General features: G+C 66.0%; 48 protein-coding genes (1 of these 48 only partly in view). 23 read left to right on the top strand and 25 right to left on the bottom strand.

The features are described 5' to 3' along the window. The 3 genes from FAS41_RS25630 to FAS41_RS25640 all read right to left on the bottom strand — a co-directional run. Positions 1 to 1,254: methyl-accepting chemotaxis protein (locus FAS41_RS25630; protein WP_138526166.1), on the bottom strand; the 1,254-nt coding region annotated here is incomplete at its 3' end. A gap of 81 nt (positions 1,255 to 1,335) precedes the next feature. Then, the gene (locus FAS41_RS25635; protein ID WP_138526167.1) at positions 1,336 to 2,352 is read right to left on the bottom strand and encodes an AraC family transcriptional regulator; all 1,017 of its coding nucleotides are present in this window, start codon (positions 2,350 to 2,352) and stop codon (positions 1,336 to 1,338) included. Positions 2,353 to 2,403: 51 nt separating this feature from the next. Beyond that, positions 2,404 to 4,083 (bottom strand): AMP-binding protein, encoded by a 1,680-nt coding sequence (locus FAS41_RS25640; RefSeq protein ID WP_138526168.1) that lies wholly within the window; start codon positions 4,081 to 4,083, stop codon positions 2,404 to 2,406. 512 nt (positions 4,084 to 4,595) lie between these two features. On the opposite strand from FAS41_RS25640, the gene pbpG reads away from it, so the two are divergent. From pbpG to FAS41_RS25660, 4 genes are all read left to right on the top strand, one after another. Then, the gene (gene pbpG, locus FAS41_RS25645) at positions 4,596 to 5,528 is read left to right on the top strand and encodes a D-alanyl-D-alanine endopeptidase (protein ID WP_138526169.1); all 933 of its coding nucleotides are present in this window, start codon (positions 4,596 to 4,598) and stop codon (positions 5,526 to 5,528) included. 239 nt (positions 5,529 to 5,767) lie between these two features. Continuing rightward, positions 5,768 to 6,244, top strand: coding sequence for a PaaI family thioesterase (locus FAS41_RS25650; protein ID WP_138526216.1), 477 nt, complete (start codon positions 5,768 to 5,770; stop codon positions 6,242 to 6,244). Between the two features lie 19 nt (positions 6,245 to 6,263). Then, positions 6,264 to 7,397, top strand: coding sequence for a thiolase family protein (locus tag FAS41_RS25655; protein WP_138526170.1), 1,134 nt, complete (start codon positions 6,264 to 6,266; stop codon positions 7,395 to 7,397). 284 nt (positions 7,398 to 7,681) lie between these two features. Further along, positions 7,682 to 8,248 (top strand): TetR/AcrR family transcriptional regulator, encoded by a 567-nt coding sequence (locus FAS41_RS25660; RefSeq protein ID WP_138526171.1) that lies wholly within the window; start codon positions 7,682 to 7,684, stop codon positions 8,246 to 8,248. A gap of 280 nt (positions 8,249 to 8,528) precedes the next feature. On the opposite strand, the gene FAS41_RS25665 is transcribed toward FAS41_RS25660, so the two are convergent. Next, positions 8,529 to 9,335, bottom strand: coding sequence for an SDR family NAD(P)-dependent oxidoreductase (locus tag FAS41_RS25665; RefSeq protein ID WP_138526172.1), 807 nt, complete (start codon positions 9,333 to 9,335; stop codon positions 8,529 to 8,531). A 337-nt stretch (positions 9,336 to 9,672) separates the two neighbouring features. Between FAS41_RS25665 and FAS41_RS31335 the strand changes: the two genes are divergently transcribed. Continuing rightward, positions 9,673 to 9,810: a PSPA7_2676 family Cys-rich small protein gene (locus tag FAS41_RS31335; RefSeq protein WP_280056283.1), complete on the top strand. Its 138-nt coding sequence runs from the start codon at positions 9,673 to 9,675 to the stop codon at positions 9,808 to 9,810. Between the two features lie 66 nt (positions 9,811 to 9,876). Here FAS41_RS31335 and peaD read toward each other — a convergent pair whose 3' ends face one another. The 5 genes from peaD to ccsA all read right to left on the bottom strand — a co-directional run bounded on the left by peaD (position 9,877) and on the right by ccsA (position 16,822). Further along, positions 9,877 to 11,010 carry a quinohemoprotein amine dehydrogenase subunit beta gene (gene peaD / locus FAS41_RS25670; RefSeq protein WP_138526173.1) on the bottom strand — a complete coding sequence of 378 codons (1,134 nt, stop codon included), beginning with the start codon at positions 11,008 to 11,010 and terminating at the stop codon, positions 9,877 to 9,879. 29 nt (positions 11,011 to 11,039) lie between these two features. Then, positions 11,040 to 11,363, bottom strand: a complete 324-nt coding sequence (gene qhpC / locus FAS41_RS25675; RefSeq protein WP_015477047.1) for a quinohemoprotein amine dehydrogenase subunit gamma — start codon at positions 11,361 to 11,363, stop codon at positions 11,040 to 11,042. Position 11,364: 1 nt separating this feature from the next. Continuing rightward, a complete protein-coding gene (gene peaB, locus FAS41_RS25680) occupies positions 11,365 to 12,795 on the bottom strand; it encodes a quinohemoprotein amine dehydrogenase maturation protein (protein WP_138526174.1) in 1,431 nt (476 codons plus the stop codon). 74 nt (positions 12,796 to 12,869) lie between these two features. After that, positions 12,870 to 14,441, bottom strand: coding sequence for a quinohemoprotein amine dehydrogenase subunit alpha (gene peaA, locus FAS41_RS25685; protein ID WP_171049552.1), 1,572 nt, complete (start codon positions 14,439 to 14,441; stop codon positions 12,870 to 12,872). A gap of 197 nt (positions 14,442 to 14,638) precedes the next feature. After that, complete coding sequence (gene ccsA, locus FAS41_RS25690) at positions 14,639 to 16,822, bottom strand: cytochrome c biogenesis protein CcsA (protein ID WP_138526217.1); 2,184 nt, start codon at positions 16,820 to 16,822, stop codon at positions 14,639 to 14,641. 489 nt (positions 16,823 to 17,311) lie between these two features. On the opposite strand from ccsA, the gene FAS41_RS25695 reads away from it, so the two are divergent. Together FAS41_RS25695 and FAS41_RS25700 are read left to right on the top strand one after the other, a co-directional pair. Next, entirely contained in the window at positions 17,312 to 18,985 is a 1,674-nt protein-coding gene (locus FAS41_RS25695; RefSeq protein ID WP_138526176.1) for an MFS transporter, read from the top strand. 367 nt (positions 18,986 to 19,352) lie between these two features. Then, positions 19,353 to 20,846 (top strand): aldehyde dehydrogenase family protein, encoded by a 1,494-nt coding sequence (locus tag FAS41_RS25700; RefSeq protein WP_138216217.1) that lies wholly within the window; start codon positions 19,353 to 19,355, stop codon positions 20,844 to 20,846. 234 nt (positions 20,847 to 21,080) lie between these two features. Here FAS41_RS25700 and FAS41_RS25705 read toward each other — a convergent pair whose 3' ends face one another. Then, positions 21,081 to 21,740 carry a glutathione S-transferase family protein gene (locus tag FAS41_RS25705; protein WP_138526177.1) on the bottom strand — a complete coding sequence of 220 codons (660 nt, stop codon included), beginning with the start codon at positions 21,738 to 21,740 and terminating at the stop codon, positions 21,081 to 21,083. A gap of 65 nt (positions 21,741 to 21,805) precedes the next feature. Beyond that, entirely contained in the window at positions 21,806 to 22,975 is a 1,170-nt protein-coding gene (locus FAS41_RS25710) for an MFS transporter (protein ID WP_138526178.1), read from the bottom strand. A gap of 115 nt (positions 22,976 to 23,090) precedes the next feature. On the opposite strand from FAS41_RS25710, the gene FAS41_RS25715 reads away from it, so the two are divergent. The 3 genes from FAS41_RS25715 to FAS41_RS25725 all read left to right on the top strand — a co-directional run bounded on the left by FAS41_RS25715 (position 23,091) and on the right by FAS41_RS25725 (position 26,291). Beyond that, entirely contained in the window at positions 23,091 to 23,588 is a 498-nt protein-coding gene (locus FAS41_RS25715; protein WP_138526179.1) for a MarR family winged helix-turn-helix transcriptional regulator, read from the top strand. 224 nt (positions 23,589 to 23,812) lie between these two features. After that, a complete protein-coding gene (gene gabP / locus FAS41_RS25720; protein WP_138526180.1) occupies positions 23,813 to 25,225 on the top strand; it encodes a GABA permease in 1,413 nt (470 codons plus the stop codon). 61 nt (positions 25,226 to 25,286) lie between these two features. Then, positions 25,287 to 26,291, top strand: coding sequence for a GlxA family transcriptional regulator (locus FAS41_RS25725; RefSeq protein WP_138526218.1), 1,005 nt, complete (start codon positions 25,287 to 25,289; stop codon positions 26,289 to 26,291). A 376-nt stretch (positions 26,292 to 26,667) separates the two neighbouring features. On the opposite strand, the gene FAS41_RS25730 is transcribed toward FAS41_RS25725, so the two are convergent. Further along, positions 26,668 to 28,362, bottom strand: a complete 1,695-nt coding sequence (locus tag FAS41_RS25730; RefSeq protein ID WP_138526181.1) for an amidase — start codon at positions 28,360 to 28,362, stop codon at positions 26,668 to 26,670. A gap of 441 nt (positions 28,363 to 28,803) precedes the next feature. Then, positions 28,804 to 29,193, bottom strand: a complete 390-nt coding sequence (locus tag FAS41_RS25735) for a hypothetical protein (protein WP_246084939.1) — start codon at positions 29,191 to 29,193, stop codon at positions 28,804 to 28,806. Between the two features lie 202 nt (positions 29,194 to 29,395). On the opposite strand from FAS41_RS25735, the gene FAS41_RS25740 reads away from it, so the two are divergent. Beyond that, positions 29,396 to 29,815, top strand: coding sequence for a transcriptional regulator (locus tag FAS41_RS25740; protein ID WP_138526182.1), 420 nt, complete (start codon positions 29,396 to 29,398; stop codon positions 29,813 to 29,815). An 18-nt stretch (positions 29,816 to 29,833) separates the two neighbouring features. Here the strand turns inward: FAS41_RS25740 and FAS41_RS25745 are convergent, their stop codons facing one another. Further along, on the bottom strand, positions 29,834 to 30,334 hold the full coding sequence (locus tag FAS41_RS25745) for a GNAT family N-acetyltransferase (protein ID WP_138526183.1): 501 nt from the start codon (positions 30,332 to 30,334) through the stop codon (positions 29,834 to 29,836). Positions 30,335 to 30,423: 89 nt separating this feature from the next. Further along, positions 30,424 to 30,813, bottom strand: a complete 390-nt coding sequence (locus tag FAS41_RS25750) for a RidA family protein (RefSeq protein WP_138526184.1) — start codon at positions 30,811 to 30,813, stop codon at positions 30,424 to 30,426. A gap of 149 nt (positions 30,814 to 30,962) precedes the next feature. Here FAS41_RS25750 and FAS41_RS25755 point away from each other — a divergent pair, with 149 nt between their 5' ends. Continuing rightward, the gene (locus FAS41_RS25755) at positions 30,963 to 31,877 is read left to right on the top strand and encodes a LysR family transcriptional regulator (protein WP_138526185.1); all 915 of its coding nucleotides are present in this window, start codon (positions 30,963 to 30,965) and stop codon (positions 31,875 to 31,877) included. Positions 31,878 to 31,888: 11 nt separating this feature from the next. Here the strand turns inward: FAS41_RS25755 and FAS41_RS25760 are convergent, their stop codons facing one another. Then, positions 31,889 to 32,554: an O-methyltransferase gene (locus tag FAS41_RS25760; RefSeq protein ID WP_138526186.1), complete on the bottom strand. Its 666-nt coding sequence runs from the start codon at positions 32,552 to 32,554 to the stop codon at positions 31,889 to 31,891. A gap of 96 nt (positions 32,555 to 32,650) precedes the next feature. On the opposite strand from FAS41_RS25760, the gene FAS41_RS25765 reads away from it, so the two are divergent. After that, a complete protein-coding gene (locus FAS41_RS25765; RefSeq protein ID WP_138526187.1) occupies positions 32,651 to 33,280 on the top strand; it encodes a TetR/AcrR family transcriptional regulator in 630 nt (209 codons plus the stop codon). A 4-nt stretch (positions 33,281 to 33,284) separates the two neighbouring features. On the opposite strand, the gene FAS41_RS25770 is transcribed toward FAS41_RS25765, so the two are convergent. Continuing rightward, positions 33,285 to 33,977, bottom strand: a complete 693-nt coding sequence (locus FAS41_RS25770) for a B3/B4 domain-containing protein (RefSeq protein ID WP_138526188.1) — start codon at positions 33,975 to 33,977, stop codon at positions 33,285 to 33,287. A 439-nt stretch (positions 33,978 to 34,416) separates the two neighbouring features. On the opposite strand from FAS41_RS25770, the gene FAS41_RS25775 reads away from it, so the two are divergent. Beyond that, positions 34,417 to 35,325, top strand: a complete 909-nt coding sequence (locus FAS41_RS25775) for an MBL fold metallo-hydrolase (RefSeq protein ID WP_138526189.1) — start codon at positions 34,417 to 34,419, stop codon at positions 35,323 to 35,325. Between the two features lie 62 nt (positions 35,326 to 35,387). On the opposite strand, the gene FAS41_RS25780 is transcribed toward FAS41_RS25775, so the two are convergent. Further along, a complete protein-coding gene (locus FAS41_RS25780) occupies positions 35,388 to 36,272 on the bottom strand; it encodes a LysR substrate-binding domain-containing protein (RefSeq protein ID WP_138526190.1) in 885 nt (294 codons plus the stop codon). 379 nt (positions 36,273 to 36,651) lie between these two features. Between FAS41_RS25780 and FAS41_RS25785 the strand changes: the two genes are divergently transcribed. Continuing rightward, positions 36,652 to 38,199, top strand: coding sequence for a nucleobase:cation symporter-2 family protein (locus FAS41_RS25785; RefSeq protein ID WP_138526191.1), 1,548 nt, complete (start codon positions 36,652 to 36,654; stop codon positions 38,197 to 38,199). A 69-nt stretch (positions 38,200 to 38,268) separates the two neighbouring features. On the opposite strand, the gene FAS41_RS25790 is transcribed toward FAS41_RS25785, so the two are convergent. Both FAS41_RS25790 and ptrR read right to left on the bottom strand, forming a co-directional pair. After that, positions 38,269 to 39,195, bottom strand: a complete 927-nt coding sequence (locus tag FAS41_RS25790) for a hypothetical protein (RefSeq protein WP_138526192.1) — start codon at positions 39,193 to 39,195, stop codon at positions 38,269 to 38,271. Between the two features lie 192 nt (positions 39,196 to 39,387). After that, positions 39,388 to 40,266 (bottom strand): putrescine utilization regulator PtrR, encoded by an 879-nt coding sequence (ptrR, locus tag FAS41_RS25795; RefSeq protein ID WP_138526193.1) that lies wholly within the window; start codon positions 40,264 to 40,266, stop codon positions 39,388 to 39,390. Positions 40,267 to 40,409: 143 nt separating this feature from the next. On the opposite strand from ptrR, the gene FAS41_RS25800 reads away from it, so the two are divergent. Next, a complete protein-coding gene (locus FAS41_RS25800) occupies positions 40,410 to 41,795 on the top strand; it encodes an NAD-dependent succinate-semialdehyde dehydrogenase (RefSeq protein ID WP_138526194.1) in 1,386 nt (461 codons plus the stop codon). 214 nt (positions 41,796 to 42,009) lie between these two features. Here FAS41_RS25800 and FAS41_RS25805 read toward each other — a convergent pair whose 3' ends face one another. The 5 genes from FAS41_RS25805 to FAS41_RS25825 form a co-directional block, all read right to left on the bottom strand. Continuing rightward, a complete protein-coding gene (locus FAS41_RS25805) occupies positions 42,010 to 42,537 on the bottom strand; it encodes a DUF3828 domain-containing protein (protein WP_171049553.1) in 528 nt (175 codons plus the stop codon). Positions 42,538 to 42,600: 63 nt separating this feature from the next. Next, entirely contained in the window at positions 42,601 to 43,917 is a 1,317-nt protein-coding gene (gene qhpG / locus FAS41_RS25810; protein ID WP_138526196.1) for a flavin-dependent monooxygenase QhpG, read from the bottom strand. Between the two features lie 187 nt (positions 43,918 to 44,104). Continuing rightward, positions 44,105 to 44,776, bottom strand: a complete 672-nt coding sequence (gene qhpE, locus FAS41_RS25815) for a subtilisin-like serine protease QhpE (RefSeq protein WP_138526197.1) — start codon at positions 44,774 to 44,776, stop codon at positions 44,105 to 44,107. Continuing rightward, positions 44,766 to 46,493, bottom strand: a complete 1,728-nt coding sequence (locus FAS41_RS25820) for an ABC transporter ATP-binding protein (protein WP_138526198.1) — start codon at positions 46,491 to 46,493, stop codon at positions 44,766 to 44,768. The genes qhpE and FAS41_RS25820 overlap by 11 nt, the downstream gene beginning before the upstream one ends. Then, positions 46,493 to 48,391 (bottom strand): sigma-54-dependent Fis family transcriptional regulator, encoded by a 1,899-nt coding sequence (locus FAS41_RS25825; RefSeq protein WP_138526199.1) that lies wholly within the window; start codon positions 48,389 to 48,391, stop codon positions 46,493 to 46,495. Before FAS41_RS25825 ends, FAS41_RS25820 begins: the two co-directional genes overlap by 1 nt. A 260-nt stretch (positions 48,392 to 48,651) precedes the next feature. Between FAS41_RS25825 and FAS41_RS25830 the strand changes: the two genes are divergently transcribed. The 7 genes from FAS41_RS25830 to FAS41_RS25860 all read left to right on the top strand — a co-directional run. Then, positions 48,652 to 49,056 (top strand): MerR family transcriptional regulator, encoded by a 405-nt coding sequence (locus FAS41_RS25830; RefSeq protein ID WP_138526200.1) that lies wholly within the window; start codon positions 48,652 to 48,654, stop codon positions 49,054 to 49,056. A gap of 55 nt (positions 49,057 to 49,111) precedes the next feature. Then, positions 49,112 to 50,275 (top strand): isovaleryl-CoA dehydrogenase, encoded by a 1,164-nt coding sequence (locus FAS41_RS25835; protein WP_024765596.1) that lies wholly within the window; start codon positions 49,112 to 49,114, stop codon positions 50,273 to 50,275. 112 nt (positions 50,276 to 50,387) lie between these two features. Further along, positions 50,388 to 51,995, top strand: a complete 1,608-nt coding sequence (locus FAS41_RS25840; protein WP_138526201.1) for a carboxyl transferase domain-containing protein — start codon at positions 50,388 to 50,390, stop codon at positions 51,993 to 51,995. Positions 51,996 to 52,005: 10 nt separating this feature from the next. Beyond that, positions 52,006 to 52,818: a gamma-carboxygeranoyl-CoA hydratase gene (locus FAS41_RS25845; protein WP_138526202.1), complete on the top strand. Its 813-nt coding sequence runs from the start codon at positions 52,006 to 52,008 to the stop codon at positions 52,816 to 52,818. Next, positions 52,818 to 54,779, top strand: coding sequence for an acetyl/propionyl/methylcrotonyl-CoA carboxylase subunit alpha (locus FAS41_RS25850; protein ID WP_138526203.1), 1,962 nt, complete (start codon positions 52,818 to 52,820; stop codon positions 54,777 to 54,779). The genes FAS41_RS25845 and FAS41_RS25850 overlap by 1 nt, the downstream gene beginning before the upstream one ends. Positions 54,780 to 54,920: 141 nt before the next feature. Then, positions 54,921 to 55,823, top strand: coding sequence for a hydroxymethylglutaryl-CoA lyase (locus FAS41_RS25855; RefSeq protein WP_138526204.1), 903 nt, complete (start codon positions 54,921 to 54,923; stop codon positions 55,821 to 55,823). A gap of 159 nt (positions 55,824 to 55,982) precedes the next feature. Next, on the top strand, positions 55,983 to 57,117 hold the 5' portion of the coding sequence (locus FAS41_RS25860) for a sigma-54 interaction domain-containing protein (RefSeq protein WP_138526205.1). It continues 290 nt past the right edge of the window; only the first 1,135 of its 1,425 coding nucleotides appear in the window; it begins with the start codon at positions 55,983 to 55,985; its stop codon lies beyond the right edge, outside the window.

The raw sequence follows: 57,117 nt of genomic DNA on the forward strand, positions 1-57,117 counted from the left end.
CTCGTCCTTGCCGCTGTAGTCCAGGCGCTTGGTCAGGTCGCCCTCGCCGCTGGCGATGTTGCGCAGCATGGCAGCAACGTTGAGGATCGGGCGGGTTACGCCACGGGCGGTGAGCCACACCAGCAGCAGGCCGACAATGGCGGCAATCAGGCCGAAAATCGTCTGCCACAGCGCACCGCTGGAGTTGCGTTCATCCAGCTGCTTCTGCAGTTCCAGCGCCGGAGCCAGCAGCACATCCTGCGGTACGTCGAGGACCACGGCCCAGGGCTTGGTGGCATCCGGGATTGGCAGCAGCGGTTCCAGCACGCGCAGTTGGCCGCCCTGCTCCAGCACCTGCGGACGGCCGCCGGCCTGCAACGACAGCAGCTCCGCAGCCTGGTCGGGGATGGCCTTGGCCAGCGGCTGGCCAAGCAGTCCTTCGTCGCTGCTGTAGCCGGCGAGCAGGCCGGCCGGGCTGACGATGCTGATGCTGCCGGCACCGTCGTAGAGCTGACGGTCACCATCGGTGGCCAGTTGTTGCAGACGGCTCAGGCTGATGTCGATGCCGATCACCGCAATGACCTTACCCTGGTCGATCAGCGGGAAGGTCACGGTGGTCATCAGCACCTTGGTGCCCGAGGCGCTGTCGAAATAGGGGTTGAGCACGCAGGCCTTGCGGGTCTGCAGCGGGCACAGCTGCCAGGTGTTGAACGGGCTGCCGTCGAGCATGGCCGAGGTGTCGGCGATCATGTCCTCGGTGACGGCCAGGCCGGTCATTTCGCCAGAGGCCTTCTGTGCCCAGTAGGCACCGAAGCGGCCCTTCTCGTTGCTGCCGGCGTCGGCCTGGTCATGGAAGGCGGCGTCCTGCCCGTCCAGCGCATCGGGCTCGAAGACCACGTAGAGGCTGAGCAGGTTCGGATTGCTCTTGAGGCCGTCGCGCACCAGCAGGTTGAGGTCCTTGCGTACGGCGGCAGTGTCCGCACCATGCTGGGTGGACTGATCGCGCAGCTGGGCGACCTGGCGGGAGAACTGGTTGCCGAAGTGGTAAACGTCGGTGAAGAAGCGCTGGATGATCTCCGCCTGCTGCTCGCTGCGCGCCTGCATCCGCGACTTGGCGGCGTCCTTGAGCATGTCGGCGTTGGCCGCCTTGATCAGCTCGGCGTCGTGGTTCATCCGGAACAGCGAGAGTCCGACCAGCAGGCAGACGATGCAGAGCAGGCAGAGGCCGGTCAGCAGCGTGATCTTCCACTGGATCGAGAGGCGGGACAGGGGCATGGAGGGACGTCCTTGGGAGAGAGCGGTTCTGTGTTGTTGTATCGGCTACAAAGGCGGCCACTTGAGCCACGCCCTTAAATGTCAGGGCTCCTGGCGGATCAGCGCGCGGTATTGCCCCGGCGTGGAGCCGGTCCATTTGCGGAAGGCCTTGTAGAAGGCGCTGGTGTCGGCAAAACCCAGCTCCTCGGCGAGATCGGCGAAGTTGCCGTCGCCGCTGTCCAACCGCGCGATGGCGAGGTCGCGGCGCAGCTGGTCCTTGAGCGCCTGGTAGGACTGCCCCTCGGCAGCCAGCTTGCGGCGCAGGGTCGAGGGTGCCATGTAGAAGTGCCCGGCGAGGGCATCGAGGTCCGGCCAGCGCTCGAACTTGAGGCTACGCAGGTAGGCCTTGGTGCGTGCGGTGAGGCTCTGCGGATCGCGGTAGCGCACCAGGATGTTCGCGGGTGCGCCACCGAGGAATCGCCGCAGCTCGCGCTCGTCGCGGCGTACCGGCAGATCGAGCGCTTCGGCATTGAACAACAGGCGTGACTGGCGACGGGCAAAGTTGAGGTTCTCGGTGAACATCACCCGGTAGTCGGCGATGAAGTCCGGCTGCAGGCAGCGCAGTTCGATGGCGAGCACAGGAATGCGTCGCCCCACCAACCAGCAGGCCAGCCCATGCAGCATCAGCCACAGGGTGAAGTAGCAGAAGGCACGCGGCGCCGGGCTCTCGGGTTCATCGACGACGATGGCGGCCAACCCGTCCTGGCGAGTCAGGCGCGGGGTGAAGCCATCGAACACCAGCCCCATGAAGCGCAGCGCGGCATTCATTGCCGCTTCCAGGGTCGGTTCGCGGATGGCCGCGGCGGCCATGAAGTTGAAGCTGCCGGACTTCATTCGCCGGGCGTTCATGCCGAAGAACTCGTCGTCCATCTCCTTGGCCAGGCGCAGCCATAGCCGCGCGTAGGCCTGGCTGGAAACCCGCGCGTAAGGCTTGCCGAACAGATCGGGGGCGATGCCGGCGGCCGCCAATAACGGCCCGTCATCGCGACCGGCGCGACGAAACTCGGCCAGCGCTTCGCTGACCAGGCGGATCGAGATGGTGCCCTTCTCTACGCCCATGGCGCCCCGTGTTCAGGAGCGCACACCTGGGCGCAGGAAGCTGCCGGACGCTCAGCCACGCTTGCTGCGCACCTCTTCCATGCTGATCTCGCGCATGCGGAACTTCTGGATCTTGCCGGTCACCGTCATCGGGAACTCGTCGCAGAAGCGGAAGTGGCGCGGCACCTTGAAGTGGGCGATGGCGTTCTTGCAGAAGGTGCGCAGCTCGTCTTCGGCGACGCTATGGCCGGGGTGGAACTTGACCCAGGCCACCAGCTCCTCGCCGTACTTCTCGTCGGGGATGCCGATCACCTGGGCGTCGGCCACAGCGTGGTGGGTGTAGAGGAACTCCTCGATCTCGCGCGGATAGATGTTCTCGCCGCCACGGATGATCATGTCCTTGCTGCGCCCGACGATTCGTACGTTGCCGGCTTCGTCCATCTCGGCAAGGTCGCCGGTGAGCATCCAGCGCGCCGGGCTGATGGCCTCGGAAGTCGCCTGCGGGTTGTTCCAGTAGCCGAGCATCACGCTGTAGCCACGGGTGCACAGCTCGCCGATGGTGCCGCGCGGAACGATGCGGCCGTCGCCGTCGATGATCTTGCTTTCCAGGTGCGGTTGGGTGCGACCGACGGTGGTGACGCGGGTTTCCAGGTCGTCTTCCGGGCCGGTCTGCAGGGACACCGGGCTGGTCTCGGTCATGCCATAGGCGATCTGCACCTCGGCCATGTGCATCTCGTCGATGACCCGACGCATCACTTCGATCGGGCAGGTCGCGCCGGCCATGATGCCGGTGCGCAGGCTCGACAGGTCGAAGTCGCGGCGAGTCGGATGGTCCAGTTCAGCAATGAACATGGTGGGTACGCCGTACAGCGCGGTGGCCTTTTCTTCCGCCACTGCCGCCAGGGTCGCCTCGGGCTCGAAGCTGGGCGCGGGGTAGATCATGGTAGAGCCGTGGGTCAGGCAGCCAAGGTTGCCCATCACCATGCCGAAGCAGTGATACAGCGGCACCGGGATCACCAGGCGGTCGTTTTCGGTGAGGCCGAGGCTATCGCCGACCATCAGGCCGTTATTGAGGATGTTGTAGTGGCTGAGCGTGGCGCCCTTGGGGAAGCCGGTGGTGCCGGAGGTGTACTGGATATTGATCGGCTCGTCGAACTGCAGCAGCGCCTGGCGCTCGGTGAGTTCGGCCGCGGCGATGCCACGGCCCAGCGGCTCCAGCTGGCTCCAGCGCAGGAAGCCGGTGGGCGCGGTATCGGACAGGCTGATCACCCCGCGCAGCTCCGGCAGGCGGTCGCTGGACAGCTCGCCCGGCCGTCCCTGCCCCAGCTCGGGCAACAGGTCGGCGAGCATGCCGTGGTAGTCGGAAGTCTTGAAGGCATCCGCGCACACCAGCCAGCGGCAACCGGACTGCTTGAGCGCGTATTCGAGTTCGTTCACCCGGTAGGCCGGGTTGATGTTGACCAGCACGGCGCCAACCTTGGCGCTGGCGAACTGGGTGATACACCACTGCGCGCAGTTGGGCGCCCAGATGCCCAGGCGGTCACCGGGACGCAGACCGAGAGCGAGGAAGGCGCGGGCGATGCCATTGACCACCTCGGCCAGCTCGGCCCAGGTGTAGCGCAGCTGCTGGTGACGCACGACCAGGGCCTCGCGCGCGGCGAAAAGCTCGACGGTGGCATCGAAGGCAGCGCCGACGGTCATGGCCAGCAGGGGTTTGTCCTGGGGGCCGCGGGTGTAACTCAGGTGGTTCATGGCTTTCCCTTGTTGTGCTTGTTCTGGGATCAACGCTGAACGATCGGTCCAGGCAGCGGCGCAAAGCGCCGAGGACCAGGCTGACTCAACTGCAACCTTCGGACTGACTGACCGGTCGCGGGCTGCAGGGCATGTTTACGTTAACGTAAAGGTAAACGCAACCCCGACCTTCGATCACGCGGTCAGCCGGGCGCCTCCGCTTCATTCAGGATAGCTACTCACAAACCGTGCCATCCGTCCTGAAAGCCATATGCGACAAGGCTTTGAGAAGATTTCCAGGCTTGCCCCGCGAACGCTTTCCGGTTGCATTTCGCAACAGCTCGGGCAAGCTGCCGCGCCACCGCCGCCAGCAGTCCTAGCGGCCTGGCTGGAAAGCCGTCGATACGTCTCAGGTTGTCGCAATCTGAGACTCCCCGCACCACGTGCGCTAGCACGGGCCTTGCAGTAGAATTCGACGAAAATGCCTACATGGATGTAGACAAAATCCCACTCAACGCTTGCGAATCACATCCATGACTACTCGTCGTTCGATACTGAGCCTGCTGTTTGCCTGCGCCGCTGTTGTCTGTACATCGAACTCCTTCGCCGCCACTCCTGCCAAGGCGGCCTCCCCGAAAGATCTGGTGCTGGCCTCGGGCAGCGCGCTGGTGGTCGACCTGGAGAACGGCAAGACCCTCTACTCCAGCAACCCCAACCTGGTGGTGCCCATCGCCTCGGTGACCAAGCTGATGACCGCGATGGTCACCCTGGACGCCAAGCTGCCGATGAACGAGCTGATCCCCGTGGACATCTCCGAGACTGCCGAGATGAAGGGCGTGTTCTCCCGCGTGCACCTGGGCAGCATGATCAGCCGCCAGAACATGCTGCTGCTGGCCCTGATGTCTTCGGAAAACCGTGCTGCCGCGAGCCTCGCGCATAACTATCCGGGCGGCTCGAAGGCCTTCGTCGCGGCCATGAACGCCAAGGCGAAATCCCTCGGCATGACCAGCACCCATTACGTCGAGCCCACCGGCCTGTCGATCCACAACGTCTCCGACGCCAACGACCTGATCCGCCTGGCCAAGGCCGCCTACACCTACCCGCAGATCCGCCAGCTGAGCACCACCGCCACCAGCGACGCGCGCTTCAGCAAGCCCAGCTACTCGCTGAGCTTCTTCAACACCAACCCGCTGGTGCGCAGCGGCAAGTGGGACATCCGCCTGACCAAGACCGGTTTCACCAACGACGCCGGCCACTGTCTGGTGATGGTCACCATGATGAACGGTCGCCCCGTCGCCCTGGCCTTGCTAGACGCCTTCGGCAAGCGCACTCACGTGGCCGACGCCGCCCGTATCCGCCGCTGGGTGGAAACCGGCGTCGCCTCGCCGGTGCCCGCCGTCGCCCTGCAGTACAAGGCCCAGCGCAGCCAGGCGCGAGCCGCCGGCATGACGGCCACCGCCGAGTAAGCCCCATCGCGCTGGCGGAGCCCGCTCCGCCAGCTGCCCTCTCCTGCTCCCCTCTCCTTCCTCCTCTCGCTCTGTCGCTTCAGCCCTGCTGGATGGCGCTTCCGTCACTTATATGCCGACCGTCATTCAATGCTAGTATGACGCCCATAATATTTCTGCAAGCGCTGGAGCCCGCGATGACCGAACTGACACTGACCCGTGAACAGAAGATTGCTGCCTGGGAAGCGGTCGCCGCGCAGATGCGCCAGCGTCTGGCCGAGCCCGGCGTGGTGTCACTGCAGGAGGTGCGTGGCAAGACCCCCCAGGAATTCTTCGACGGTATCGGCGCGGGTGAGCTGCCTGCCCCGCCGATCAACGCGCTGATCGGCTTCGTTCCGCTGGAATGGGGTCAGGGCCGCTTCATCTTCCAGGGCACCCCGGACATGCGCCATTACAACCCGCTGGGCACCGTGCACGGCGGCTACGCGGCCACTTTGCTGGACTCGGCCATGGGCTGCGCGGTGCACACCATGCTCGAACCGGGACTGGGCTACACCACCACCGACCTGCGCATCAGCTACATCCGTGCGCTGACCCGCGACACCGGGCCGATTCGCGCTGAGGGCACCATCGTGCATGTCGGCCGCTCCACCGCCCTGGCCGAGGGCCGCCTCTACGACGTGGACGGCCGCCTGTACGCCACCGGCTCCACGACCTGCCTGATCCTCGGGCGCTGAACTTCCCAGGAGAACGACCATGACTTCCGTCGTCATCGCGGGTTACGCCCGCTCCCCGTTCCATTTCGCCAAGAAGGGGGCGCTGATCGACGTGCGCCCGGATGACCTCGCTGCACAGACGGTGAAGGCACTGGTACAACGCAGCGGGCTGGATGCCAACCTGATCGAGGACCTGATCATGGGTTGCGCCTACCCCGAGGCCGAACAGGGCATGAACCTGGCGCGCATCACCGGCTTCCTCGCCGGGCTGCCGGAGACGGTGGCGGGCGCCACGGTGAACCGCTTCTGCGGCTCGTCCATGACCTCCATCCACTTCGCTGCCGGGCAAATCCAGCTCGGCGCCGGAGAGGCCTTCATCTGTGCCGGCGTGGAGTCCATGACCCGCGTCCCCATGGGCGGCTTCAACCTCGCGCCCAACCCGCGCCTGCTGGCCGAATTCCCACAGGCCTACATGGCCATGGGGCAGACGGCCGAGATCGTCGCCGAGCGCTTCGGCATCTCCCGCGAGGACCAGGAAGCCATGGCCGTGGGCTCCCACGCCAAGGCTGCCCGCGCCCGTGAGCAAGGCCTGTTGGCAGCGGAGATCGTGCCCATCGACACACCCAACGGCGTGGTCAGCGAAGATGGCTGCATCCGCCCCGGCACCAGCCTGGAAGCACTGGCGCAGCTCAAGCCGGCCTTTGGCGGCAGTGTCACCGCCGGCACCGCCTCGCCGCTCACCGATGGCGCAGCGGCCGTGCTGGTGTGCAGCGAAGACTTCGCCCGCGACAACGGACTGGACATCCTGGCGCGGGTGAAAGCCGTCGCCGTGGTCGGCTGTCCGCCGGAAATCATGGGCATGGGCCCGCTCTACGCCACCCGCAAACTGCTGGATCGCAGTGGACTGCGGATGGCCGACATCGACCTGATGGAGATCAACGAGGCTTTCTCCAGCCAGGCGCTGGCCTGCCTGCGCGGCCTGGAGCTGGATATCGACCGAGTCAACCTGCACGGCGGCGCCCTGGCCATCGGCCATCCGCTGGGCGCTACCGGCGCACGCATCACCGGCAAGGCGGCGGCGCTGCTGAAGGAAACCGGCGGGCGCTACGCCATCGCCACCCAGTGCATTGGTGGCGGGCAAGGTGTGGCGACTTTGCTGGAAGCCGTGCGCTGAACACGCGCTTATCGTCTCGAAATGCTCCTCTGCCTGAGCATGCCCTCTCCCTGAAGGGAGAGGGAGTTGACCGTGCCGGCTGACGCCTTCACTTCAACCGGCACCGAACGGTCCCCTCTCCCTTCAGGGAGAGGGTTAGGGAGAGGGAAACCACTGGCGCAGCCTATCAACGGATCGCCGCTGGGCCCTGGCCATCTTGCAGCCTGCCCTGAATCATCCCCCCTGCGCCCACCCTGCGTTAGAATGTCAACCAGCATTCCATGTACCGCAGGAGACAACCGGTCATGCGTTACTCCGAAGACCACAAGGCCCAGACCCGCGAACGCATCATCAACGAAGCGGCGCAGCGCTTCCGCAGCGAGGGCGTCGACGCCACCGGCCTGCAGACGCTGATGAAGGCACTGGGCCTGACCCACGGCGGCTTCTATGCGCACTTCAAGTCCAAGGACGAGCTGGTGGAAATCGCCCTGCAGCAGGCTGCCGCGCAGCTGCGTCCGGTCGTCGATCAGCAGTTCGAGAAGGAAGACCCGCTGCCCGGCTTCATCGACCAGTACCTTTCCACCGGCCACCGAAATGCGCCGGGCAAGGGCTGCCCGCTGCCCACCATCTCGGCGGAACTGGGCGCACGCGGCCACGCCAGCGCCACCACCGATGCCATCGTCCAGGCGCGCATCGATGCCATCGAGAAGGCGCTGCCGACCGAGCATGCGGAAGATGAAAGCGTCGCCCTCCTCGCCACCCTGATCGGTGCGCTGGTGCTGTCGCGCAGCGTGGCCGACCCAGAGATGTCCGACCGCATCCTGGACAGCACGCGCCGGCATTTGAAGCGGGAGATCGGTGCGGCGGAGTGAATTCCCCACGATAGATGCATGCGGCATCTTTGTAGGGCGCATAACGCGCCAGCGTTATCCGCCAATCAAGGGCCGGCGGATAACCTGTTCCAGGTTATTCGCCCTACGCCACTGACGTACGGCCAGCCCTGCGCCCGGACCCTGTAGGAGCGAGCTTGCTCGCGAACCTGCAAGGCACGGTGCCAAGCAGTTCGCGAGCAAGCTCGCTCCTACAAAGAGCCGCGCATAAAAAAGCCCCGGCACAAGGCCGGGGCAAGCTTTTCGCCACTCAATTGCTCGGTTATTCCACCGCGACGCCATAACGCTGCGCCGGAGCGCTGCGCGACAGGTTCGGCGCCATCTTCAGGCGTGCGGCGGTAAAGGCTTCGAACTCACTCGCATCCGGCAGCGCCGGCAAGGTCACCACTTCGCCCTGGGCCAGGCCGGCCAGCGCGGCGTCGACCATGTGGTTCACGTCCATCAGCATCTCCGCGGGCAGTGCGGAGATGTCGGTGCCGGCGCGGTCCCAGATTTCGGTACGGGTGGCACCCGGCAGCACGGCCTGGATGCGCAGCCCTTGCGGCGCCAGTTCCTGCTGCATGGATTGGGTCAGGTTGAGCACGAAGGCCTTGGTGGCGCTGTAGCTGCCGTTGAACAGCTCCGGCGCCAGCGCCAGCACCGAGGCCACGTTGATGATGGTGCCGCGACCGCGCCCGGCGAAGGCCTTGGCGGCAGCGCCGGCCAGACGCGCGGTGGCGATGACATTCAGCTCGATCATGCTTTCCAGGCGGTCCAGGTCGGTCTCCAGCAGAGTGCCGTTGATCGCCACGCCGGCGTTGTTCAGCAGCAGGCTGATGCTGGTGTCCTCGGCCAGGCGCGCTTCGACGCGAGCACGATCCTCGCGGCGGGTCAGGTCGGCCTTGAGCACATCCACCGAGACGCCGTACTCCTCACCCAAGCGCGCGGCCAGCGCCTCCAGGCGTTGCTGGTCGCGGGCCACCAGCAGCAGGTCGTAGCCCTGGGCAGCCAGGCGTTGCGCATAGGTGGCGCCGATGCCCGAAGAAGCGCCAGTGATCAGAGCGCGGCCCAGTTCGGATTTGGCATTCATGGTTGTTTCTCCAGTGGGGCGACTCGCCCGCATGCAAGGGATGTGAGGGCCCGCAGGCCGTCTGGAATGTCCGGCGCGCTTTGAATGTCGACCGTCATCTGAAGTTGAATATTATGCTCATAATATTATCTGTCAACACCCTCCTCGCAAGGGTGACGAGTGGTCGGGAAATCGGCAGAACCCACGCACGCCGCGGCCGACAGCCTTCCGGCAGTTTAGATTGCCCATTCTAGAGCGCTCGCGAGAGTCTTTCCGGCGTCTCCACACAAGAACAAACCGGGAGCCACCCCTGCACCTTTCTGCCTGTCTCAACACCGGCGATGCCGGAGGAGGACACATGCGATTGCGCTGCTTTTTCCTGGGCTGTGTTTGGGATGAAGGGAATCTGACCGAGGTCGGCCATGTGCCGATGGTTTGCCAACGCTGTATGCGCTGCGGTGCGCAGCGTTATCTGAGCCCCGAGCCGGACGTCTGAGGTCGGCCGCAAAAAAAGCCCGGAGCACGCAGGTGCTCCGGGCATCGGGGTGTTGCTGGCTGACGATCAGTTGGCCACGAAGGCCTGGCTGGTGGTGATCGCCATGTCGCCGCCGGGCAGCTTGAGGTCGCCGATGCGCTCCAGGCTGTCGGCATCGAAGATCGCCACGTCGTTCAGGGTGCCGGTCAGGTACAGCTTGTTGCCGGCCTTGTTGGTCGACAGGCAGTAGTAGGAGTGGTCCAGGTTCGCCGCCTTGACCAGCTTCTGCTCCTTGATGTCGTACTTGGCCAGACGGTTCAGCACGCCGTAGACGATGTTGCGGTCCTTGGCGGAGCGGATGCCGCTGAAGTACACCTCGGTGACCGGGCCAAAGTCGACGGTCTCGGTCTTGCCGGTGGCCAGGTCGATGTTGAAGAAGCCGTAGAGGAAATCGGCCGTGGCCATGTCCTGCTTGGCGTCCTTGAACTTCGCCGTGGTGTAGAGCAGCGAGAAGTCACGCGGGTAGGTTTGCTGGTTCCACACGTAGAGCACATCTGGCGGCGCGTAGTTGGGGCGCTTCCAGTTGCGGCTGGGGATGATCACGTCGAACTTGCCGGTCTTCACGTCCACCTTGTAGATGTCCGGGCCCGCCACGTACAGGGTGCCGTCGTCGCCGCTCTGCATGATGGTCAGCTGGCGCGGCGCCGGGAAGGTGCGCACGGGCTTGGCCCCCATGCCATCGGCGACGGAATACACCTGCAGGCGCGGCTGCTGCACCTCGTAGTGCTCGGCGAGGATCAGCGTCGGGTTGGCGATGGCGTAGATCTCCTTGCCGTCGTGGCTGACGGTCATGGAGAACATCGCCCGCGCGTTCTCGCCCGGCTTCTGCGCGATGGTGGCGTGGAACACCGGCTTGCAGTCATCGAGCTGGATGCCGTAGATGTCCGCATAGTGGTTGCTGAGGATGTAGGCGACCTTGCGGTCCGGCGACAGCTGGGTCATGCCCGGGCCATAGGCACCGGGGATGGTGCAGGTCTTGAACAGCTTGTCGGTCTGCATGTCGATGACGTGCAGGTTGTTCGGGTAGTTGGTGCTGATCAGGTACTCGTGGCCACTTTCCAGCGCCTTGCCGGTGTCGGCGCCGGTATCGGCGGCGGTGGCTTGCAGCGCGCAGGCCAGCGAGAGGCCGCCGAGCGCGGCGGCGAATGCTTTTCTGGACATGCAGGTTTTCCTCTTGTTCTTCTGACTGCTCATTTGTCGTCCGGGAATACGGTGCCGAGGTTGCGCCAGTTCTCGGCCGAAGCCTGCGCATCCTTGTTCCAGTCGGGGTAGGTGCTCATCATGTCCGGCACCTGGGCCGGCCACCAGCAAGGGTCGGAGCAGCCGTAGAGGTCCGCTTCCATCGGCTGGCAGAGCGAAGACACGCCGCCGAACACGTCGACTTCCCAACCCGGGTCGGTGGTGGCCGCGCAGCCGGCCACGGAGTTCATCGCCACCACGTCCTCGATGCGATCCTCGGCGGCGGCCTGTTCGAGCTTCTGTGCTTTGGTGTTGATCGCTTTCAGATGTTTCATGTCAGTGCGCCTTCCGCGGAGTGATGTGGCGGTCGATGAAGCTGGGGTTGGAAGCCATGATCCGGCTGTAGACCTCGATGCCGAAATCGACCCAGTCCCTCATCAGTTCGCAGTAGTGGTAGGTGGGGTGCGCCGGGTCGCCATAGCGCGCGTAGCTCTCGTGGTAGCAGCCGCCGGAGCAGAGGTTGCGGATGTGGCAGCTGGCGCAGCCGGTATCGGTACGGTCCAGGCGCTGCGACAGGAAGTCGTTCAGCTCGGCCTGCTTCACCCCTTCATGGACGTTGCCGAAGGTCGGCAAGGACGACCCAGTGAAGCGGTGGCACAGGTTCAGTTCGCCCTTGTGGTCCACCGCCAGCATCTTCAACCCGGCACCACACGGCAGGGCCTTCTTCTGCCCTTCGTGGATGTCGGTGATCAGCTGGTGCAGGTTGGAGAAGCCGATGTTGCGCCCTTCCAGCGCCTCGTCCAGGTAGCGGCGACCGAGGGCCTTCATGCCGGCGAAGACCTCCTTCAGCTCGTCCCCGGTGAGGTTGTAGCTGCTGATATCGCCCGAGGTGACCGGGGCGAAGCCGACTTCGGCGAAGCCCATCTCGTTGAACAGGTGGTTCCAGATGGTCTCGACGTCGGTGACGCCGGTGGTCAGGGTCACCCGCGCGCCGACCGGCCGTGCGGTGTAGCGCGACAACAGCATGTCGGCCTTGCGCCGCACCACGTCATAGGTGCCCTGCCCGCCTACGGTGATGCGGTTGCGGTCATGCACCGTCTTCGGCCCGTCGATACTGATGGACAGCCCGAAGCGATGGGCGTTGAGCCAGTCGACGATTTCCTCGGTGAGCAGTGTGGCGTTGGTGGTCATGACGAAGTCCACCGTCTTGCCCAGCTCGCCGAAACGGCGCTCGCAATACGCGACCATGTGCTCGATGAGCGGGCGGTTGGACAGCGGTTCGCCGCCGAAGAACACCACGGTGTAGCGCTGCTCGTCGGGGGATTCCTGGATCAGCATTTCCACCGAGGCTTCGGCAGTTTCCGCGCCCATCTTCTTGCCGGCGGAGGGCTTGTCCAGGTCTTCCTTGTAGCAGTAGGTGCAGCTCAGGTTGCAGCCGGTGTTGACGTTCAGCACCACGGTGTTGAGCGCAGTGCGGTCAACCTTCTTGATGCCGATTTCAGGGGTCAGCGGCGAGCCGTCGCTGACCAGCTCCAGCGCGATCAGCTCGCGCAGGGTCTCGTCGATTTCCTCGGCGCCGAAGCGCCCGCTAAGACGCTGGGTCAGCTCGTCCGGCGAGCAGGCATGCCCGCGCAGCGCGTCGATGATCCCGCCGGTCAACTCGTCGCTGGCGAACAGCGAGGAGCTGGGGATGTGGAACAACAGGCGGTCGGCGTCGACCTGCACTTCATGCAGGTTGCGCTCGACCAGATTCAAGATGGCGCCCATGGCGACCTCCCGGAACTTTCTTGTTATGCCCGCCCGCAGGCGGGCCACACGCGTTCAGTTCATCCGATCCCGCATCACGGAATCGGCGGGTTATTCCAACGCTGCACGGTGACGATCATGTGCCCTTCGCCCTTGTGCGACTGGCCAGCGTCGTCCACCGCGGCAATCACCTTCAGGTTGCCGGCGTTGTTGGTCATCATCTTGCGCGCCGGGTTCGGGCCGGCGTCGCCCGGCGTGAAGATGCCGCTGTCGGCGTCCATCACCCCGGCGTACTTCACGTCCTCGTCTTCCTTGGCGCGGTCATCGAACGGCTCGACCGACCACTGCGCGGGGAACACACCGATGCGGAACGGCTTGCCGTCGGCACCCTTGCCCCAGGCCTCGGCGTCGAAGCTGCCCTGGACCTTGGGCGTGGAGCCGCCATTGCCGCCGATGCGGGAAATGGAGAACTCCGGCACCACCTTGACTTCGGCGATGTCCTTGTACACGGCGAGGCTGCCACCCTTGGCGGTGCCCACGCTGACATCGCGTTCGCCCACGGCAGCAGCGGCATCGGCCTTGACCTTGACGGTCACGCGCTCCGGCGTCTCGGAAACCACCGAGACGACTTCCACGCCCTTGCCGAACGACGGCTTGCCCTTGAGCCCGGTGCCGACGACGCTGACCTCGGTCTCCGCACCGGCCTTCAGGTAGGCAGGCTGCACGCCCAGCACGTGGCTGGTGCCGTCCTTCGCCGCGACGAAGTCCAGGCCGCGCTCGTCGTGGGCCTTGTCGAACATGCGGCCCTGCATCTGGCCGTTGAGGGCGGCGAATACCTGGCGCATGGTCACGTCGCCGACTTTCACCGCGCCGCGCCATTCGTAGCCGTTGTAGAGCACCGCGCTGCCCTCGCCGTCGAACGGCGAGCCGTCGGCATACTTGCCGGTCACGCTGACCTTGAAGGCGTCGTCGCCATCCTTCGCCACCTTCATGCTGCCGGCCACATCACCCTTGCCCGGCATGTGCCCGGCGAAGCTCCACTCGCCCGCCAGTGTCTCGGCCTTGGGCCGGTTCTTCTGCCAGTCGCTCCAGGCCTTGTCTTCCAGCGGGAAGCGTTTGGCCAGTTCCGGGACCATCTCTTTCTTCGCCAGGTCGAACCAGTCGCGGTCACGGGCCAGGGCCTGGTATTCCAGCGACGGCCAGCGGCCGAGGTGGAAGTTCACCAGCTTCTCCCACTCCGCCGCCGGGCGGCGTTGCAGGGCGATGCGCGCGCCCGAGTGGCAACGGGCGCACATCTGCTCGAAGTTGGTATCGAATTTCTCGACGGTGTTCAACCGGCGCTCGAGGGCGTAACGCACGCCCTCGGTCTCGCTGGGCGCCAGGCCCTGCTTGTCGGCGAGGAACTTGACCACCGCACGACGCTCCTCGTCGGTGATCTTCAGGCCGTACATCACCTGCATGCGGCCGATGCTCATCAGCCAGCCCTCGGGCGTCTTGCGCTGGTGGCTGATACGGCTGAGGGAATTGTTGCCTTCGGGCGTATGGCACGCCTGGCACTTGGCGTTGATGATCGCCTGGCCCTCGGGTGCGGCCTGGGCCGTCTGGTGCAGCGCAAGGGCCAGTGCGGCCAGGGTTCCGGCACCCAGATAGTGCCGAAGTCGTGTCATCTTCAAGGTCAGGCCTCCTCGGTATTCTTGTTGGTTATTCGCGCCCACCGATGGGCTAAGAGCGAGCTCTTGAAAGCAGTTTTGCAGGTTGTGTGCCACTACTGCGCAAACCCCGCCAAATCAGGCCTTCGGCGGTATTTGCAGGCACACCCGGTGGATACCACCGGGGTTGCGACGTCACATTTCGCGATTGCTGTCTAACTCTGAGACAGGGCCCGTGAGACACCCTCCGAAGCAGTATGGTCCGGCTTGCGCAAAGCGCCGCCCGCCGGGAGCATCAGGGCGCCGAACAGCATGGTGATCAAGCCGACCCAGACCAGCGAGAGGAACGGGAAGCGGCGTACCACCACCACGCTCTCGATGTCGTCGCCAGGCTCCTTGAGCAGACGCGCCGAGGCCGGCACCCAGATCTGCAGATCACCGCTCCAGCCACGGACGATGAACGGATGCAGCACATAGCCGCGGTCCGAGGCGAAGCGCGCGTAGTGGTAGTCGAGGATTTCGCAGAGCTGGCGCACCGGCCCCTGGTAGGCCGGCGGGTTGCCCCGGCTGTCCTGGAACAGCGCGTGCCCGGCCAATGTGCGCTCGCCATCGCGCAGCTCGACCTTGGCCACCGCGTGGTAGCCGGAGAAGTCCGGCCGGCTGGAGTCCGGCGAGACGCGCATCTGCATGCCGCCGATCACCGCGTGCCATTGTTCGAAGGAAGTGCCCGGCGGGATACTGATCTGCTGGTAGCTGTTGAGTGCCGTGGCGGCCAGCCCGCCCACCAGCGCGATCACCGCGCCGCCATGTACCAGCGCCAGCCCCCCGCTGTAACGCAGGTTGCCCACCCGCCGGCTGCGCCACAGGCTCTGCATGCCCCAGAGCAGGCAGCTGCCCATCAGGAAGACACCGCCCAACAGCGCCGCATCCAACCACGGCAGCACCCGCACGATGTTCTGCGAGAGCATGCCATCGCCGTTGTAGCCGCCGCTCAGCCAACCGCCGCGCCAGCCGGTCCAGAACATCACGGCGGCCATCAGCACTGTCGCCAGCAGCGCCAGCCGGGGTCGCCCACAACGGCGCAGGAAGCTGTAGCCACCCATCAGACCAATCGCCGCCAGCAGCGGTACGACCCAGTGGGCCAGGCCGTAGCCGTTGACGTCCCACTGGTCGAAGGCACGGCGCAGGCTGTCCATCTCGGCGGTGGTGGCCCAGGCAGTCAGGGTTTCGAAGAAGGGTTTCAGCTCGCTCGGCCGCTCCATCTCCAGCCATTCGTAGAGGTGCGCCTGGAGCAGCGCACCGAGGGCCAGCAGTCCGATGCCGGCGAACAGGTAAATGGCCACGTCCAACGTCCAGTCCGAGGCCCCACGCCGACGCCCTGCCCGCTTGCGCAAGCGCCACCCCGACAGCAGATAGAACGCTGCGAAGGCCAGCAGGATGAATGCCAGAGCCAGATGGCTGAGCCAGGAGGTGGTGCCGATGTAGCGGTGCGAGCTGGCCAGCACCGTGCTGCGGGTTACCGCCATGGCGCCGCAGGCCATGGCTGCCGCCAACAGGCTGAGCGCTGGTAGCAACCGAGCGTAGGCGCCGTCCGCGCGCCAGCGACGGGCGCCGTGCAACACCGCGCCGAGCAGCGCCCAGATGATGAACGCCGAGGTCTGCACCGGGTCCCAATGCCACAGCTGGCCGTAGGTGAAGTCTTCCATGGCCCATGCCATGCCCACGCCAATCCCGGCGCTGAGAATCAGCCAGGCCCAGCGGCTGTAGCGCGGCATCACCCAGCCATAGGCATGGCCGCCTCGTCCCAGCGCTTCCAGCGCGGCACCGGCCGGTGCCAGCACCCAGGCGTAGGCGCAGAGGATCAGCGGTGCATGCAGCGACATCCAGAAAGTCTGCAGGTGGGCGTTCATGCCCTGGCTCGGCTGCGCGGCGAGCCACTCGGCCGGCGTCGCGCTGAAGGGGCCGAGCCAGGCAGCAGTCGCCACATACCAGGCAGCGATCAGCGCCATGCCCCGCCCCGCCCAACCGGGCAGCCCAGCGCTCCTCAGGGCAATTGCCATGCAGAAGGTTCCCAGCAACAGGACCGTGCCTTCGTCGCCGCCCCAGAGGTTGGAGAACTTCAGGTAAGCCGGCAGCGCCGCACTGCTGTAGAGCCAGGCGTAGCGCAGCTGGAAGTGGTCGGCCACCAGGTGCAGCGCCAGTGCCAGGCAGGCGCCGCACAGCGCGCCGACCGCCACCGGCCATGCGAGCGCGCGCCACTCCTGGCGGACCGCGCCAAGGGCAATCAGCGCGGCCAGCCCCCAAAGCAACGCATTGCCCGTACCGGGCAGCAGCCACAGCAAAAGACAGATCAACGCGGCGGCCAGCGGCCCCGTCCTCCACGGCAACGACAGGTGCATCCTCTTCAAGCCAGGCCTCCTTGTGCAGCGCCGATGCGGCGCCGGGCGAAACAGCCAGCGCTTCATGTTGCGTGCCAGAGGGAAAAAACCTTGTGAATCAGCAACATGAGCCAAGGCAGCAGGCGACGCGACGTGGCAGATCGCGACAGCTGTAGCAGCCTGAGACAGTTTTACCCGTTATAGACGATGGTCTAATGGCACTGCGCCACTCTCCAGCAGTGATCGCGAGAAAGGCGCCAGCCAGACACGTCGCTGTGCATCGGCTGTCCGGAACAGGTGCCAATCCGCGCCAGCCGGGGGATTGCCGGTGATGGCCAGTGGATATCCGCGACAGGCCGATTATGCTTTTCAATGACCTTGAGGCGTGCCGCAGGGCTGCCTGTATTCACGCTTTGCGCAATCCGTACGACCTGACATCAGCCCTGGGCTCGAGTGCGGTAACGGTATTGAGGGACTCCGGCCCAACACAAGAACAAAACGGAGACGAACATGGCACAGACATACAGCCCGTCCGCGGGCAACGCGCCTTCCACCGGAGTGACGAAGGAGGAGCGCAAGGTCATCTTTGCCTCCTCGCTGGGCACCGTTTTCGAGTGGTACGACTTCTACCTCTACGGCTCCCTGGCGGCGATCATCGCCAAGCACTTCTTCGCCGGGGTCAACGAAACCACCGCCTTCATCTTCGCCCTGCTGGCCTTCGCCGCCGGTTTCGCGGTGCGGCCCTTCGGTGCCATCGTGTTCGGCCGCCTGGGCGACATGATCGGGCGCAAGCACACCTTCCTCATCACCATCGTCATCATGGGCGTGTCCACCGCCGTGGTCGGCCTGCTACCAGCCTACGCCACCATTGGCGTCGCGGCGCCGATCATCCTCATCACCTTGCGACTGTTGCAGGGCCTGGCGCTGGGCGGTGAGTACGGCGGCGCTGCCACCTACGTCGCGGAGCACGCGCCCAAGGGCAAGCGCGGCTTCTTCACATCATGGATCCAGACCACCGCGACGCTCGGGCTGTTCCTCTCGCTGCTGGTGATCATGGCCTGCCGCACCGTGCTGGGGACCGAGGCATTCGAGGCCTGGGGCTGGCGGATTCCGTTCCTGCTGTCGATCCTGCTGCTGATCATCTCGGTGTACATCCGCCTGCAACTGGCCGAGTCGCCGGTGTTCATGAAGATGAAGGAAGAAGGCAAGGCGTCGAAGGCGCCGCTGACCGAATCCTTCGGCCGCTGGGACAACCTCAAGGTGGTGATCATGTCGCTGCTTGGCGGCACCGCCGGCCAGGCCGTGGTCTGGTACACCGGGCAGTTCTACGCGCTGTTCTTCCTCTTGCAGACCCTGAAGATCGCCCCGCAGACCGCCAACCTGCTGATCGCCGGCTCGCTGCTGCTGGGTACGCCGTTCTTCGTGTTCTTCGGCAGCCTGTCCGACCGCATCGGCCGCAAGAAGATCATCATGACCGGCTGCATCCTGGCCGCTCTCACCTACTTCCCGATCTTCCATGGCCTGACCCAGTTCGGTAACCCGGACGTGTTCGCCGCCCAGGAGAAGAACCCGGTGACGGTGGTGGCCGACCCGAACGCGTGTGCCTTCCAGTTCGACCCTGTGGGCAAGGCCAAATTCGTCAGCTCCTGCGACATGGCGAAAAGCCTGCTGGCGAAACGCGCGATCCCTTATGAAAACCTCAAGGCCGAAACGGGCGCCGTCGCCCAGGTGCACATCGGCGACAAGGTCATCGCCAGCTTCGAAGGGGCCGGTATGCCGGCGGCAGAGTTCAAGGTGCAGTCCGAAGTCTTCACCGCGCAGCTGGCCGCCTCGCTCAAGGAAGCCGGCTACCCCGAGAAGGCCGATCCTTCGAAGATCAACCACCTGATGATGCTGGTGCTGCTGACCATCCTGGTGATCTACGTGACCATGGTGTACGGGCCGATTGCCGCGTGGCTGGTCGAGCTGTTCCCGACGCGCATCCGCTATACCTCCATGTCGCTGCCCTATCACATCGGCAACGGCTGGTTCGGCGGCTTCCTGCCCACCGTCGCCTTCGCCATGGTGGCCGCCACCGGGGACATCTACTACGGCCTCTGGTACCCCATCGTCATCGCGGTGATGACGGCGGTGCTGGGCATCCTGTTCCTGCCGGAGACCAAGGATCGGGATATCACCCACTGAGGTTGCGACGCCACGCCGGCCCCCTCTCCCCGGCCCTCTCCCTGAAGGGAGAGGGGGTTTCCGTGCGATGCAGAATCCTGATGCGCGCCTTTGACTGAGTTGCCGGCTGAAGGCAGACCATGACCCAGCGCCAAACAGTCCCCTCTCCCTTCAGGGAGAGGGCTCACCCTGCTCCGCGCCCCTCCTCAAACAACCCTTACCGTCTCAGTCGCTGTCGCAATGTGCGACAGCGGCTTCCTTTCGTTGCCGCATAAAAACCATTTAATTCTTTTAATTTCAATAAGTTAAATAGAAAAACAAGCCTTGGCACAGCCGTTGCGATGCTCCGCCTCAACGTTCCTGAAACAGACAACAAGAGGCCACCGCAATGCTCGCTTCCCTGCCCATCAAGCCCGAATCCCGCGCCTTCCTGCAGCGCGCCCCGAAAATGCTGATCGGTGCCGACTGGACCTCCGCCAGCGACGGCGCCCTGATGGACCTGCGCAACCCGGCCACCGGCGAAGTGCTCTGCCAGGTGCCGGCCGGCACCGCCGCCGATGTCGACCGCGCCGTGCGCGCCGCGCGCCAGGCCTTCGATGACTCCGCCTGGAGCCGCACCCGCCCGCGCGAGCGGCAGAACCTGCTGTGGAAGCTCGCCGACCTGATGGAACGCGACGCCGACCTGCTGGCCGAGCTGGAGTGCCTGAACAACGGCAAGAGCGCCGCCGTCGCCCGCGTGATGGACGTGCAACTGGCCATCGACTTCCTGCGCTACATGGCCGGCTATGCCACCAAGATCGAAGGCACCACCGTGGACGTGTCCATGCCGCTGATGCCCGATGGCGAATTCCACGGCTACATCCGCCGCGAAGCCGTCGGCGTGGTGGGCGCTATCGTCGCCTGGAACTTCCCGCTGCTGCTGGCCTGCTGGAAACTCGGCCCGGCGCTGGCCACCGGTTGCTCGGTGGTGCTCAAGCCCGCCGACGAAACCCCGCTGTCCGCGCTGAAGCTCGCCGAGCTGGTGCTCGAAGCGGGCTACCCGGCCGGCGTGTTCAACGTCGTCACCGGCGCCGGCATCACCGCCGGCGCCGCCCTCTCCCACCATCCGCTGGTGGACAAGCTGACCTTCACCGGCTCGACCCCGGTGGGCAAGGAAATCGGCAAGGCGGCCATGGACAACATGACCCGCGTGACCCTGGAGCTGGGCGGCAAGTCGCCGACCATCGTCATGGCCGACGCCGACCTGGCCACCGCCGCCGCCGGCGCCGCCCAGGCGATCTTCTTCAACCAGGGCCAGGTCTGCTGCGCCGGCTCGCGCCTGTACGTGCAGCGCAAGCACTTCGACAACGTGATCGCCGACATCTCCGGCATCGCCAACGGCATGAAACTGGGCAACGGCCTGGACCCGAGCATCGACATGGGCCCGCTGATTTCCGCCAAGCAGCAGAAGCGCGTGTTCGACTACATCGAACTGGGTCGCGACAAGGGCGCCACCATCGCCTGCGGCGGCGAGCAGTTCGGCCCCGGCTACTTCGTCAAACCCACGGTGATCGTCGACGTCGACCAGAAGAACCCGCTGGTGCAGGAAGAGATCTTCGGCCCGGTGCTGGTCGCCATGCCCTTCGACGACATCGAGGACGCCCTGCGCCTGGCCAACGATAGCCCCTACGGCCTTGGCGCGAGCATCTGGTCCAACGACCTGGCGGCGGTGCACCGCATGGTGCCGCGCATCAAGTCCGGTTCGGTGTGGGTCAACTGCCACAGCGCGCTGGACCCGGCGCTGCCCTTCGGCGGCTTCAAGATGTCCGGCGTGGGCCGCGAGATGGGCGCCGCCGCCATCGAGCATTACACCGAGCTGAAGTCGGTGCTGATCCGCCTGTAACAGCCCGCTTGTCTACCTCGCCCGCGCGGTCCCCCTGCGCGGGTCTTGCATCCCCCGGTCGCGGCAGCGCACGGGGGATTTTTTTCTGTTTCCCAACCCCTGAGCGGGAGCCAAACCGAGCGCGTTCTGTAGGAGCGAGCTTGCTCGCGAACCGCCCAGCCCCCAAGTCGCCAGTACGTCTGTTCGCGAGCAAGCGCGCTCCAACAACGGCGGGCGGCCCGCCGTTGGAGAAACTCAATCCCGATCCGGCGCCCCCAGCGGGAACAACGGCCGGTGCGGTCGCGCTTCCTCCACCGCACGGGCGAAAGAGGGGCGCGCCAGCAGGCGGGAGCGATAGGCACGCAGGGTCGGGTACTGGTCCCCGATAGGATGGGTCCAGTCGGCGTAGAACAGCGACGGAGCCGCAGCGCAGTCGACGAGGCTGAAGCTGTCCCCCGCCGCCCAGGTGCGCCCCGCCAGTTCTTCTTCGAGCCAGGCGTAGGCCAGTTCGAGTTTGCTCACCGCGTGGGCCAGGCCTTCCGCCCGCTTGGTCGCCTCGCCACTCATGGCCCCCAGCACGGCGTGCTGCACCGGGGTCATCACATGCCAGTCGAAGAAACGGTCGAGGAAGCGCACATCCAGCGCCTTGAGCGGGTCGTCCGGCAGCAGGCGCACCGGGCCGGGATGCTTCAGGTGCAGGTACTCGATGACAATGCTGGTCTCGGCGACGCTGTGCTCACCATCCAGCAGCACCGGGAATTTCGCCAGCGGCCATAGGCGCAGCCAGTGCGCGCCATTCTCCGGTTCGTCCGGGCCGAGGCCGCGAAATTCGAAGGGCGTGGCGTTCTCGTAGAGGGCGATCAGCACCTTCTGCGTGTAGGAGGAAAACGGATGGCCGAACAGGACGAGGGACATGGCGGGGTCACCTGGGGCAGAGGAAAGTACTCAGCCTAGCCCCGAATGACCGCGCCAGGGATTGCTCAGCAGGCCTGCGCCTGCCGTTCGAGCGGGCGCGGCGGTGCGAAACGGCTGGCGAGAACGAGCATCACCAGGCATATCAATGCCATGCCGATCCAGGCCGGCGCCAGGCTGGCCATGGATTGCCGAGCCAGCCCTGCCAGCAGCGGGAACAGCGCCGCGATCAGGTAGCCCACGCCTTGCACGAAGCCCACCAACGCACCGGCTTCGGCGGGGCTGCGGGCGCGGTCCATGGTGACGATCAGCGACAACGGGAACAGCGCGCCGATGCCCAATCCGAGCCCGATCATCGCCACCAATACCCATTGCTGCGGCCACATCACCAGCACGACCAGGCCGCCGAGCAGCAACGCGATGGCCAGCAGCAACGCCGGGCGACGATCCGGCAGACGGTCGATGAAGGCGGACACCAGCAGGCCGGCGACCACTTCGGTCAAGGTCAGCCCACCCAGCAATGCGCCTGCCTGGGCCGGCGTCCAGCCCAGGGCCGTGTAGTACGGCGGCAGCCAGGCCAGCACCAGCACGTAGGCGCCCGTACCCAGGCCGAAGAACAGCGCCAGCCATGACCCGCGCCGGGCGATCCCGGAAAACGCCGGCGCAGCTGAACTGAGGGGCGCCGCGCCCTTCGCGGTTCGCATCCAGACCGGCAGCGCCAGTACGGCGGGCAGCGCCCAGAACGCCAGCGCCGGCAGCTCGCCCCAGGCTTTCGCCAGCCAGGGTGACGCGACGCTGGCCAGCACCGCACCGCCCATGATCGCCGTGGAATAGGCGCCCATCGCGCCACCGACCCGCGCGCCGAAGCGCTGGCGGATGAATACCGGCAGTAGCGCCTGACAGGCAGCAATGCCCAGGCCGGCAAGCACTGCGCCACCGAGCAGCCCGACCTGCCCTGGCAGCAAGCGCAGCGCGCAGGCCAGGGCGATCAGCAGCAAGCCGAACGCAACGCCACCGCGCACACCGAAATAGCGCAGCAATTGGGCGGCGCCCAGCGCACCGAGCCCCATCAGCAGGACCGGCAGGCTGGTGAGCAGGCTCGCGAGGCTGTCGGACAGCTTCGCGGACGCCTGCAACGCATCCAGCAGCGGGCCGATGGAGGCCAGCGCCGGGCGCAGGTTGAGGCCGGCCAGCACGACGACGAGCAGGCAGGCGGCAAGGGAGACGGTTCGAGACATGACAATCATCCTTCCAGTGGGGCGCCAGCACTTGATCGCGAAGGCGGTGCAGGCGAATATCTCTACATCAAGACAAATCCAATGTATCTCGACATCAAGATAAAAAGGAAGCCCCATGGACAGAGCCGCGTTCGCCGTCGAGCAATGGCGTCAGCAACTGCCCGAGCTGGATACCGACGGTATGCTCCTGCTCGGCCGTCTGGGCGAGGCGGCGCAAGTGATCGCCCGCGACCATCTCAATCCGTTGTTCGCCGAGTACGGCCTGCAGCCGGGCGAGTTTGACGTGCTCGCCACCCTGCGCCGCAGCGGCCCCCCCTTCCGCCTCACCCCCACCGTGCTCTACGAGGCGGCGATGATCTCCTCCGGTAGCATGACCAACCGCCTCGACCGCCTGGAGAAACAGGGCCTGGTGCAGCGCCTGCCCAACCCGGAGGACGGCCGCGGTTCGCTGGTTGGCCTCAGCGAAGCGGGCCTGGTACTGATCGACGAAGCGGTCAGTGCCCACGCCGACAACCAGCGCCGGGTACTCTCCGGACTGAGCGCCGCCGAGCAGAAGCAGCTCGCCGGCCTGCTGGAAAAACTCCTCGCCAGCCTGCCCGATACTGGCCGCTGAGCAGTCGCCCAGCCGCTGCACCAGAGGGCTTTCGCGCACAGGGACCATCGTTCCAGAGCGGCCTGTGGCCATGACTCCGGCCGCTGTTGATGTCGTTTTTGGTCATGCCCACGGCGATTTCGAGCAACTCGCCACGCACCCACTGCCTTAGCTTGAGTCCCGCGTGAAGCGCACCGCGCTGCGTCACCGCGCCCGACCTAACAATTTCAAGAAAAGGCCGACAGATGAGTGCTCCCCGTGCAAAAGGCGCCAATGGCGATCTGGTGCAGGGCTTCAAGCCCCGCCACGTAACCATGCTCTCCATCGCGGGGATCATCGGCGCGGGGCTGTTCGTCGGCTCCGGCCACGCGATCGCTGCCGCCGGCCCCGCCGCTATCGTCGCCTACGCCCTCTCCGGGCTGCTGGTGGTGCTGGTCATGCGCATGCTCGGCGAGATGGCCGTGGCCAGCCCTGACACCGGCTCCTTCTCCGCCTACGCCGACCAGGCCATCGGCCGCTGGGCCGGATTCACCATCGGCTGGCTGTACTGGTGGTTCTGGGTGCTGGTGATTCCCATCGAGGCCATCGCCGCCGGGGTCATCCTCAACAACTGGTTCCCGCAGGTCGAGACCTGGGTCTTTGCCCTGTCGATGACGCTACTGCTCACCGTCACCAACCTGTTCAGCGTCGCCAAGTACGGCGAGTTCGAATTCTGGTTCGCCATGCTCAAGGTGGTTGCCATCGTCGCTTTCATCGGCCTCGGTGCGGCGGCGCTGCTGGGCTTGTTGCCGGGGCGCGAGGTCAGCGGCCTGCACAAGCTGATGGGCGAGCACGGCGGCTTCATGCCCAACGGCTGGACAGCCATCTTCAGCGCGCTGATCACCACCCTGTTCAGCTTCATCGGCACCGAGGCGGTGACCATCGCTGCCGCCGAATCCAGCGATCCCAGTCGCAACATCGCCAAGGCCACGCGTTCGGTGATCTGGCGCATCAGCGTGTTCTACCTGCTGTCGATCCTGGTGATCATCTCGGTGGTGCCGTGGAATGACCCACGCCTGGTGGAGATCGGCTCCTACCAGCGCGCCCTGGAGCTGCTGAACATTCCCAACGCGCAACTGCTGATGGACCTGGTGGTACTGGTCGCCGTGGCCAGCTGCCTGAATTCCTCGGTGTACATCGCCTCACGGATGATCTATTCGCTGAGCCGCCGCCACGACGCGCCGGCCTTTATCCAGCGCACCTCCGCTGCCGGGGTGCCGCGCGCGGCGGTGATCGCCAGCACGCTGATCGGCATGTTCACCACCCTCCTGAACTTCTTTGCGCCGGGCCGGCTGTTCGAATTCCTGCTGGCCAGCTCCGGCTCCATCGCCCTGCTCGTCTACCTCGCCATCGCCGTGTCGCAGCTGCGCATGCGCGGCATCCTGCGCCGGCGCAACCACGAGCTGGCATTTCGCATGTGGCTGTTCCCCTGGCTGACCTGGCTGGTGATCGGGATCATCAGCTTCATCCTCGCGGTGATGTTCATCATGCCGACGCACCGCATCGAGGTGAGTTCGACCCTGGCGCTGACGGTCATCATCATCCTGCTCAGCCAGACCAGCCGGCGCACATCACACCGTCACCAGACCGCCATCGGCCGCCGTGCCGTGCGCGGCTGAGCCAGCCGCCCGCACGCAGACGAGGTGTCGATTGGTCGAACGCCGCCAGTTCAGTGGGGCCATGCAGGGCCGCAACCTGCGCTACCTCGAGGGTGAACCCAAGGAGCCCGGCCGCCTCGCGCGGGTGGGCTTCCTGCTGCTCGAACACTTCTCGCTGCCGGCCTTCACCCAGGCGCTGGACACGCTGGTCACCGCCAATCTGATCCGCGCGCAATCGTTCGCTACCGAGACGTTCAGCCTCGACGGCGAATCCGTCACCAGCGACCTTGGCCTGGTGATCTGCCCCGGCGCCACGCTGACCTCGGCGCAGCTTTCGGACCTGGACCTGCTGGTGGTCTGCGGCGGCCTGCGCACACCGCTGCATGCGATGCCCGAACTGACGCGCCTGCTACAGACGGCTGCCGACAAGGGCATCGCCCTCGCCGGCCTGTGGAACGGTGCCTGGTTCCTCGGCCAGGCTGGTCTGCTGGACGGCTACCGTTGCGCCATCCACCCCGAGAACCGCGCGGCGCTGGCGGAGATCGCTCGGCACAGCGAAGTCACCAGCGAGAGCTACCAGGCCGACCGCGACCGCCTGACCGCCGCCAGCCCCACCGGCGCCTTCAACCTGGTGCTGGAGTGGATCAACGCCCGCCACGGCCGCGAGCTGGTGGACGCCATCGTCGATATCCTCGCCTTCGAGGAATCGCGCTTCCGCCGCACCCGCCCGGCGCTGCACGAGAAGCTCAGCGAGCCACTGCGCGAAGCGATCAACCTGATGAGCGCGAACATCGAGGAGCCCCTGAGCCAGGATCAGCTGTCGAGCTACGTCGGCCGCTCCAAGCGGCAGATCGAGCGGCTGTTCCAGGAACAGCTGGGCACCACGCCGGTGCGCTATTACCTGGAGCTGCGCATCACCGAAAGCCGCCGCCTGCTGCAGCATTCCAGCCTGCCGATGTACGAGGTCGGGCTGGCCTGCGGCTTCGTCTCGCCCAGCCATTTCAGCAAGTGCTACACGTCCTTCTATGGCTACTCGCCGTCCAAGGAAGCGCGCCACGGCTGCGTGAAAGCCCAACGAACCCTGTAGGAGCGCGCCATGCGCGCGAATCGCGGGCATGGCCCGCTCCTACAGGTTGACTGCGGCACCAGCCTCGTAGGGCGCATAACCCGGAACGGGTTATGCGCTGAATGGGTGGATAACGCCTGAAGGCGTTATCCACCCTACGGGACTGCCTGGAATACCTCGCCGAAGATGCCGCCCCCCTCGATAGAACACGTTCGTAGGATGGCGTGGAGCGCAGCGATACCCATCTGGGTCTCGCACGACAGCATGGGTATCGCTGCGCTCCATCCATCCTACAAGGCACCGCACTGACCCGTTTCTACGAAGAGGCCCTGCCGCCAACCATAAAAAACCGCGCCCTGGGGCGCGGTTTCTTATACGACGTGAAGCGACGAGCCGATCAGCCCAGCGGCGGCGTGCTCGGCGGCACCAGGCGCTTGGAACCGGTGGCCTCGAAGGCAGCAGCGAAGCGCAGCAGCGCGGAGTCGTCATAGGCGCGACCGGCAAAGGTCAGGCCTACCGGCATGCCGATGTCGGCCATCACGCCCATCGGCACGGTGACAGTCGGCACGCCCAGGTGACGGATCGCCAGGTTGCCGTTGGCGACCCAGATGCCGTTGCTCCAGGCGATGTCGGCCGACTCAGGGTTCACGTCGGCATCCGCCGGACCGACGTCGGCCACGGTGGGGAACAGCACGGCGTCCAGCTTCAGGCCGTCCATCCAGTCTTCGAGGTCGAGCTTGCGGGTCTTTTCCAGGCCACGCAGGCCGTCGGGCAGGCTCTCGATCTGGTCCCAGGTCTTCAGGCCGCGCTTGGCCATGTTGACGTACTCGTCCATGCCGGCGACCAGGTCGTCCTCGCGGTTAGGCAGGGTGCCTGGATCGTGCGGGAAGATCTGCGGGCCATCGACGTCAGCCAGCTTGTTCAGCTTGGGGTCGCCGTTGGCGCGGAGGAAATCGTCGAAGCCCCAGCCGGACAGCTCCCACAATTCGTCATGCATGAACTGCTCGGTGACGAAACCACGGTTGAATACGGTCGGTGCGCCAGGACGGTCCCCCTCGCAGTTGGAGACCAGCGGGAAGTCCACTTCGACGACTTCGGCGCCGGCGGCTTCCAGGGCCTTGCGGGCCTGTTCCCAGAGGTCGATGACCGAGGCGCGGGTGTTGATGCGCTGGCCGGTCGGGCCGCCGATGCCGGGCTTCTCGCTGGTGCCGGCCAGTTCGTCCTTGTTGATGAACATGCGCGGCACGCCCAGGCGCTTGCCCTTGAGGGCTTCGGGGCCGGTGGCGAGGTCCAGGTAGGACGCCGGGCGCACGTCGCTCACGGCGGGGATCGGCACCCACGGTTGCAGGCGCCAGAGGTCGCCACGCTTGTCGCTGTCTTCGGCGACGACCACGTCGAGCACTTCCAGCAGGTCGGCCATGGTGCGCGCGTAGGGCACAACGACGTCCATGGTCGGGGTCAGCGGCCAGTTGCCGCGCACCGAGATCACGCCACGGGATGGGGTGTAGGCGCACAGGCCATTGTTCGAGGCCGGGCCACGACCGCTGGACCAGGTTTCTTCCGCCAGGCCGAAGGCCGAGAAGCTCGCGGCGGTCGCGGTGCCGGCACCGTTGGAGGAGCCGGAGGCGAACGGCGCAGTCAGGAACTTGCGGTTGTACGGGCTTTCCGCGCGGCCGTACACGCCGCGCTGCATGCCACCGTTGGCCATGGGCGGCATGTTGGTCTTGCCCAGGCAGATGGCGCCGCCGGCGCGCAGGCGCTCGACGGTGAAGGCGTCGCGGTACGCAACCAGGTCCTTGAAGGCCGGGCTGCCGGAGGCGGCGGTCAGGCCCTTGACCAGGTAGCTGTCCTTGGCGGTGTAGGGGATGCCGTCCAGCGGGCCGAGGGTCTCGCCACGGGCGCGGCGGGCGTCGGAGGCTTCGGCTTCCTTCAGGGCCTCGGTGTTGCGCACGACCACGGCGTTGAGCTGGGTCGGACCATCGTAGGCGTCGATGCGCGCGAGGTAGGCCTTGACCAGTTCAACCGCGGTGGTGCGGCCCGACTCCAGGGCTTCACGCAGCTGCGCAATGGAAACTTCGGTTACCTCGATCATGCTTTCACCGTCGGCTGAAGGTTGGTGGGAAGGGGCAGGTCTGCGTCGCGACGGACCCAGACAGCGCAAGTCGGAAAATGCGTGTTCATCTCGATTCTCTTGTACTTCTGTTACGCGACGGGAGTGAGTTTACCGTCGGCCGGCGGCGGCGTTCAGCGCCCGGCGGACAAACCGGATGCGCATCCTGGGCACGGAAAGGCGAATACAGCCGCCAGGGCGCACACACTGGCATGCCCGATCAGAATACACAACAGTCGTAAATTAAAAAAAACGCCCATCGAGTGGGGGGCTCAATGGGCGATATGTGGGCGCTGGGGGGAGCGCCCCTGGAGAGTGATTCAGCGAAAGCCCGATGGCAGACACTGACGCAGGCCATTCGCCGCCTGCCGGCGCTGGGCGGGTCGCTGGGGGAAGCGGCCGGCCCGAAGATAAATCAGATCATTAGCTGTGCTGCGAACACTGGTAGGCGGCATCCAGCAGCTCGCCTTTGTCCTGCCAGGCGCTGCGCTGGTAGGCGCTGAAGTGGTTGCCGCCAGTGATCGGGGTCACCTGCACGATGCCGCTGGCCAGCAGCGGATCGGCGCTGCCAGTGAGCAACTGCCGAGTAGTACCGCTGTCGCTGACGAAGGTAGCGGTGCCGGGGGTAAGCCTGCCGTCGATACAGTTCAGGTAAGCGCTGCTGTCCTGGGTAGTAGTGCCGCCGAGACTGTCCCAGCTCAGTTGGGTTTCGGAGGTCGCTGCGCAACCGGTCAGGCTCGCCACGACCAGCAACAGCGGACCGAGGGCGATGCGGGCAGCCAGGCGATTGGGTGTTGGGCGCGGAGTGTTCATCGGTTCTGTCCCTTGCTCGGTTCAACAAGCTCTTGGGGCAGATAGTCCGCCGCGCACGGCCTGCGCACCACTCGATTGCATCGATAGTGAGACTCGACGGTATTGATGGTTGCACGCCGCTTCGCAGGAAGTTCGAACCCTCCCCGCCCGGCCGGGTCGCAAATCAGGAAGCCCCCGTCTTTCCAACTCCGGAGGACATGCCATGAGCTATGACTGGGACCTGATCGAACGTCTGCTGCTGCGCGCCCAGGAATGCGCCGACCAACCCTACAAGGCCCGCGAGTGCGGCGAGGAAGTCGCCGAACAGCACCGCCTGCAAGGCGAGCCGCTGAACAGCAGCGTGGACCATCTGAAAAGGGTTGCCGGTGACCTGGAGGGTGATCTGCTCAGGAACGGCTACATCCGCCAGCGTCCGCGCGAGCATGGCGGCACCGGCAACAACTTCGAGCTGACCGACCGCGGCACCGAGCTGCTCACCCTGATCAGCCGCAGCTTCCCGGACCACCTGGTGTTCCGTCAGTTGCTCGATGAACAGGGCGAAACCGCCCTGCTGCCGGACTCCTTCGACCTACTGGCCGAGCGCGCCACCCGCGACCGGGTGAACGACCGGCCGGAACGTTGAGCGATCAGGCGCCAGGGATCAGGCGTGAGCCAGCTCCATCACCATCTCGTGCCACGCCATGCCGCCGTGGTCCGACGCCGACGGCTTCACGTAGCGATAGCCCATGCGCTCGTAGAGCGGCACGTGGCGGTCCTTGCACATCAGGTGGATGGTGCGCTTGCCCAGCCCGGTCATGCGCTCGATGAAAGTGCGCATCAGCAGCGAGGCGTAACCCTTGCCCTGCTGCGCCGGGTCGATGACCACCGACATGATCACCACGTTGGGCGCTGCCGCGTCATGACCGACGAGTTCCTTGAACGCCTCGTCGGACATCACCACCTCGAACGCACAACCGCTGTTGATGAAGCCGATGATCTCGCCGTCCAGCTCCATGATCAGGAAGCCTTCGGGATACTGCGCGATGCGCGTGGCGATCTTCTCGCGGGTGGCTGCCTCGTCGCCTTCATAGGCGGTGGTTTCGATCTCGAAGCAGCGGTCGGTGTCGGCGGGGATGGCGGTGCGGAAGGTCGGGGCAGTCATGGAGAATTCCTGGCAGAACGAAACAGGACGGCATGGTAATAAAACCCGGCCGCCCCGTCTCGCCGCCCTGCCCTGCGGCCGGTTCAGTCCTACGGCAGCCTTGCGACCACCTTGATCTCGAAATCGAAGCCGTACAGCCAGGTCACGCCCACCGCCGTCACCGTTGGATAGGGGGCGGCGCCCCAATAGTCGGCGGCGACCTGCCAGGCGCGCTCGAAATTCGCCTGGGGGTCGACCATGAAGATCGTCACGTCCATCACGTCCTCGAAGGTGCAGCCGGCGGCGGCCAGGATCGCATTGAGGTTAGCGAAGGCGCGTCGCACCTGGGCGTCGAGCCCCGGCTCGGGCGAGCCGTCCTCGCGACTGCCCACCTGACCGGAGACGAACAGCAGGCCGTTGCTGCGGATGGCCGGGGAATAGCGGTTGCGTTCATAAAGGGCCTGGCGGCCGGCGGGGAATACCACGTCACGAGTCGTCATCTGCTTGCTCCATCGAGGGGTTCAACGATGGAGGCAGGTTACGGTGCCCGGCGACGGCGATAATCGGGCAACACTGGACAGCATTGTTTGTAGAATCCAAACAATCAAACCTGGGGCAGTGTCCCCTGCACAAGCCAGCCGGAGCCGCCATGGACCGTTTCGATGCGATGCAAGCCTTCGCCCGTGTGGTGGAAACCGGCAGCTTCACCAAGGCCGCCGACACCCTGCACATGAGTCGCACCAGCGTCACCCAGCTGATCCAGCAACTGGAAGCGCGGCTGCGCGTGCGCCTGCTCAACCGCACCACGCGCAAGCTCAACCTTACCGCTGATGGCGCTGCGTACTACGAGCGCGTGGTGCGTCTGCTGGCGGACATGGACGACGCCGAGACCAGCCTCTCCAGCGCTGCCGCGGTGCCGCGCGGACGCTTGCGGGTGGACGTACCCAGCCCGTTGGCACGTCTGCTGCTGATCCCTGCCCTGCCCGACTTCCATGAGCGCTATCCGGACATCCAGATCGACCTGGGCGTCAGTGATCGAATGGTCGACCTGATCGACGAGAACGTCGACTGCATGGTGCGTGGCGGCGAACTCACTGACCTGTCACTGATGGCTCGCAAGGTTGGCGACCTGGCCCTGGGCGTCTTCGCGGCGCCCGCCTACCTGCGGCGCGTCGGCGTGCCCCGACATCCGCGCGACCTGGAAGACGGCCAGCAACGCATCGTCGGCTACCTCTGGGCGCGCACCGGCAAACCGCTTTCCTACGCCCTGGAGAAGGACGGCGAGAATGTCCAGGTCCACGGTCGTCCGGTGCTGACGGTGGACGACGGCAACGCCTACCTGGCCGCCGGAATTGCCGGCATGGGCGTACTCTGGTTGCCGCGCTACATGGCATTGGACGCCCTGGCGCGCGGCGAACTGGTGGAGCTGTTCGGCGACTGGAGCATGCCGCTGTACCTGGCCTTCCCACCCAATCGCCACGTCAGTGCCAAGCTGCGGGTGTTCATCGACTGGGTCGTCGAGCTGATGGCGCGGCATGCGCCGGTGGCCCAGCCGCCGCTGTAGCCACCGCAGCTTCAACCCAGGCGCATGGACAACTCCACATCGTCGGCGAAGGGAATCGACAGGTAGCGCCCGCCCGGCAGTCTCACTTCGGCAAGGTACTCCGGGCAGTAATCGGCGTTGTCCGCGATGATCATCGCACCGGGGCGCAGGCGACTTTCCACCAGGGCAAGAATGTCCGGGTAGAGGGACTTGGCACCATCGAGCAGTAGCAGGTCGATGCGTTCGGGCAGATCGTGGGCCAGGGTCTGCAGCGCGTCGCCCTGGCGGATCTCTACCAGGTCGGCGACACCGCCGGCCACCAGGTTGGCCTGCGCCCGCGCCACTTTCGAAGGTTCGAACTCGCTGGTGATCAACCGGCCGCCGCCGTTGTCGCGCAGTGCTGCCGCCAGATGCAGGGTGGAGATGCCGAACGAAGTGCCGAACTCGACAATGTGCTTCGCGCCGATGCCACGCGCCAGCATGTACAGCAGCGCACCCGTCTCCCGCGAGACAGGCAGCGGCTGGTCCTTGAGCTGGCCATAGAGTTCGCGGTACTGCGTCTTGCTCTGCATCAGGCGTGTCAGCGCGGACTGGTCGAGGTTGGCGAAGGCCGGGCTGGACTGCGGAGAAGCCGCGTCGGCCTCCTCGAACAGGTGTTGCAACAGGGGTGCCACGGGGGCGGAAGTGAGGGTCGTCATGGTGGGTTTCCCGTGTGGAATTTGAGTGCGAAACAGCGCCCGACTAGAATGCGATCTTTTCGTCAGGTTTTACTATTCGCATTGCCGGAGCCAGCCATGAGCGAACGCCGCAGCCCGCGTATTTCCACACGCAAGGAACCGAAACAGGCCCGTTCCAACGACCTGGTGACGGCCATTCTCGACGCCGCTGTTCAGGTTCTGGAGAAGGAAGGCGCCCAGCGTTTCACCACCGCGCGGGTCGCCGAGCGTGCCGGGGTCAGTGTGGGCTCGCTGTACCAGTACTTCCCGAACAAGGCCGCGATCCTGTTCCGTCTGCAGAGCGATGAGTGGCGACAGACCACCGAGATGCTGCGCGGCCTGCTAGTCGATGAAAGCCAGCCGCCGCTGCAGCGCCTGCGTAACCTCGTGCACGCCTTCATCCGCTCCGAGTGCGAGGAGGCGCGCATGCGCATCGCCCTGAGCGATGCGGCTCCGCTCTACCGCGACGCGCCCGAGGCCCGGGAGGCCAAGGCCGCCGGCGCGGGGATTTTCCACGCGTTCATTGCCCAGGTCCTGCCACTCACCAGCGAATCGCAACGCACACTCGCCCGCGAACTGATCACCACGACGCTCGGCTCGGTGGGCAAGCAGTTCTCGGAAAGCCCGCGCAGCTCGGAAGAGATCGAGGCCTTCAGCGGAGCCATGGCGGATATGTTCTGCGCTTACCTGGAAAGCCTCGCGAAGTGACGGCTCAGGCCCTGCACTCCACCAGCAGCACCTCGGCCCTCGCCCCCGGCATCATCGCCTGCAACCCGGCAACCAATTGGTCGCCCGCCTCGTGCAGGGCCTTCAGCGGCATCTCCGGCAGGCTTTCGAGGATGAACCACATACGCTGAGCCTCAGCGTCCAGGCGGGTGCGCACACCCTGCCGCCAGTTCCAGCGCCGGCAGGTAACGCCAATCTCGTCGCGCCAGATGACCTCGCCGGCATCGGGAGACTCATGGGCCGGTGCGCCGTCCTTCATCGTGTCGAAGGCTTCGCTGCCCCCGGCAATCGTCAGGCTGGGCGTGCCGACGTAGGCGGCGAGGTTTTCCCCACCGACAGGAATCGCGAACTGCACGCTGATGGCGTTGTACAGGTCCACCACCGGATCGATGCTCGGCAGGCTGCCGTCACGCAGCGCGCGCTTGCGCAGCGCCTCCGCCGAACAGGGCGTGCGCTGGGGCTTGGCGCCGAAGCGGCGGAACACCTCGGCCCAGGCCGCCAGGTGCGCATCGGCCCAGGCCGGCTCGCTCGCCTGGAGTGCCGCGCAGGCCCGCCGCAGGGCCTGCTCCGCCACTTCCGGATGAAGGATCGGCGCCGCTTCCAGGGTGATGCTCAGGGCACGAAAGCCGGGGGCGATGGAAGCAATGGCAGGATCGATGTGAGGTGTGACGGGTTGCATGGCGATTTCCTTGGTGTACGGCGAAACAGGGTGATGCGGACTCTCGGGTTGCCCGCCTCAACGGCGGACGAAATTGCGCTTGTTGTAGTCGCCCCAGGCGACGGAAAGGGTATTGAGCAGGCAAAGCAAGGTGGTCCATCTGGACTTCATTGGAATAGCTCCGGAAACAGTGGGAATGGGGCACGAACAGCGCGCCCGACCCGCACAGTTCTACCGACATGGCGTCATCGCTGCCATGAAATCCCCGAATGAATAATTAGCCCTGCTTATGCAGAACCGCACAAATCAGCTTCGCTAATCCCGCCAGGTTTTAGTTGAACTGAACTGTCGGGCCGCAAAAAACGTGCATTGAAGTGCGCCCTTGTCAGCGGTGAGATGACCTGGCGGACAACCCGCCGCCAACGCCCACCGACCACAACGAGAAAGAGGTTCGCGCCCCATGCGCACGCTGATCAAAGTCCTGGCCCTGGCTTCCACCACCCTCCTCGGCGCGCCCTTCGCCGCGACCGCTGCGCAAGTGCCCAAAGCTGCAAGCCCGGCCTTCGTCGTACACAAGCTGACGGACTTCCTCTACGCCATCGGCGAGCCGAACTACTACCAGAAGAACTATTCGTACCTGCTGGTGGGTTCGCAGCAGGCGCTCATGTTCGATTCCGGCGCCAACCAGAAGGAAGACATCACCCAGGTCGCCCGCCAGATCACCGATAAACCGCTTTCGGTACTGCCCTCGCACCTGCACTTCGACCACCTGGGCGGGCTGCACAACTTCCAGAGCATCTACCTGGTGGATACGCCCTTCACCGCCAGATTCCGTCGCGCCGACGGTCTCTACCAGGTGCCCGAACCGGTCTATCTGGGCAACATCGACCACATGACCCTCGCACCCTTCAAGGTTTCGCGACTGGTGAAGCCCGACGAGGTGATCGACCTGGGCGGCCTGAAGCTGCGCCTGCTGAGCATGCCCGGCCACACGCCGGACGAAGTCGCGCTGTACGACGAGGCGCACAACATCCTGCTCTCCGGCGACCACCTCTATCCGTCCTGGCTGCTGGCGGGGAACCTCAAGGACTATGTCGCTTCGCTGGACAGTACCCTGAAGGTGATCAACCCGCAGACCACGCTCTACGGCGCCCACGCCGACGAGGACCCGAGCAAGGTGCCCGCGATGACCTATGCCGACGTCGTCGCGGTTCGCGACAAGATGCAGCAGATCCAGGCCGGTCGCGCGAAGGGCGAAGCCTTCAGCGATCCGGAGCTGATCAGGAGCTCGGAGCTGTACAAGGTGGAGAAGGACATCAGCATCCTGACCGACATCCAGTTCACCGATGGGCGCGGGTACGGGTACTGAAACCCGCGCTCAGTCCGCCTTTTTGCAGGCTCACCCAACCCGCAGCGCTCCCGGGCTACGAACTACTCACCCACCGACAGCAACCACTCGATGAACGCCCGGACCTCCGGGCGTTCGCGTTTCGCCTCTGGGCAGACCACGTAGTAGTTGTGCACCGCCGCTACCGAGATCGGCAACGGGCGCACCAGCCGCCCTTCGTCGAGATCGCGCTGTGACACCGTCTCATCGCTGAGCGCCACGCCGAAACCATCGCGCGCCGCCTGCAGAACCATGCCGAAATCCTCGAAATGGATGTCCTCGGCGCCCCCTCGATAGTGGCCAGCCTCGGCCAACCATTGCTGCCACTGGCTACCATCGTCCTCATGCAGCAACCGGTGCCGCGCCAGGTCAGCGGCCTCGCCGATGGCCAGCGGCCCACGCAGGTACTGCGGGCTGCACACCGGCGTCATACGGATACCGTGCAGCAGGCGCCACCAGACACCCGGCCACGGCGGCGTGCCGTAGATCACCGCCACGTCGGCGCGGCGCCAGTCCACCTGCGGCATGCCCGGCGCGGTGATCACGCTCACCCGCACCGAACGTGACTCCTCCATGAAGCGCAGCAGCGGCCGGGTCAGCCACTCCACGCCTTCGGCCGGCGGGATCGACAGACAGATTTCCACCCGTTCCTCTTCCAGCCTGAGACCCGCCTGCAAGGCCTGGACGGCCTCGGTGATCTCACCCATGGCACGGGCCACGCGCTGCTGCAGCTCCCGTCCACCGGCGGTCAGCACCAGCTGGCGACCGCGTTTCTCGAACAGTTCCACCCCCAGGCTGGCCTGCAGCGCCTTCACCTGCTGGCTGACCGCGCCCGTGGTGACGTGCAGCTCGACGGCGGCCGCCGCCAGGCTGCCCAGGCGGGCCACGCTTTCGAACACCCTGAAACTGTGCAGCGGCGGAAGGGCCATCTCTATGCGAAATCCGGCGAAGAGCGAGGCGGACGGTTATAGCAGGCCCGGCCTCGGCAGGGGAGCACCGCCATCACCTCACAGCGCTGGCCCGCAATTTGCGATGACCTGTGTACAGCGGGCCGGCAAGAACCTTTCGGAGCTTTGCATGCAGCCAACTGGTGCTTTTGGATTCAAACATGCACACATTTCGTGCAAGGCACACCGAGTCAGGATTTCATGCAGAACGCCGATTGCAGAGCTATCGAACCTGAGAAAACACATAACCGACCGGTCAGATTCCGGACCATCGGCCATAAACATGTATACAAAACAGTGGATATTTCCCACGAACTTTGTCTACAGTGGCCGCACAACAAAAACAAGCGAGTCCTCAGCCATGAATGATCGTTCAGCTGTAGCGTCCGCCGGAGCACGCCCGGAAGACGAGAACCTCGGAATCGGCGCCAACCTGGCGTACGGCCTGCAACACGTTCTGACCATGTACGGCGGTATCGTCGCCGTGCCCCTGATCCTCGGCCAGGCGGCCGGGCTCTCCCCCAGCGAGATCGGCCTGCTGATCGCCGCCTCGCTCTTCGCCGGTGGCCTCGCCACCCTGCTGCAGACCCTCGGCATCCCCTTCTTCGGCTCGCAGATGCCGCTGGTGCAGGGCGTATCCTTCGCCGGTGTCGCCACCATGATCGCCATCCTCGGCGGCGGCTATGAAGGCGGCGGCCTGAACGCCGTGCTCGGTGCGGTAATGGCAGCCTCGTTCATCGGTTTCCTGATCACGCCGATCTTCTCGCGCATCACCAAGTTCTTCCCGCCACTGGTTACCGGCATCGTCATCACCACCATCGGCCTCACACTGATGCCGGTGGCAGCGCGCTGGGCCATGGGTGGCAATCCCAAGGCAGCGGAATTCGGCAGCATGGCCAACATCGGTCTCGCCGCCCTCACCCTGGTGATCGTCCTGCTGCTGAGCAAGCTGGGCAGCGCATCCATCTCGCGCCTGTCGATCCTGCTGGCCATGGTGATCGGCACCCTGATCGCCGCCGCCCTGGGGATGACCGACTTCTCCCGCGTGGCCGAAGGCCCGATGGTGGCCTTCCCGGCGATCTTCCATTTCGGCATGCCGACCTTCCACGTCGCCGCGATCCTCTCGATGCTGATCGTGATCATGGTGACCCTGGTGGAAACCTCGGCGGACATCCTCGCCGTCGGTGAGATCATCGGCACCAAGGTCGACTCCAAGCGCCTGGGCAATGGTCTGCGCGCAGACATGGCGTCGAGCATCCTGGCACCGATCTTCGGCTCCTTCACCCAGAGCGCCTTCGCCCAGAACGTCGGCCTGGTGGCCGTGACGGGCGTGAAGAGCCGCTATGTGGTCGCCACCGGCGGCCTGATCCTGGTGACCCTCGGCCTGCTGCCGGTGATGGGCCGGGTGATCGCCGCAGTACCCTCCTCCGTGCTCGGTGGTGCCGGCGTGGTGCTGTTCGGCACCGTGGCGGCCAGCGGTATCCGCACCCTGTCCAAGGTGGACTACCGCAACAACATGAACCTGATCATCGTCGCCACCTCCATCGGCTTCGGCATGATCCCGATCGCCGCTCCCAGCTTCTACGAGCACTTCCCCAGCTGGTTCGCCACCATCTTCCACTCGGGCATCAGCTCGGCGGCGATCATGGCCATCGGTCTCAACCTGCTGTTCAACCACCTCAAGACCGGCAACTCCAACCAGCAGTCGGTGTTCGTCGCCGCCGAGGAGCGCACTCTGCGCTACCGCGACATTGCCGCGCTGAACGAAGGCGACTACTTCCAGAACGGCAAGCTGTACGACGCCGAAGGCAACGAGGTCCAGGTGGTCGGCGACGATCACGACCACGATGAGCACCACGCGCCCGCCGCCAAAACGGTGAAGCGCGAGACGGTGAACAGCAGCGCCTGACGATCTGTCCGATGCTCATGAAAAGGCCCCTCGCGGGGCCTTTTTCGTTTGCGCCGCCCAAAGGCCGGTTCAGTGCAGCGCCACCGCCGAGTCTTCTTCGGCCGAGGCCACCACCATCGCCACCGGATCAGCATGGGGCGGCACTGATTCCGCTTCGGCCTCGGGCGGTGCGCTCACCTCCAGCATCAGTGACGCGGAAGGCCCGCCTCCCGGTGGCGGATTGACCACCACCACGGTCAGAACGCCGCCAACGGCCACATCCTCGGGCAACAGCTGGAAGGCCAGGCGCGAGCTGTCGGCCAGCGACGTCTCGCGCTCCCGCCCATTCACCTGCACCCGCGCTCCTCGACTGAACCCCTTGCCGCGCAGGGTGACGTAGAGCGACTGGGCGTCGAGGACCGGCGGCTGCGCTTCGGTAATGACCGCCAGGGGGTTTTCCAGCGGGTCCTTGCGCCGCGCGTCACCAGCAGGATGGCGGGTGCGGAACAGCGCATCGAGGAGGACGGCGAACTTGTCGGTGCCCTGCTTGGACGCCATCCCCACCAACCCGGCCATGGCCATCAGCCCGTAGAGGTTGACGCTGGCCGGGTCGCTCGCGGCATTCACTGCCAGGAACACCGCACGCACGATCAGATAGAGCAGCAGCGCCAATGCCATGCCGATGCACGGCTTGAGCAGGTACCACCAGATCCAGCTGGCCATGAAGCGGTCGTTGCCAACGAAGTCGCCGAACGACTTCGCGACATGGACGAAACTGCCCAGCGCGCCGGCAACCATGACCATCACCAGCAACCGCGCATCCGGCCCCGGGCACCAACCGATCAGGCATTGCACGCCAGGGTCGCCGACCGCGCCAGCGGGTGGGAATTTTGGATAGGACTGCGGCCACAGGCTGACCAGGGCGACCGCCAGGACCAGGGCGAAGAGCATCAGCCCGGCGCCCATCAGGGTGATCTGCAACGCATTGGCGCGTCGTCTCTTGCTGCGTGTCTCCATCATGCGCTCCGGGCAGAAGGCCAGCGGGGAAAACGCCCTGCCGCGAAGGGCGTTTTCCGCCTTCGCACGACGGACAGAGAAATTCACGTTAGCGCAGCGCAAAGCCGCTGCAAGAGGCCCTGGTGATTTTTTAACCGCTGTCTCGATGGCGTTACGTAATGCCGCCGAAACAGCGCCCGCAAAGCCCCGTGTTCAGGCCACTTCAGCCTCAGGCAGGGACCCGTCCAGTAGTCCGATAAATGCCCGCAACGCCGGCGTATCGGTGCCACGCCGCCAGAACAGCCAGGTCGTCGCGTCGGCATGCTGCGGTGCCAGGCGGTGGATCGCCACGTTGCGACCGCCGGCCAGGCTGTCGAACATCGCCCGCGGGATGATCGCCACACCGCCACCCGCCGCGATGCAGGCGAGCATGCCGTGGTAGGACTCCATCTCGACGATCTTTCCCGGCACCACGCGGTGCTCGGCGAACCAGCCTTCCAGGCGCTTGCGGTAGGAACAGGTATCGCGGAAGGCGAACACCGTCTCCCCGGCCACGTCCCGCGCGTCATGCACCGGCGCATGGTGCTTGGCGCTCATCAGCACCAGCTCCTCGCGGTACACCGGCTGGCCGTCCAGTTGCGGATGGTTGGCCGGGCCGTCGGCGAAGGCGGCGATGAAACGGCCGGAGAGCACCCCGTCGATCATCTCGCCCGAAGGGCCGGTGGACAGGTCCAGCTGCACCTTCGGGCACTGCTGGTGGTAACGCGCGAGCATCTCCGGGATACGCACTGCCGCCGTGCTCTCCATCGAGCCCAGGGAGAAGCCGCCATGGGGCTCGGCTCCCACCGCCACCTGCCGGGCTTCCTCCACCAGATCGAGGATGCGCTCGGCGTAATCGAGGAAGCTGCGGCCCGTAGGCGACAGACGGAGGCGCAGCTTTTCGCGGAGGAACAGCTCGGTACCCAGCTCCGCTTCCAGCTGCTTGATCCGCGTGGTCAGGTTCGAAGGCACGCGATGCAGACGGGCCGCGGCGGCGGTGATGCTGCCCTCGTGGGCGACAGCGCGGACGATTTCCAGCTGGGTCAGGTCCATCATTCTCCCCGAGAGAAAGAGTCTTTCTTGATTATTCATTTTACATGAATGAATGCACATCTTAATTTCTGCGCCATCCCGGAGCCACCCGCCCGGACGAACGACCGGCCTTGCGCCCTTACACAGAACAAGCAGGACTCACCATGAACCAGATCGCCGCCATCCCCGCTGCCATCTCCCGCAGCCCCGCCACCGGCCAGGAACTGGCCCGCTACAGCTTCGAAGACGCCGCCCAGCTGGAAACCTCGCTGGCCAGTACCGATGCCGCGTTCCGCCAATGGCGCGACACCAGCATCGCCGAGCGTATCGCCGTGCTGCGCAAGATGGCCGAAGTGCTGCGCGCCAACGTCGAGCCGATGGCCCGCATGGAAGCCCAGGAAATGGGCATGCCGGTCACCCAGGCCCGTGGCGAAATCAACAAGTGCGCCAACCTCTGCGAGTGGTACGCCGACAACGGCCCGGCCATGCTCGAAGACGAGAAGACCAGCATCGAAGGCGCGTACATCTCCTACCTGCCGCTGGGCCCGGTCCTGGCCGTGATGCCTTGGAACTTCCCCACCTGGCAGGTCATGCGTGGCGCGGTGAGCATTATCCTGGGTGGCAACACCTACGTGCTCAAGCACGCGCCCAACGTCATGGGCTGCGCCTATCAGCTGCGCGACGCCTGGCTGCAGGCCGGCCTGCCGGAAGGCGTGTTCGAGGTGCTGAACGTCGAGCCGCCGCTGGTCTCCAAGGCCATCGCCGATGACCGCATCGCTTCCATCGCCGTGACCGGCAGTGTCGGCGCCGGCGCCGCCATCGCCTCCCAGGCCGGTGCCTCGCTGAAGAAGTGCGTCCTCGAACTGGGCGGTTCCGACGCCTTCATCGTGCTCGCCGACGCCGACCTCGATGCCGCCGTGAAAGCCGCCGTCGCCAGCCGCTTCGGCAACTGTGGCCAGGTGTGCATCGCCGCCAAGCGCATGATCCTCGAAGAATCCATCGCCCCGGCCTTCACCGAGAAACTGCTGGCCGCCGTCAAGGCACTGAAGATCGGCGACCCGCTGGCGGACGACACCTTCGTCGGCCCCATGGCCCGCTTCGACCTGCGTGACGAACTGGACGGCCAGGTACAGCAGGCCATCGCCGATGGCGCGACCCTGCTGCTGGGCGGCCACAAGCTCGAAGGCGAAGGCAACTACTACGCGCCGACAGTGCTGGCCAACGTGAAGCCGGGCAACACTGCATTCAAGAAGGAAATCTTCGGCCCCGTTGCTTCGCTGATCGTCGCCCGTGACGCCGAGCATGCCCTGGAGCTGGCCAACGACAGCGAGTTCGGCCTCTCCGGCGCAATCTGGAGCGCCGACAAGGCCAAGGCCCAGCACATGGCCCGTCGCCTGGTCAGCGGTGGCGTGTTCATCAACGGCTTCTCCGCATCCGATCCACGTGTACCGATCGGCGGCGTGAAGAAGAGCGGCTTCGGTCGCGAGCTGTCGCACTTCGGCCTGCGCGAGTTCACCAACCCGCAGACCGTGTGGATCGACCGCAAGTAAGTCGCTCTGAAAGCAGAAGGCCCCTCTATCGCCAAGCGGTAGCGGGGCCTTTTTCATGGGCAATGCGCCGTGCCTGCTCGCGAACAGAATCGAGCCCGGACTCAGGCCGTAGGGCAGATAACCTGGAACAGGTTATCTGCCGGTGCATCCTGCGGCGGATAACGCTTGCGCGTTATACGCCCTACAAGAACTTGATACGCGCCTGCAGGTTGAATCAGGGTTTGGCCGCGTTCTTCTTCAACTGCAGCAGCTCCCGGGTGCTATGCCGCAGGTTCTCGGCCAGGCTGCCCTGCTCATTGAAGCAGTCTTCGACCAGCCAGCCCCCGGCCGTGCGATGCAGCAACAGGCCAAGGTCACGGTCCTCCCCCGTCAGGGCATCCTTGAGCACCACCCGTGCCTTGATTCGCTCGTCGTCCACCGGAGCAAACTCCAGCGACTTCACCTTGATATCGCCCCAGTCCTGGCAATCGCACAGCGGATCGCCACCCAGGTAGCCCAGTTCACCGTCGGCGGCATCCTGGTCAGCCTTCATCAGCGCGATCAGCGAGGCATCGTAGACGTCCTCTTCCTGCAGGGTCTTGTTCGGCACGCCCGGACCGTCCGGCGAGTAGCTGGCATACAGCTGGCGCACGAAGCGCTCCGCGCTGGCGGTGTCGGCCACCGACGTCGAAGCCGCGAGCGAGGTATCGAAGAGCGTCAGCAGGATCAGCGACAGGGCAAAGGCGGATCGCAGGAAGGCCATGGTATTCTCCATCGGGCAGCCGCACATCATCGCCCGACGCAGCCTCGAAAATCCGTGAAGTGGTTAAAGCTGCGGGCGATAGCCCTGGGACAGCAGCCAGCCCTGGAAGACCCGGCGGCGCTCCGGCGGCAAGTCCGCCAGCACCTGCGCCTCCGGCTCCGCGCGCAGGCGGCGCAGCCAGGGCGCCAGCTCCAGGCCATCCAGATGCCAGATGCCCAGCGGCTGGTCGGCGCTGACTACTACTTCTGCTTCGTCAACGAACTCGCCATTCAGCACAGGGGCGCGCTCGATGCGCAGGCTGGCGAAGTCCGTCGGTACGTGGCTAGGCTGCTCGTCCGGCCAGGCGCGGCGCACCTGCCAGAACGGCTGGTCAGCCCAGTGTGTTTCGCTGGCATAGAAGTCGCGACCGACGCGGGCGAAGCGCAGGAACAGCTGCTCGACCCGCTGCTGGTGGAAGCGTCGGGCCAATTCCGCCCGCTCCGGCGCGCGCAGCAAGGTGTTGACCACCAGCGGTGCCTGCAAGGCCGAAGACAGCGACTGGAAGATGCCATTGCCCGACAGCGGGTCCACCGCCATCGCCGCATCGCCCACCCGAATCCAGTTGTCGCCACAGGCTTCCAGGCTGAGGATCGCCGTGCTGCTGCGAGCGTGCAGGTCCAGTTCGCGCTCCCTGGCATCACCGAAGAATTGCCGGACCAGCTTCGACGTGCTGCGGCGCTCGCGGCAGTAGTCCGGCAGTTGCTCGCGGGGCGGCAGTTGGCTGCTGGCGACATCCAGGGTGAGCTGCCAGTAGCAGCGCCCATCCTCCAGCCGCGCCATCCATGCCCAGCCATCGGCCAGGCTCTCCACCGCCGTTGCCAGGGAGCCAGGCTCGCCCTGCCAGCGGTTGAGCAGGCTGAGCGTTTCCGGGCCGCGCCTGGCCTTCATGCCCTTCTGGTTCAGCGGCGCCTGCCGGCCACGGGCCTCGACCAGAAAGACGCCCTGCACTTCCTGGCCGTTTTCGAGTTTCACGCGCCAGCCGGAGCCATCTTCCGCCACGCCCAGCACCTGGGCTTCGATCAGTTCGACGCCGGCTTGCCGCAGGTCCTCGCGCAGTCCTGCATCGAAGCGCGGGCGGTCGAGGACGCATTCGATATTCTGCGCGCTTTCCACACCGTTCCAGTGCACCCGACGTTGCGAGGGCGGCGCGGCACACTCCAGCGCACGGCTCAGACCGGCATTGCGAAGGCCTTCGAGCACGCGTTGGGAAACACCTTCGACGGCGGCGAAGCGGCGCCATTCGCTGATCACGATGACCGGATGCCCCAGGCGGCGCAGGCCGAGGGCGACGGCGGCTCCGGCGGGGCCGGCGCCGAGGATCAGGATCGGGAGTTTATTCATGCTCCGAATACCCTCTCCCTAACCCTCTCCCTGAAGGGAGAGGGGACTGTCCGGAGCGGTTGGGAAGATTGGCGTTCGGCTGAGCATTGCTGAGCAACAGGAAAACTGCGTACCTCCAGCAGCGCCGAACAGCTCCCTCTCCCTTCAGGGAGAGGGCTGGGGAGAGGGAACTGTGCTCGACCTCCACTCACAAACTCACCTTCCGCTCGATCCCCCGGAAAGCCGCCTTCTCGCGCATCACCTCGACGAGCTGCACATTCGAAAGTTTCGGCCGCTCGACCAGCAGCGCCGCCAGATGGCCACTGAAAGCCGCGCAGCCCAGGCTTGCACCGGAGCGCCCAGCAACGGTCACCGCCGCGCCGAAATCCGCCTGCGGGCTGTCCAGCCAGGACCACTCTCCTTCGCCGCAACGCGCATCGCCCGTCACCCGGATCACCCCCGGATAGCTCGCCGGAAATACAGGCTCACCCCGCGCCGGGCTGGACGCGCAAACCAGCACGCCGGCTTCGATCAGCCCCGCCACGGCCTCACGCAGGATGGGGCGATCCTGTCGCACGCCCAGGCTCAGGTTGATCACCCGAACGCCCTGCTCGCCCAGCCAATGCAGCGCGGCAGCTATTTGCAGCGGGCTGGTCACGCCACGCTCATCGAAGACCTGGGCGACGCAAAGACGGGCACCGGGCACATGGGAAAGAATGGCTTCGCAGACGACGCTGCCGTGGCCCAGTGCATCCGCCAACGAATCACCCTCGGCATGGCCGTCGTCGGTGAGGAAGAAGCGTCGCGCACCGCTGACGCTCGCGGACTGGGACTCAGCGAAACCACTATCGACCACCCCAACGCGCAGCTCAGGCCTCATGACGCTGCACCGGCTGAGCCTCGCGCACACGCATCTGCCCATCCTGCAATTCCAGGTGCAGGTCTGCAGCGGCCAGGGTCGAAGTACGGTGGCTGATCAGCAGGCGCGTGCGCCCGGCGAACAACTGGTCGATGGCCGCGATCACCTCGCGCTCGGTGCTCTCGTCCACCTGCGACGTAGCCTCGTCGAGCACCAGGATCAGTGGGTCCTGCAACAGCGCGCGGGCGATGGCGATGCGTTGCTTCTGCCCGCCGGAAAGCTGCTGGCCGCGCTCGCCCAGCGGGCTGTCGAGGCCTTCGGGCAGGCTGGTGATCAGGCTGCCGAGCTGCGCCGCGCGGGCGGCCTTCTCGATGGCCTCGCGGCTCGACTCGGGCGCGCTGTAGGCCAGGTTGTCGGCCAGGCTGCCACGGAACAGCACGATGTCCTGGCTGACCACCGCCACGCGCCGACGCAGGGCTTGCAGGTCAAGTTCGCGCAGGTCCACGCCGTCCAGCAGGATGCGTCCCTGGTCGGGGTCGTAGAAACGTTGCAGCAGGTCGATCAGCGTGCTCTTGCCAACGCCCGAGGGGCCGCTCAGCGCGACCTTGAGGCCGGCGGGAATCACCGCCTGTACAGCTTGCAGGACCGGCTGCGCGCGGCCCGGCCAGGCGTAATGCAGGTTTTCCAGGCGCAGCTCACCCACCGACGGCATCGGTCGTGGCGCGGTGGGCGAAACGATGGTCGCTTCCTCGCCGCGCAGCTCCATCACCCGGCCGAGGCTGACCGTCATGCGCTGCAGCGCGACGTACAGGCCGAGCAGGCTCTGCACCGGCCCGATGGCCATGCCCAGGTAGGTGGAAAAGGCAATCAGCGAACCCAGCTGCCAGGTCCCCTGCACCACCCAGTAACCGCCGACCAGGAAGGCACAAGCGCGGGACAGCGACATCAGCGTGCCGGGCACCGCCTGGGTGAAGAATTCGGTGAGCTGCAGGCGCAGCAGCTGGCCCAGGTAGCCCTGGCCCAGCCCTTCCAGGCGCCCGGCTTCGCGGTTCTGCTGGCCGGCAGACTGGATGAACTTCATTGCCGGCAACGTCTCGACGAAGAACGACGAAAGGTCCGCCGAACGCTCGCGCAGGCCGCGCGCCTCGCGCTCCACCTTGCGCCGCATCCAGCGTAGCCAGAGCACGTCCAGCGGGATCAGCAGCGCCACCAGCAGCGAGAGTTTCCACGACAGGGTGAGCAACAGCACCAGCGCGCCAACCAGGCCGATCACGCTGGAGACGGCGGAGAACAGCGAGTCCACGGCGAAGCGCTGGATCTCGGCGACGTCACCATCGAGCCGGGACATCAGGTCGCCGATGCGGCGGCGGCCGAAGAAGCTCGGCGACAGGGTCTGCAGGTGGCGGTACAGCGCGTCGCGCAGGGAGAACAGGATGCGCCCGGACAGGCGAGTGTGCAGGTAGCGGTTCAGGCCGGACAACGCCGTGCCGACCAGTCCGACGACGATCATCGCCCCAGCCACCATCACCAGCACCGGGAAGTCCTTCGCCAGCAGGCCGTCGTCGATCAGCGTCTTGGTCAGCCACGGCTGCGCCAGCACCAGCAGCGAGGCGCAGAACGACAACCCCAGCAGGCCGGCGATAACGGCCTTGTGCGGACGCACGAAGCCGTACAACCAGCGCAGCGAGGCCTTGAGCGCCTGAGGGTCGTCGCTCTCGATAAGGCGGGTGAAGAACATCAGCCCACCTTGAGTTGCTTGAGCTTGCGGTACAGCGTGGCGCGACTGATACCCAGCGCGTCGGCAGCCGCGGAGACGTTGCCCTGGTGGCGCTCCAGCGCCTGGCGGATCAGCTCCAGTTCGTTCTCGCGGATGCTGCCGCTCTGCGGACGCTCGCCGGCGGCGAGTTCGTCCAGGGTGCTGTCCGGCAGGTGGTCGAGGTTCAGTTCCTCCTCGCCCTCCTCGCGCATGGCCAGCGCCGTGCGCAGGACCATCTCCAGCTGGCGGATGTTGCCCGGCCAGTGGTACTCGCGCAGCAGGCCGAGCAGTTCGGCGGAAAGTTTCACCTTGGGCGCACCAAGGCGCGCAAGCAGGCCGCTAGCCAGTTCGGCGAGGTCGTCGCGCTCGCGCAGCGCCGGCAGCTTCACGCTGATGCCGTTGACGCGGTAGTAGAGGTCTTCGCGGAAGTGCTTTTCTTCCACCAGGCGCTTGAGGTCGCGGTGGGTGGCGCAGATCAGCGCGACGTCGATGTCCTGCTCCTCACCGGCCCCCAAGGGCGCCACCTTGCGCTCCTGCAGCACGCGCAGCAAGCGCGCTTGCAGGGCCAGCGGCATATCGCCGATCTCGTCGAGGAACAGCGTGCCGCCGTGGGCCTGCTGCAACCGGCCGACCATGCCACCACGCCGCGAGCCGGTGAAGGCGCCGTCGCGGTAGCCGAACAGCTCGGACTCGATCAGGCCTTCGGGAATCGCCGCGCAGTTCACCGCGACAAAGGGCTTGTCGCTGCGCGCGCTGGCCTGGTGCAGGGCGCGGGCCACCACTTCCTTGCCGCTGCCGGTTTCACCCAGCAGCAGCACGGGGAGTTCGTTCACAAGCCCCTGGCGCGCCATGCGCAGCGCACGGGCGTAACGCGGGTGACTGCCGGCCAGGGCTTCGAGTTCGGGACCGGCGGCCGGGCGTGGCGCGCGGGCGCTGACCGGCACCGCGTGGCTGCGCAGCGGTGCCTGGAGAGTCTTGTAGAAAAGCTCACCCTTGGGCGTCTGCAGGCTGCCGACACCGCCCTGGTAGAGACGGCCGAGCAGCTGGTCGCCGCGCAGGCCGAGAAGGTCTTCGCTGCGCCGGCCCACCAGGCTTTCGCGGTGGGCACCGAGCAGTTGGCAGGCCTGGCCGCTGACGGCCAGCACCTTGCCGTCGAGGCCCAGCGCCAGCAGACCCTGCCAGGCGGAATCCAGGTACTGGCGGCGGTAATGGAAGGCGATCACCACCTGCCCCGGATGGCTGACGGCGAACAGCCGCGCCTCGATCTGGAACACCGCGAGGCTGAGCAGCGAGAGGCTTTCGCGCGGGCCGGAAAGCGGTCCTTCGCGGGTCATGTCGAGCACGCCGAGCAACGTGCCCTGTGGCCCTTCGATGGGTACCGAGGTGCAGGAGAAGCGGCTCAGGCGGTCGAGGAAGTGTTCGCCGCAGTCGATCTGCGTGGCACGCTTTTCCACCAGCGCGGTACCCAGGGCGTTGGTGCCGCGGGAGGCCTCGCTCCAGCAGGCGCCCTGGACGATGTCGGCCAGTCCCTTGCTCTGCATGCGCTCGCGGGCGCCCTCGACGGAGAGGATGGTGGCGTCGGCGTTGGCCAGGATGATCACGCCGTCGTGGCCCTGGCGCTGTTGCAGGTAGTCGAGCTCGGGGGTGGCGGCGTCGAGCAGCAGGCGGTTGCCGGCCAGCAGCACGTCGGGTTTGACGCGCGTGTCGAGGCCGTGCTCGGTGCCGCTGGCGCAGTCCAGGCCATGGCCGACGCTGCGCCGCCAGGAGGCGTCGATTTCCTCGCGGAGCACGCCGCTGGGGACTTCGCCTTCCTGTTGCAGGCGTTCACGGGCCAGGTGGGCTTCACGCAGCAGGTCGCTGCTTATTGTTCTTGTAGTCATGCATCGCTCCGGTAGGTTCCGCGCCCCATTTCAGGGAGGTCGGGCGCGGAACTCGCAGGCTGGTCAGGGCTGTGTACACCCGCAGACGGCGTCAGTAAAGGGGAAGCCCCCGGTAGGAAAGTCTAGTAGGGAGCAGCAGGCAATTCCCGCGCCACTCCCCCTTCTCACTCGCTTGCTGCGCCGCCATCGAGTTGTGTTGACAGTGACTCAAGGCAGGTTTACGTTAACGTAAAGGTAAACGACCTAGCAAGAGCATTCCCATGGCCACGACCTACACCATCTCCGAGCTTGCCCGCGAACTGGACGTCACCACCCGCGCCATCCGCTTCTATGAAGAGCAGGAAATGCTCAGCCCCGAGCGCCGCGGGCAGGAGCGTGTCTACAGCGCGAAGGACCTGGTGGCCCTGAAGCTGATCCTGCGCGGCAAGCGTATCGGCTTCTCGCTGGCCGAGTGCAAGGAGCTGATCGACCTCTACGATCCCAGCAGCGGCAACACCCGGCAGTTGCAGACCTTCCTCGACAAGATCACCGCGCGCCGCGCGCAGCTTGAGCAACAGTTGCTCGACATCGAGCAGATGAAACTGGAACTGGACACGGCCGAGGAGCGCTGCCTGGCGGCCATGGCCGAGACTGACAAACCCCGCAAGCAGCGCGCCACGAGCTGACCTCGCCGCCCTGCCGCTCCCTCATCCGCATATAAATACAAGTACAGGTGATCCCATGAGCTACCCCTCCCTCAACTTCGGCCTCGGCGAAACCATCGACATGCTGCGCGAGCAGGTGCAGGGCTTCGTCGCCAGCGAACTCGCCCCGCGCGCCGCGCAGATCGACGCCGACAACCTGTTCCCCATGGACATGTGGAAGAAGTTCGGCGACATGGGCCTGCTCGGCATCACCGTCGCGGAGGAATACGGCGGCGCCAACATGGGCTACCTGGCCCACGTCATCGCCATCGAGGAGATCAGCCGTGGCTCGGCGTCGGTCGGCCTGTCCTACGGCGCGCACTCCAACCTGTGCGTCAACCAGATCAAGCGCAACGGCAACGCCGAGCAGAAAGCCAAGTACCTGCCCAAACTGATCAGCGGCGAGCACATCGGCGCGCTGGCCATGAGCGAGCCCAACGCCGGCTCTGACGTGGTGTCGATGAAGCTGCGCGCCGAAAAGCGCGGCGACCGCTTCGTCCTCAATGGCAGCAAGACCTGGATCACCAACGGCCCGGACGCCAACACCTACGTGATCTACGCCAAGACCGAGCCGGAGAAAGGCGCCCACGGCATCACCGCATTCATCGTCGAGCGCGACTGGAAAGGCTTCAGCCGTGGCAGCAAGTTCGACAAGCTGGGCATGCGCGGCTCGAACACCTGCGAGCTGTTCTTCGATGACGTGGAAGTGCCGGAAGAGAACGTGCTGGGCGCCGTCAACGGCGGCGTGAAGGTGCTGATGAGCGGCCTGGACTACGAGCGCGTGGTACTGGCCGGTGGCCCGATCGGCATCATGCAGGCCTGCATGGACGTGATCGTCCCCTACATCCACGACCGCAAGCAGTTCGGCCAGAGCATCGGCGAGTTCCAGCTGATCCAGGGCAAGGTCGCCGACATGTACACCCAGCTCAACGCCAGCCGCGCGTATCTGTACGCTGTGGCCCAGGCCTGCGACCGTGGCGAGACCACCCGCAAGGACGCCGCCGGGGTGATCCTCTACACCGCCGAGCGCGCCACGCAAATGGCCCTGGACGCCATCCAGATCCTCGGCGGCAACGGCTACATCAACGAGTTCCCCACCGGCCGCCTGCTGCGCGACGCCAAGCTCTACGAGATCGGCGCCGGCACCAGCGAAATCCGCCGCATGCTGATCGGCCGCGAGCTGTTCAACGAGACTCGCTAATCCCATCCGCATCCGTCCCTGTAGGAGCGAGCTTGCTCGCGAACCCGCCTGGCATCTGGGCTGTTCGCGAGCAAGCTCGCTCCTACAAAAGAATCCCGCTCGTGGAGACGCCATGACCATCCTCGGCACCCAACTCAACACCCGTTCCCCGGAATACGCCGCCAACGCCGCGACCATGCTGGAGAACGTCCAGGACCTGCGCGCCGTCCTCGGCCGCGTCCATGAAGGCGGCGGCGCCGCCGCCCAGGCCAAGCACACCGCGCGCGGCAAGCTCTTGGTGCGCGAACGCATCAATCGCCTGCTCGACGCCGGCTCCCCTTTCCTCGAAGTCTCCGCCCTCGCCGCCCATGACGTGTACGGCGAAGACGTCGCCGCCGCCGGCGTGGTCGCCGGCATCGGCCGGGTGGAAGGCGTGGAGTGCATGATCGTCGGCAACGACGCCACGGTGAAAGGCGGCAGCTACTACCCGCTGACCGTGAAGAAGCACCTGCGCGCCCAGACCATCGCCCAGCAGAACCGCCTGCCGTGCATCTACCTGGTGGACTCCGGCGGCGCCAACCTGCCGCGCCAGGACGAAGTCTTCCCCGACCGCGAACACTTCGGCCGCATTTTCTTCAACCAGGCCAACATGAGCGCCCAAGGCATTCCGCAGATCGCCGTGGTGATGGGCTCCTGCACCGCCGGCGGTGCCTACGTGCCGGCGATGAGCGACGAGACCATCATGGTGCGCAACCAGGCCACCATCTTCCTTGCCGGCCCGCCGCTGGTGAAGGCCGCGACCGGTGAGGTGGTGAGCGCCGAGGACCTGGGCGGCGCCGATGTGCACTGCAAGACCTCCGGCGTGGCCGACCACTACGCCGAGGACGACGAGCACGCGCTGGCCATCGCCCGCCGCTGCATCGCCAATCTCAACTGGACCAAACAGGGCCAGCTCAACACCCGCGCCCCGCGCGCGCCGCTGTACGCCAGCGACGAGCTGTACGGGGTGATCCCGGTGGACAGCAAGCAGCCTTTCGACGTGCGCGAGATCATTGCGCGTCTGGTCGACGGCAGCGAATTCGACGAGTTCAAGGCGCTGTTCGGCACCACCCTGGTGTGCGGCTTCGCCCACCTGCACGGCTACCCGGTGGCGATCCTCGCCAACAACGGCATCCTCTTCGCCGAGGCCGCGCAGAAAGGCGCGCACTTCATCGAACTGGCCTGCCAGCGCGGCATCCCGCTGGTGTTCCTGCAGAACATCACCGGCTTCATGGTCGGCCAGAAGTACGAGGCCGGCGGCATCGCCAAGCACGGCGCCAAGCTGGTCACCGCCGTGGCCTGCGCCCAGGTACCGAAGTTCACCGTGATCATCGGCGGCAGCTTCGGCGCCGGTAACTACGGCATGTGCGGCCGCGCCTACGACCCACGCTTCCTGTGGATGTGGCCCAACGCGCGGATCGGCGTGATGGGCGGCGAGCAGGCCGCCGGCGTGCTCGCCCAGGTCAAGCGCGAGCAGGCCGAACGCGCCGGCAACGCGCTGTCCGCCGAGGAAGAGGCGAAGATCAAGGCACCGATCCTCGAACAGTACGAGCGCCAGGGGCATCCCTACTATTCCAGCGCACGACTGTGGGACGACGGCGTGATCGACCCGGCGCAGACCCGCGACGTACTCGGCCTCGCCCTCTCCGCCTCGCTCAACGCGCCTGTCGAAGCGACCCGCTTCGGCGTCTTCCGTATGTAAGGCCGCTGCCATGACCGACTCTCAGAACATCGCCTTTCAGAATATTGAGCTCGATATCGACCCGCGCGGCGTCGCCAACCTGTGGCTGAACCGCCCGGAGAAGAACAACGCCTTCAACGCCCAGACCATCGCCGAGCTGATCCAGGCGCTGGCCTCCGTGGCCAGCGACGACCGCGTGCGCCTCGTCGTGCTGCGCGGCCGTGGCCGCCACTTCTGCGGCGGCGCCGACCTGTCGTGGATGCAGGAATCCGTGCAGCTGGACTACCAGGGCAACCTGAACGATGCCCAGCAGCTCGCCGAACTGCTCTACAACCTGCACCAACTGCAAAAGCCGACCCTGGCCATCGTCCAGGGCGCGGCCTTCGGCGGCGGCGTGGGTCTGGTCTCCTGCTGCGACATGGCGCTGGCCGCCGAGGACGCGCAGTTCTGCCTGTCCGAAGTGCGCATCGGCCTGATCCCAGCCACCATCGGCCCGTTCGTCAGCAAGGCCATCGGCCAGCGCGCCGCCACCCGCTACGCCATGACCGCCGAGCGTTTCAGTGGCATCCGCGCCCGCGAGTTGTGTCTGGTGGACGAAACCTACCCGGCGGCCGAACTGGACGACGAGGCCGAGGCCTGGATCGCCAACCTGCTGAACAACAGTCCGGCGGCCCTGGTGGCCTGCAAGGCGCTGTTCCATGAAATCGGCGCCGGTGAACTGACCCCCGAACGCCGCCGCTACACCGAAGCCGCCATCGCCCGCATCCGCATCAGCCCCGAGGGGCAGGAAGGCCTGCGCGCCTTCCTGCAGAAGCGCAAGCCGGCCTGGCAGGAGCAAGTCTGATGAAGAAGATCGATACCCTGCTGGTGGCCAACCGCGGCGAGATCGCCTGCCGCGTGATGCGCACCGCCAAGGCCCTGGGCCTGACCACCGTGGCCGTGCACAGCGCCACCGACCGCCACGCTCGCCACGTCGAAGAGGCGGACATCGCCATCGACCTGGGCGGCGCCAAGCCGGCTGAAAGCTACCTGCGCGCGGACGCCGTACTGGCCGCCGCTAAAGCCGCCGGCGCCCAGGCCATCCACCCCGGCTACGGCTTCCTCTCGGAGAACGCCGGCTTCGCCCGCGCCTGCGAAGAGGCCGGGCTGGTCTTCCTCGGCCCGCCGGCCAGCGCCATCGACGCCATGGGCAGCAAGTCCGCGGCCAAGGCCCTGATGGAAACCGCCGGCGTGCCGCTGGTACCCGGCTACCACGGCGAGGCCCAGGACTACGCCACCTTCCAGCGCGAAGCGCAGCGCATCGGCTACCCGGTGCTGCTCAAGGCCGCCGCCGGTGGCGGTGGCAAGGGCATGAAGGTGGTCGAGCGCGAAAGCGAACTGGCCGAGGCGCTGGAGTCCGCCCAGCGCGAAGCGCAGTCCGGATTCGGCGACTCGCGCATGCTGGTGGAGAAATACCTGACCAAGCCGCGCCACGTGGAAATCCAGGTGTTCGCCGACCAGCACGGTCACTGCCTGTACCTCAACGAACGCGACTGCTCGATCCAGCGCCGCCACCAGAAGGTGGTGGAAGAAGCACCGGCACCCGGTCTCTCCGCCGAACTGCGCGCCGCCATGGGCGAGTCCGCCGTGCGCGCTGCCCAGGCCATCGGCTATGTCGGCGCCGGCACCGTGGAGTTCCTCTACGACGAAGGCAGCGGCCAGTTCTTCTTCATGGAGATGAACACCCGCCTGCAGGTGGAGCACCCGGTCACCGAAGCCATCACCGGCCTCGACCTGGTGGCCTGGCAGATCCGCGTCGCCCGTGGCGAGCCGCTGCCGATCACCCAGGAACAGGTGCCGCTGAATGGCCACGCCATCGAAGTGCGCCTGTATGCCGAAGACCCCGAGGGCGGCTTCCTGCCCGCCAGCGGCCACCTCGCGCTGTACCGCGAACCCGCCGCCGGCCCTGGCCGCCGCACCGACAGCGGCATCCGTGAAGGCGACGACATCTCGCCGTTCTACGATCCGATGCTGGCCAAGCTGATCGCCTGGGGTGAGAACCGCGAAGAAGCGCGCCAGCGCCTGCTGTCGATGCTCAGCGAAACTGCCGTGGGCGGCTTCAAGACCAACCTGGCATTCCTGCGTCGCGTGCTGGCTCACCCGGCCTTCGCCGAGGGCGAACTGGATACCGGCTTCATCGGCCGCTACCAGGACGCCTTGCTGCCCGCCCCCACCGCGTTGCCTGAACGCTTCTGGCAGCTGGCCGCGGAGGCCTGGGTGCAGAGCGAAGCCGCCCGTGTGCGCGGTGACGACGCTCATTCCCCGTGGTCCGCCCAGAGCGGCTGGCGCAGCGGCCTGCCGGGGGAAACCGACCTGCACCTGCTGGCCAAGGGTGAGTCGCAAGTGGTGCGCCTGCGTCATACCGACGGCCAGCGCATCGCCAAGCTCGATGGACAGTACCTGGACGTGAAGGACGGCGAGATTCGCCGCCGCCACCAGGTAATCCGCCGTGGCGACAGTCTCTATCTGGAATGGAACGGCGAGCTGGTCAGCGTGCAGCGTTTCGACCCCATCGCCGAGGCCGAAGCCGCGCATTCGCACCAGGGCGGACTGGGTGCCCCCATGAACGGCAGCATCGTGCGCATCCTGGTCGAACCCGGCCAGAGCGTCGAAGCCGGCGCCGCGCTGGTGGTGCTCGAAGCCATGAAGATGGAACACAGCATTCGCGCGCCGCACGCTGGCGTGGTGAAATCGCTGTATTGCAGCGAAGGCGAGCTGGTGTCCGAAGGGACAGCGCTGGTCGAACTGGAAGAAGCGCCCGCCTGACGCCGGTGCTCGGCTCTTCGTAGGAGCGAGCTTGCTCGCGAACGCATTGCACCCTGGGTGACCGGTGTGAAGCGGGTTCGCGAGCAAGCTCGCTCCTACAAGTAGAACCAGCCTTCGCCCCGAACCCAACGAGGAACATCCATGACCCTGCCCCAATCCGTCCGCCTGGTCGAAGTCGGCCCGCGCGACGGCCTGCAGAACGAGAAGCAACCCATCGCCGTGGCCGACAAGGTACGCCTGGTGGACGACCTGACCGCCGCCGGCCTGGGTTACATCGAGGTCGGCAGCTTCGTCTCGCCCAAGTGGGTGCCGCAGATGGCTGGCTCGGCCGAAGTCTTCGCCGGCATCCGGCAGAAGGCCGGCGTCACCTACGCCGCCCTGGCGCCGAACCTGAAGGGCTTCGAAGCCGCGCTGGAATCCCAGGTGAAGGAAGTCGCGGTGTTCGCCGCCGCCTCCGAAGCCTTCTCGCAGAAGAACATCAACTGCTCGATCAAGGAGAGCCTGGAGCGCTTCGTCCCGGTGATGGAAGCGGCACGCCAGCATGGCGTGCGCGTGCGCGGCTACGTCTCGTGCGTGCTCGGTTGCCCCTATCAGGGTGAAGTGGACGCAGCGCAGGTCGCCGCCGTCGCCGCGGAACTGCACGCCATGGGCTGCTACGAAGTTTCTCTCGGCGACACCATCGGCGTCGGCACCGCCGGCGCAACCCGGCACCTGTTCGAGGTCGTCGGCCAACGTGTGCCGCGCGCGCAACTGGCCGGGCACTTCCACGACACCTACGGCCAGGCCACGGCGAACATCTACGCCAGCCTGCTGGAAGGCATCGCGGTGTTCGACAGCTCGGTCGCCGGTCTCGGCGGCTGCCCCTACGCCAAGGGCGCCACCGGCAACGTCGCCACCGAGGACGTGCTCTACCTGCTCAACGGCCTGGGCATTCACACCGGCATCGACCTGGACCTGCTGATCGACGCCGGCCAGCGCATCTGCGCGGTGCTCGACAAGCCAAATGGCTCACGCGTGGCCAAGGCGCAACTGTCCAAGCGTTGAGACACTGCGCTTTTCGTAGGAGCGAGCTTGCTCGCGAACAAAACCCGCTGCCGGCCCGGTTCGCGAGCAAGCTCGCTCCTACGAAGAGCCCCTCCTGCTGACCCTGCCGCCACATCCCGGTACAGTGCGCCCTCTGCCCTCCCCGCACACGGCCTGCGCATGACCGACACCCACAGCCTCAAGGATTACCCCAGCGTCCGCCAACTGGCGATCCGCTCGCTGTTCGAGATCTTCGAGCAGTTCAGCGAAGGCACGGTGATCGTCGACCGCGAGGCGCGCATTGTCTGGATCAACCAGCGCTACGCCCAGCGCTTCGGACTGGACAGCGCCGAGCAGGCCATCGGCCGCCCCGTAGAACAGGTGATCCCCGGCAGCCTGATGCGCGAAGTGGTCAGCAGCGGCCGGCCGATGCTGCTGGACATCCTCGACATGACCAAGGACCCGCTGGTGGTCATGCGCGTGCCGATCCGCGACGACGCGGGCGAGGTCATCGGTGGCATCGGCTTCGCCCTGTTCGACGAACTGCGTGCGCTGTCGCCGCTGCTCACCCGCTACCAGCGCATGCAGGCCGAGCTGGCCTCGACCCGCTCGCTGCTGCAGGCGCGCCAGGCGAAATACAGCTTCGGGCATTTCATCGGCACCAGCGCCGCCAGCCTGGAAGTGAAGCGCCGCGCGCGTCGGGGTGCCGCCAGCGAAGCGCCGATCCTGCTGCTGGGCGAGACCGGCACCGGCAAGGAGCTGCTCGCCCACGCCATTCATGCCGCTTCTCCACGCGCCGACAAACCCTTTGTCAGCCTCAACGCCGCCGCTATTCCCGAAACCCTGCTGGAGGCCGAATTCTTCGGCACCGCGCCGGGCGCCTTCACCGGCGCCGACCGCAAGGGCCGCGCCGGCAAGCTGCAGATCGCCCAGGGCGGCACGCTGTTCCTCGACGAGATTGGCGACATGCCGCTGACCTTGCAGAGCAAACTGCTACGGGTGCTACAGGAGAAGGAGTTCGAACCGGTCGGCTCCAACGAAGTCCTGCGCAGCGACATCCGCCTGATCGCCGCCACCTCCATCGACCTCGACGCCGCCGTGCGCGAGGGCCGCTTCCGCGCCGACCTGTTCTACCGCATCAACGTCCTGCCGATCGAAATTCCACCGTTGCGCGAGCGCCTGGAGGATTTGCCGGCACTGTGCGAAGCCATCCTCGACGGCCTGCGCGACGACCGCCAGACGCTTTACGAACTGAACGCCGATGGCCTCGCCCTGCTCGCCCGGCATGCCTGGCCGGGCAACGTGCGCGAACTGC

It is taken from the genome of Pseudomonas nicosulfuronedens (assembly GCF_005877905.1).
Taxonomy (GTDB): domain Bacteria; phylum Pseudomonadota; class Gammaproteobacteria; order Pseudomonadales; family Pseudomonadaceae; genus Pseudomonas; species Pseudomonas nicosulfuronedens.

Coding starts and splice junctions, on each gene's coding strand:
- FAS41_RS25635 (WP_138526167.1), bottom strand. CDS start 2,352: ATGGGCGTAGAGAAGGGCACCATCTCGATCCGCCTGGTCAGCGAAGCG.
- FAS41_RS25640 (WP_138526168.1), bottom strand. CDS start 4,083: ATGAACCACCTGAGTTACACCCGCGGCCCCCAGGACAAACCCCTGCTG.
- pbpG (WP_138526169.1), top strand. CDS start 4,596: ATGACTACTCGTCGTTCGATACTGAGCCTGCTGTTTGCCTGCGCCGCT.
- FAS41_RS25650 (WP_138526216.1), top strand. CDS start 5,768: ATGCGCCAGCGTCTGGCCGAGCCCGGCGTGGTGTCACTGCAGGAGGTG.
- FAS41_RS25655 (WP_138526170.1), top strand. CDS start 6,264: ATGACTTCCGTCGTCATCGCGGGTTACGCCCGCTCCCCGTTCCATTTC.
- FAS41_RS25660 (WP_138526171.1), top strand. CDS start 7,682: ATGCGTTACTCCGAAGACCACAAGGCCCAGACCCGCGAACGCATCATC.
- FAS41_RS25665 (WP_138526172.1), bottom strand. CDS start 9,335: ATGAATGCCAAATCCGAACTGGGCCGCGCTCTGATCACTGGCGCTTCT.
- FAS41_RS31335 (WP_280056283.1), top strand. CDS start 9,673: ATGCGATTGCGCTGCTTTTTCCTGGGCTGTGTTTGGGATGAAGGGAAT.
- peaD (WP_138526173.1), bottom strand. CDS start 11,010: ATGTCCAGAAAAGCATTCGCCGCCGCGCTCGGCGGCCTCTCGCTGGCC.
- qhpC (WP_015477047.1), bottom strand. CDS start 11,363: ATGAAACATCTGAAAGCGATCAACACCAAAGCACAGAAGCTCGAACAG.
- peaB (WP_138526174.1), bottom strand. CDS start 12,795: ATGGGCGCCATCTTGAATCTGGTCGAGCGCAACCTGCATGAAGTGCAG.
- peaA (WP_171049552.1), bottom strand. CDS start 14,441: ATGACACGACTTCGGCACTATCTGGGTGCCGGAACCCTGGCCGCACTG.
- ccsA (WP_138526217.1), bottom strand. CDS start 16,822: ATGCACCTGTCGTTGCCGTGGAGGACGGGGCCGCTGGCCGCCGCGTTG.
- FAS41_RS25695 (WP_138526176.1), top strand. CDS start 17,312: ATGGCACAGACATACAGCCCGTCCGCGGGCAACGCGCCTTCCACCGGA.
- FAS41_RS25700 (WP_138216217.1), top strand. CDS start 19,353: ATGCTCGCTTCCCTGCCCATCAAGCCCGAATCCCGCGCCTTCCTGCAG.
- FAS41_RS25705 (WP_138526177.1), bottom strand. CDS start 21,740: ATGTCCCTCGTCCTGTTCGGCCATCCGTTTTCCTCCTACACGCAGAAG.
- FAS41_RS25710 (WP_138526178.1), bottom strand. CDS start 22,975: ATGTCTCGAACCGTCTCCCTTGCCGCCTGCCTGCTCGTCGTCGTGCTG.
- FAS41_RS25715 (WP_138526179.1), top strand. CDS start 23,091: ATGGACAGAGCCGCGTTCGCCGTCGAGCAATGGCGTCAGCAACTGCCC.
- gabP (WP_138526180.1), top strand. CDS start 23,813: ATGAGTGCTCCCCGTGCAAAAGGCGCCAATGGCGATCTGGTGCAGGGC.
- FAS41_RS25725 (WP_138526218.1), top strand. CDS start 25,287: ATGCAGGGCCGCAACCTGCGCTACCTCGAGGGTGAACCCAAGGAGCCC.
- FAS41_RS25730 (WP_138526181.1), bottom strand. CDS start 28,362: ATGATCGAGGTAACCGAAGTTTCCATTGCGCAGCTGCGTGAAGCCCTG.
- FAS41_RS25735 (WP_246084939.1), bottom strand. CDS start 29,193: ATGAACACTCCGCGCCCAACACCCAATCGCCTGGCTGCCCGCATCGCC.
- FAS41_RS25740 (WP_138526182.1), top strand. CDS start 29,396: ATGAGCTATGACTGGGACCTGATCGAACGTCTGCTGCTGCGCGCCCAG.
- FAS41_RS25745 (WP_138526183.1), bottom strand. CDS start 30,334: ATGACTGCCCCGACCTTCCGCACCGCCATCCCCGCCGACACCGACCGC.
- FAS41_RS25750 (WP_138526184.1), bottom strand. CDS start 30,813: ATGACGACTCGTGACGTGGTATTCCCCGCCGGCCGCCAGGCCCTTTAT.
- FAS41_RS25755 (WP_138526185.1), top strand. CDS start 30,963: ATGGACCGTTTCGATGCGATGCAAGCCTTCGCCCGTGTGGTGGAAACC.
- FAS41_RS25760 (WP_138526186.1), bottom strand. CDS start 32,554: ATGACGACCCTCACTTCCGCCCCCGTGGCACCCCTGTTGCAACACCTG.
- FAS41_RS25765 (WP_138526187.1), top strand. CDS start 32,651: ATGAGCGAACGCCGCAGCCCGCGTATTTCCACACGCAAGGAACCGAAA.
- FAS41_RS25770 (WP_138526188.1), bottom strand. CDS start 33,977: ATGCAACCCGTCACACCTCACATCGATCCTGCCATTGCTTCCATCGCC.
- FAS41_RS25775 (WP_138526189.1), top strand. CDS start 34,417: ATGCGCACGCTGATCAAAGTCCTGGCCCTGGCTTCCACCACCCTCCTC.
- FAS41_RS25780 (WP_138526190.1), bottom strand. CDS start 36,272: ATGGCCCTTCCGCCGCTGCACAGTTTCAGGGTGTTCGAAAGCGTGGCC.
- FAS41_RS25785 (WP_138526191.1), top strand. CDS start 36,652: ATGAATGATCGTTCAGCTGTAGCGTCCGCCGGAGCACGCCCGGAAGAC.
- FAS41_RS25790 (WP_138526192.1), bottom strand. CDS start 39,195: ATGGAGACACGCAGCAAGAGACGACGCGCCAATGCGTTGCAGATCACC.
- ptrR (WP_138526193.1), bottom strand. CDS start 40,266: ATGGACCTGACCCAGCTGGAAATCGTCCGCGCTGTCGCCCACGAGGGC.
- FAS41_RS25800 (WP_138526194.1), top strand. CDS start 40,410: ATGAACCAGATCGCCGCCATCCCCGCTGCCATCTCCCGCAGCCCCGCC.
- FAS41_RS25805 (WP_171049553.1), bottom strand. CDS start 42,537: ATGGCCTTCCTGCGATCCGCCTTTGCCCTGTCGCTGATCCTGCTGACG.
- qhpG (WP_138526196.1), bottom strand. CDS start 43,917: ATGAATAAACTCCCGATCCTGATCCTCGGCGCCGGCCCCGCCGGAGCC.
- qhpE (WP_138526197.1), bottom strand. CDS start 44,776: ATGAGGCCTGAGCTGCGCGTTGGGGTGGTCGATAGTGGTTTCGCTGAG.
- FAS41_RS25820 (WP_138526198.1), bottom strand. CDS start 46,493: ATGTTCTTCACCCGCCTTATCGAGAGCGACGACCCTCAGGCGCTCAAG.
- FAS41_RS25825 (WP_138526199.1), bottom strand. CDS start 48,391: ATGACTACAAGAACAATAAGCAGCGACCTGCTGCGTGAAGCCCACCTG.
- FAS41_RS25830 (WP_138526200.1), top strand. CDS start 48,652: ATGGCCACGACCTACACCATCTCCGAGCTTGCCCGCGAACTGGACGTC.
- FAS41_RS25835 (WP_024765596.1), top strand. CDS start 49,112: ATGAGCTACCCCTCCCTCAACTTCGGCCTCGGCGAAACCATCGACATG.
- FAS41_RS25840 (WP_138526201.1), top strand. CDS start 50,388: ATGACCATCCTCGGCACCCAACTCAACACCCGTTCCCCGGAATACGCC.
- FAS41_RS25845 (WP_138526202.1), top strand. CDS start 52,006: ATGACCGACTCTCAGAACATCGCCTTTCAGAATATTGAGCTCGATATC.
- FAS41_RS25850 (WP_138526203.1), top strand. CDS start 52,818: ATGAAGAAGATCGATACCCTGCTGGTGGCCAACCGCGGCGAGATCGCC.
- FAS41_RS25855 (WP_138526204.1), top strand. CDS start 54,921: ATGACCCTGCCCCAATCCGTCCGCCTGGTCGAAGTCGGCCCGCGCGAC.